Source organism: Devosia sp., from assembly GCF_025809055.1.
Lineage (GTDB): Bacteria > Pseudomonadota > Alphaproteobacteria > Rhizobiales > Devosiaceae > Devosia.
In genome coordinates, this window is record NZ_CP075529.1 from 2,212,777 (window position 1) to 2,268,335 (window position 55,559).

Consider the following 55,559-nt stretch of genomic DNA (forward strand, 5'->3'; position numbering starts at 1 on the left):
GTGGCGCTACTTCGCCGTGGTCATGCGGCGGGAGGGCGTACTGACATCCTGAGGCAGAGGATGACGGGCATTGGTTGATCTCATCGACCGGATTTACGAGGCGGCGTTCCTGCCGGCGCAATGGCCCGATGTTCTGGGCGCCATTGCCGAGCAATCCAATTGCACATCAGGCGCCCTGATGATCGTCGATGCTCACCTGCCACCCCTCTATGCGGCAACCGCCAACACAGCCGATGCTCTTGGCCAGTTCGCCAACAGCCCGGCCTGGTACGCCAATCCCAGGATGCAATGCCTTTTCAGGATTGACCATTCCGGCTTTGTCAACGCCGAGGAAGTGATGAACCCGGAAGAACGCGCCAGGGACCTGGTGGCGGGCAATCTGCGCGAACTGGGCCTCGCGACGCAATTGGGCACCGGCATATTCATGCCCGGTCGGGAGCTCGTTTCATTTTCCTTCGAACGCACCGCCGAACAGGGACGTTTTCGTCAGTCCGACATCGCCTGGTTCGACAGGCTGCGTCCGCACCTGGCGCGGGCGAGCCTGATGGCGGCGCGCGCCCAGCTTGACCAGGCCCGCGCCAATGTCGAAGCGCTCAACGCCACAGGCGTTGCCGCTGCGGTGGTCGGCGCATCCGGCACCGTGCTGGCCAGCAATGCGCTGTTCGAAACACTCGCCCCGGTTTTGCGCCCGGCAGCAGGTGGCCGCATCAGCGTCAGGGACGCCGAAGCCCGGCAGCTTTATCAAGAGGCTCTGGAGGCGACCGACGGCGCGCAAACTGTGCGATCCATCCCCCTCCGCCTTTCCGATGAGACCAGTGCCGTATTGCAGGTTCTGCCCCTCCACCGCAGCGCCCATGACCTGTTCGGACGCGGCACGGCCATGCTCGTCGTCACCGGCCTCGCCGTGGATGGAAACCTGCCCGATGATGCCATTCTGCGCGGCCTCTTTGACCTTTCGGCCAGCGAGGCGGCCGTCGCCGCCGGCCTCGCCAAGGGTTTGACGCTGAAGCAGATTGCCCAGGGCCGCAACATCGGCATCACCACGGCGCGTTCACATCTGGCGCAGATCTTTCGCAAGACGGGTACGGGGCACCAGCACCAATTGGTGGCGCTGCTCAAGGGCGTCACGGTGCCGGGCTCCGATCCCGGCCAGGGGGCGTCACTGCCTTGAACATCGATATTCACTGCCCCTGTTTCAGGGCAACGCCATTTTGGAGATCGGGTCATGGCTGACCTTATCGATCGCATATACGAAGCGGCCGTGGTGCCCGAATTCTGGCCCGACGTGCTGGATGAAATCGCCAGGCGCGCCGGTTCGACCTCCGGCGCCTTATTGCTGATCGACCAGCGTGCACCCCCGCTCTATACGGCTACGCCCAACATCATCGATATCCTCGCCGACTACGCCGCCGGTCCCTATTGGTACAAGAACGACCGGCTCGCCCGCTACCTCAAGCTCAACTATTCCGGCTTTCTGGAAGTGTCGCACTATGTCGACCCCAACATTCCCCGCACCGGCAATCCCTATGACGACAATCTCGAGCGCATGGGAGCCAGCTGGCAAGTCGGATCTGCGATCATCATGCCCGAGGGCGATCTGGCGCTCTTCACCTTCGAGCGGGAGAGCCACCTCGACAATTTCGATGGCAAGACGCTGAGCCTTCTTGATGGCCTGCGCCCGCATCTGGCGCGCGCCTCGCTGATCAATGCCCGCCTCGGCCTGCAAAAGCTGCAGGCTCAAGTCGACGGCCTCTCCAGTTTCGCCATTCCCGCCGCTGCCCTGCGCCGCGATGGCTCGGTCATCGTGGCCAATACCGAATTCGAGGCGCTTTCCCATGTTCTGCGCCCCGCGGCCTTTGGCAAGGTCAGGCCGCTCGATCGCCGCGCCGCCGACCTGCTCAGTGCTGCGATAGAGGCGATCGGTCACCAATCCAAGGGCGTCCTGTCCATCCCCTGCCGCAATGACGACGATACGACGCTGGTGCTGCACGTCCTGCCGCTGCACCGCCAAGCCAGCGATCTCTACGACATGGGCTGGGCCCTTCTGGCCGTCACTGGCTTTTCGCCCGATGCCAATGTGGCCCCGCAAAACGTCCTGCGTGGCCTCTTCGACCTGTCGGCCGCCGAAGCAGGCGTCGCTGCCGGGCTTTCGTCCGGTCATACCCTGCAGGAACTGGCAATCGAGCGCGGCGTCAGCATCACCACCATCCGCTCCCACCTGGCCCAGATTTTCCGCAAGACCGGCACCGGACACCAGGCCCAGCTGGTCGCCCTGCTCAAGGGGACGATTTCGCCCGTCGAGTGACCATGCGGGCCAGAAGTGTTGTCTGCGGGCAACACGGTCGGGACCATGCGCAGCCAGCGCCGGACTTCTCCTTCAAATGAAGGATGCGGCGCCGCACCCACACCCCCATCCTCCCGCCAAAGGACGCAAGGGAGAATATCGGTGCGCTTGACGCTTGGACATTTGGGGGCCGGCCTGATGCTGTCGGCATTGGCGACCGCGGGAGCGGCAGCACAACAGGTTACCGACTGGAGCGGCTTTTATGCCGGCATCTATGCCGGATACGCGCTCGACAATGTCGCGGCCACGAGTTCGACAACCACCATACCCCCTACGCCTGCGGGCGGCTCGGTGATCTCGGGCACGATCGGGAGCAACAATACCCGGATCGAAGGCGTGCTCGGCGGTATCGGCGCCGGCTATGCCTATCAGCACAACCAGTTCGTTCTGGGTGTTGATGGCGCCGTCCATGCCGGTGGCCTGGGCAAGACGCGGTCCAGCACACTCGACCTTCAGGGTACAGATGGCGTCGACAGCTACACGATCCTGAACACCACCGACACCAGCATCAACCTTGACTGGTACACGACCCTGACCGGCTCTTTCGGCATCGCCTTCGAGCAGGATTGGCTCTTCTACATCAAGGGCGGTGCGGCGGTGGCCAATGTGAGTTCGCAATCCGACAGCACCCTGGACGTCTCCGCGACTGACCCGGCTATCCTGCCGCTGCCTTTCCCGCCCGGAACCTCGACAGCCTCGGCGTCATCCAGCCGCTTGCTGGTGGGCCCGACCGTCGGTGCCGGGGTTGAAAAGATGCTCAATGCCAATGTGTCGCTGGGCGCCGAATATGCCTTTGTCGGCCTTCCCGATGCGACTGTCCCGACTGCGGGCCTTGCCCTGTTCGGCGGTGGCGGCAATCTCACCGTGCCCATGGGTTTCCATACCGTCAAGGCAACGCTGAAATACCATTTCTGATCCATGCATTCGTTTCGGCCGCGTGATTGTGGCACGCGGTCCAGACCCGGCAGGCCACCTGCCGGGTCTTTTGCTGTCTGGATTTCCGGCTGCGGGGCGGGCATGGTGCGCCCGAAAAGGAGCCCGCCATGACGACACTTTCCGGCCCCATGCTGCCGCCCGCCAATGGCGGCGCTCCCGATGCTGCTGTGGTGCTGCTGCATGGCTATGGCAGCGACGGACGGGACCTGATTGGCCTGGCTCCGGCCTGGCAGGGCCTGCTGCCCGGCGCCCTGTTTGTCTCCCCCAACGCGCCTCAACCCCTCGGCATGGGCGGCTATCAGTGGTTCCCGATAGACTGGACGGGCGACCGTGTGGCCAGCCGCCAACTCGGCATTGCCGAAGCCCGGCCCGTCGTCGCCCGGTTTCTGTCCGATCTTTGGGCACAGACTGGCATCGCCCCCGAACGCACCCTGTTGGCCGGCTTCAGCCAGGGTGCCATGGTTGCCCTCCACGTCGCCACCGCCCTGCCGCATGATCAACAACTGATGGGCGTCATCAGCTTTTCAGGGGCATTTCTTCCCCCGGAGGGCCTGGGTGGACCAGGCCTGGCGCGCCCGCCCGTATGCCTCGTGCATGGCGATATGGATGAAGTCGTCGACCCCAATCTCAGCGCCGACGCGGATCGGGTGCTGCGCGATGCCGGTTTTGATGTCAGCTATCACGTCAGCCGCGGCACCGGCCACGGCATCGCCCCCGACGGGCTGGATTTCGCCAGTGCCTTCATTGCCGGGGTCAGCGCAAAATAGCGTTCATCCCCGCTTCACAGCCCTGACACAAAGGGCTTAGTATAACGGAGCTATGGACTTACGCGATTCCCGCTCCGGGAGACTCAAGTGACCATCCATGTGTCGCCTGAGGCTTGTCCCGCCCTTGTACTGAACGCCGATTTCAGGCCGCTCAGCTATTACCCGCTCTCATTGTGGTCCTGGCAGGACGCGATCAAGGCCGTGTGCCTGGATCGGGTCAATATCGTGTCGCACTATGACACCATCATCCACTCCCCCAGTTTCGAGATGAAACTGCCCAGCGTGGTGTCGCTGCGGGACTATGTGAAGCCGGCGCGCCATCCCGCATTCACCCGCTTCAACGTCTTCCTGCGCGATCGCTTTCAGTGCCAATATTGCGGCAGCAAGGACGAATTGACCTTCGACCACGTCATTCCCCGCTCCAAGGGTGGCCTCACCACCTGGGAGAATGTCGTTGCGGCCTGTGCGCCTTGCAACCTGCGCAAGGCCAACCGCCTGCCCCACGAAATCAAGATGTTCCCGCATCAGGCGCCCTATGCGCCCAGCGTGCACGACCTGCACAATAATGGCCGGCTGTTTCCACCCAACCATCTGCACCAGAGCTGGCTCGACTTCCTCTACTGGGACATCGAGCTGGAGCCGTAACGCTTAGCGGGTACGCCGCGCCTGAAAGATCATGGCTCCGGCCAAGAGGACCACGATGGCCAGCGAGATCAGCGTGTTGTAGCCCGCCAGCGACAGGCCGAGGAACCGGAACTGCACCACATCGCAGCCGATCACCGGCGTGAGATTGTCGAGTGCGTCCATGCTGAAGCTCTCGCCAACACCGGTGCAGGCAGTCGGACCCGGCCAGAACCCCCATTCGACCCCCGAATGAAAGCCACCGAGAAACGTGCCCCAGGCAAACAGCGCCGTTGCGATGGCCATGCCGATATACCACACCGGCAGCGGCAGCCGGTTCCACAGTACCAGGATGAGGGCCAATAGCGGCAGGCCCCAGTAATAGGGCAGGCGCTGTTCTAGACACAGCTCGCAGGGCTGCAAGCCGCCGATGAACTGCGATCCCAGCGCCCCCAGAATGGTGGCAAGGCCCAAAAGGAAGGCGATGCCGGTGGCAATCTTGTCGAGGGGACGGGTGGCACTCATGGGCAAAGTCTCTTGAGGTGACGCTTGGGCGAGCCAATAGACCGGCCCGGTGGCAAAAACCAGTCGCAAACGGGGCTGTGATCAATCTCCCGGCAATGTGATGCCAAGAGCCTGGCGCAGCGCAATGGCATTGTCGGGGGCGTGCAGCTTGTCCTCGTGGACGAAATAGGCAAACACATCCCGCCCCTCATCGCGCCAGCTGGCCATGGTCTTTGCCCAATCGGCAATGTCTGCCCCCTCATAGCCCTGGGCATCCGGCCGCGCCGGGCCCTGCAGGCGGCAATAGGCAAAGTCGGCAGTCAGGTCGCGCCCCGGATTGTCCGGCGTGTCGGCAATGACCCGGGCAATATTGTGCCTGGCCATCAGGGCATTGGCTTCGGGTGTATCGAAGCTTGAATGGCGCGGCTCGATGGCATGGCGAATCGGCCCCACGCCGCTCACCTCGAGATAGGGTGGCGCCTTGGCGCCATCGGCTTGCCGCGCCAGCGCCAGATAGCTTTCGACATCCCTGGGCAGAAGCGCAGCGAAGGCGGAAAAGCTGGCTGCATCGAAGGCAAGATTAGGCGGCAATTGCCACACGAACGGTCCCAATCGGTCGCCCAGTGCCAGAGGCCCGGAGCCGAAGAAATTGGCGAGTGGCTGCTCGCAGTTCTTCAGGCGCTTGATATGGGTGACCAGTTGCGGCCCCTTGACCGAGAACCTGAAGCCCTCCGGCGTCTGTGCCGCCCATTTGGCAAAGCTCTCCGGCTTCTGGTTAGCCCGGAAGGTGGCGTTGATCTCGATGCTGGTCAGCCGGCTGGCCGCATGGGCCAACTCGTTCTTCTGCACCAGGCCCTTGGGAAAGAACGTGCCCCGCCAGGGCTCATAGACCCAACCGGCTGTTCCCGTTCGCACCGTTCCCTGTGTCATCGGCAATCTCCTCTTCCCCGACACTGTCTGGTTTGCCCCGCTCTGGCAATCGACGCCGGCCAGGCCTCTGGTTGGCAAATGGTAATGATTTTTTGCCTTATTTGAGTGCATGGTGAACGAAATCTTTCCGGGGGCGCTTCGGATGCGCAGGGCCGCAGCCATTTCCATCGCCGCAACCTTGATCGGCACGCTGACCCCCCAGTCGGCGGCGGCCTGCGAGCAATTGCGCATGGTCAAGGGTGGCGTGGTCGTCTCGGTGACCGATGGCGACACGGTGGTGCTTGATTCGGATCTGGTGGTCCGCCTCATTGGCACCCAGGCCCCCAAATTGCCCCTCGGGCGCGACGATTTCCCAACCTGGCCACTGGCCCCCGAGGCCAAGGCCGCGCTTGAATCCCTGCTCCTGGGCCAGACCGTCCGGCTGGGCTATGGCGGCGAGGAAATGGACCGCTATGGTCGCGCCCTGGCGCACGTTTTCGTCGAGATGCCTCAAGGAGATATCTGGGCACAGCTTCACATGGTGGGCAGCGGGCTGGCGCGGGTCTATTCCTTTCCCGATAACCGCAAATGCCTCGACGCCCTGATGGCAGCCGAGGCGCAGGCGCGCGCGGAAAGGCTTGGAATCTGGGCCGATCCCTATTACAGCGTGCGGGCGGCGGATGATCTCACCACGCTCGCCGATCGGGCCGGCCAGTATGAACTGGTTGAGGGCCGGGTGCTTCTGTCCGAAAAAAGCGGTTCGCGCGTCTATCTCAATTTCGGCCGGTACTGGAAGGAAGACTTCACCGGCGTGATCGAGGCTCCGGCACTGCGTCTGTTTGCTACGGCCGGGCTCAATCCGGAAGACCTGGCTGGGGCTCTGGTGCGCATTCGCGGATGGGTGGACGAACGGGATGGTCCACGCATCGAAATAACCCATCCCGAACAGATCGAGGTTCTGGCACGGCCATGAGCGCGCTTCCCGGCAAAAAAGCCCTGCGCATCGGAATCATCGCAGCGAGCCTCATCGCGCTCGCCGCCTGTTCGTCGATGACCGGTTCCAATATCAGCGTCGGCCGCACTGGCGACAATCCCGCGCCCAAGGTGGTTCCCGAGGGCACGAGCCCGGACGACGCCGTCATTGGCCGGCGTGAGCATCCGCGCATCATCGCAGCCTATGGCGGGGTCTATGAAGACCGCCAGGCCGAGATCATGGTGGCCCGCATTGTCGGCCGCCTGCTCGCCGCCGCCAATCAGCCCAACGCCCAGTTCCAGGTCACCATCCTCGACACCTCCGAGGTCAATGCCTTCGCCCTTCCCGGCGGCTATATCTATGTGACACGCGGCATCCTGGCGCTGGCGTCCGATACCAGTGAACTGGCCGCCGTGCTGGCGCATGAAATTGCCCACGTCACCCTGCGCCACGCCCGCGCCCGCACCGACAAGACGCGCACCACTCAGATCGTCGATCGCGTCATCACCGGCATTTTCGGCGGCGACACCTCGACCGACGCTACCGCCAACCGCACCCGCGAATCGCTGGCCGCCTTCGGCCAGGGCCAGGAACTGGAAGCGGACAAGGAAGGCATCAAATTCGCCGGCAAGGCCGGATACGATCCCCAGGCCGCTGCACGCTTCCTGGGCGTGATGAGCCGCTTTGCCGCCTTCTCGGCCGGGTCCAGCGCCGGGGACGAAGGCTTTTTGTCATCCCATCCCTCGACGCCCTCGCGCATCGAAACCGCCATGGGCACCGCCCGCTCCATGTTTGGCGATGGCCAGGCCGGTGAAACCGACCGCGAAGGCTATCTCGCCGCCATTTCGGGTCTGACCTTCGGCGACAGCCCGGCCCAGGGCTCCATCGTTGGCCAGCGCTTCATCCATCCGGGATCGAAATTTACCTTCACGGTGCCGCAGGGCTATACGCTGCAAAGCACCCAGAGCGCCGTGGTCGGCGTGGCCGGCGACGGTGAAGCCGTGCGTTTCGACAGCGCCCAGGTGCAGCCCAACATGACCCTGAGCGATTATCTGCGCTCCGGCTGGATTGCCGGGCTCAAGGCCGAAACGGTCACGGCCCATCAGTATAACGGCATCGACATGGCCTCGGGCCTGGCCCAGACCGACCAGTGGTTCTTCCGCGTCGCCGTCATGCGCTTCGAGGGGGAAGTTTATCGCTTCATCTTCGCGGCAAAGTCCGACAGCCAGCGCTTCGCCCAGGGCGCCGATGCCACCATTCGCAGCTTCCGCCGCACCGAGGCAGCCGACCTCAGCCAGATTCGCAAGCTCTCGATCCGGCTGGTCACGGCCCGTTCCGGCGACACCGCCGATCGGCTGGCGCGCCAGATGGCCGCGATCCCCGGCGCCACCGAACTCTTCTATATCCTGAATAACCTCTACCCCGGCGATCCGGTCGCCGCCGGCCAGCGCTACAAGGTGGTCAGCCTGCAATAACGGGCGGCATCACTCCGAAGCCGAAAGCGTGTCGAGCTGCGTCTCGATGACATCGGCCGCCCCACCGGCGCCAACGCCGAACAGGTCGATGATGGTATTGCCCAGAACGGTGAAGGACGCGATCAGCGCGACCGCGATCATGGCGGCTAAAAGCCCATATTCGATCGCCGTGGCGCCAGATTCGTCCCGGCCGAACCGCTTCAGGATTTCCACCATGGCCACCCCCGTCCTGGCTCCTCAGAGCAGATCGCACAGAGCCGCGATCAGCGGCTCGTCGGCCGGTGGCATCGGATAGTCGCGCAGGGCCTGAGGCCGCACCCATTTGAGGGCAGCATGCTCACGCGCCTGCGGCGTCCCCTGCCACTTGCGACAGACGTAAAGTGGCATCAACAGGTGAATGCTTTCGTAAGAATGACTGGCGAAGGTGAGTGGTGCGAGGCACGCCTGCTTGGTCTCGATTCCCAGCTCTTCCTGTAATTCGCGGATAAGCGCATCCTCTGGCGTTTCGCCTGTCTCGAGCTTGCCGCCCGGAAATTCCCACAGGCCCGCCAGTGACTTGCCCTCAGGGCGTTGGGCAATCAGCACCCGCCGGTCGGCATCGACCAGGGCGCAGGCGACCACGAGAAGAATGGGTTTGTCGCTCATCATGCCTCTTTCGGGATGCGGTATGAGTAGTCGTACTGATGGGTATAGCCCAGGGACTGGTAGAGGGCCTTGCCGGCGGGGTTGTCGGCCTGGACATTGAGCGCCGCGATCCTGGCGCCGGCGCCATGGGCCCAGGCGTGAATGGTCCGCATCATGGCGGCGCCGAGCCCCTGCCGGCGATGTGCGGCGCTCGTGATGACATTGCCGGTCAGCACGATGCCATCGGCAATGGCAGCCAGCCCCGCCGCGACCGGCACACCCTGGCGATAGACCACGACACCCGCCGCAGGCACCGCCATGGCCGCCAGCAGCGCCGCCATGCGATCCATGGTCCGCTGGTCATGACCCTGCAGAGCCTGTTGTGCCGCAAGGAATTGACCATCGAGCAAAGGCGTCACTTCTGCCTCCGGGTCCGCCTCCGGACGGGCCGCAAGCGGCATGGCATAGAGATGGCTCAAGTCGATGCTTTGCCAGTTCCGCCGGTCCAGTTCTGCCGTCAGGCCCGCGCTTTCCAGGGGTGTCGTGCGCACCACCGGAGGCACGCCGCGCGCGATGAACCAGGCGACCGCCGCATCGAGCCGGGCGGCGCAACCGGCCCCGTCGTCAGCCGCAAAACACTGCAGCGAATTGGCGCGCTTGGTATAGCCATTGGCAGCGCGGCGAACCCAGTGCCCATCCCAATCGATGTCGATGCCGGGCCAGGCCAAAAGCCCGGCTCTCTCGAAGGCTTCCACATCGGGCAGGGACACAATTAACTCCGGTAGTCGCCGTTGATCTCGATATAGCCGTGGGTGAGGTCACAGGTATAGACGCTGGCCCTGCCCTCCCCCAGCCCAAGGCTGACCGTGACTTCGAGGTCCTCGCCCTTCATATAGGCGCTGGTCGCCGCCTCGTCATATCCGTGGGCGCGCTCGCCATCCTTGGCCACGAGCAGATCGCCGAAGCGGATGGCGAGCTTGTCGCGGTCTGCCGGCTCACCGGCCTTGCCGACGGCCATGACCACCCGGCCCCAATTGGCGTCTTCACCGGCAATGGCCGTCTTGACCAGGGGCGAGTCGGCAATGGCCTTGGCGATGCGGAAGGCCGATTGATCGGTCGTGGCGCCCTCGACATTGACCGTGACCTGCTTGGTGGCGCCTTCCCCATCGCGCACCACCAGGATAGCGAGGTCGAACAGCACATCCGAAAGCGCCGCGCCGAACACTTCGGCGCGCGGATCATCCATGCTGGTGATCGGATCGACCCCTGCCTTGCCCGTAGCAAAGGCCAGCAGCGTGTCGGAGGTCGAAGTATCGCTGTCGACGGTAATGGCATTGAAACTCGTCTGCACATGGCGCGCGAGCAGGCTCTGCAGCACATCGGCAGCGATCGGCATGTCGGTAACGACAAAGCTCAGCATGGTCGCCATGTCGGGCGCGATCATCCCCGAACCCTTGGCGATGCCGTTGATGATCACCTCTACCCCGTCAATCTCCAGCACCGCGCCGGAGAGCTTGGGATAGGTGTCGGTGGTCATGATCGCCTTGGCCGGCTCGATCCAGGGGCCATCCGCCAGCCTTGCGGCGCATTGGTCCAGCACACCGGAAAACTTGTTGGCGTCGAGCGGTTCGCCGATGACCCCGGTCGATGCCAGGAAAATGTCCGATCCCGCGCAGCCCAGCGCCCTGGCCGCGATCTCGGCGGTCATTTCGACGCTCTGGCGCCCCTTGACCCCGGTAAAGGCATTGGCATTGCCCGAATTGACGACCAGCCCGCGCGCCTTGCCGCCCGGCAGGTTGGCGCGGCACCAGTCGACCGCCGCCGAGGAGCATTTCGACTTTGTCAGCACGCCCGCCGCCGCCGTGCCCTCGTCAAAGGCCATGAGCAGCACATCGGTGCGGTTCTTGTACTTGATCCCGGCTTCGGCCGTGGCGAAGCGGACCCCCCGGACCGGCGGCAGGTCGGGATAGGTTTTCGGAGCGAGCGGAGAAACGGGATGAGCGGCCATGGAACAACCTTGCGCAAGCAAATCAGGTGGTAAGACGGGTGTGCCCCAAAGCTATGGCAGGTGCAAGGCAGGACCGTGCCAGAGACTTCTCCAATGACCACCATGCATTACCCGTCGGAGGCCATGACCTTCCGACGGGCAGCACGAGTGTTATTCCTGCACGATATCGCGATTGAGATCGTCGCGCACCAGAACGGCGGCAATCTGGTCGAGGCCGTTTTCGATCTTACCCCATGAAATGCCAACCATAAGGGCTCCGTCCAGCCCGAAGATCTGGTTGGCCTTGGCTACTTCGAGATGCTGTACCAAGGGCTTGGCCTTGAAGATTTCATGATTGTTGGTGCCACCGTCCCCCGCCACGTCATTGTCGTAGTGCAGGTGGAACATCACGTCGGCGTCATGGGCTTCCACGACTTCCCATGAGCGGTCTGTCAAGCCACCGATATTCTCGGCCAGTTCCGCATCAGGGCGGATGATCGGCAGCAGACGCAGAATCGCACCAGTCACGCCATCGGGTGATTGGATCTCGAAGACGTCAGGATTGCGCTCTTCCCAGAATTTAACGATCGAAACCGTGGTGTGGTCTAGTTGGTCGCCAAGTTGTTCGCGCACGCCGGCCGCCTTGGCTTCGAGAGCAGCGCGTTTTTCCAGGGCCAGATCGGTCTTGTTGACGAGGTCGGCATATTGCATCAGGGCATCCTCGACCGGCTGGCCGAAATTGTCGATCAGCACCACAGGGGCGATGAGCGCCAGTTTTTCGGCCATTTCGAGATCATTGGCCTGAGAGACGATGAGGTCCGGATCGAGGGCGGCAACCGCCTCGGCGTCGATGGTCTCATCATCGGCGAGCCAGAAGACGCTGGATGTGTCATAGCCCTGAGTGCGACCAAAGACCTTGTTGCCGTGGTGGTCGATCTTTCCGGCGCTGCCGACCGGCGTCACGCCCAGTTCGAGCAGGGCCAGCATGACGTTTTGGTCTGACAGTGTCACAATGCGCTGCGGGTCTTGGGGAATACAGGTATCGCCGCCGACATGGCTGAACAGGCGGAACCCAGTCTCGCAGGTCTGCTGGGCAAGTGATGGCGTTGCGGCAGCCATGGCCAGCCCGAGCACCAGCGTGGAGAAAACAAGCTTCATCGGACATCCTCGAATTTTGGGCCGGTCTGCCGACCCTTCGGAATAATCCTTACTCATTTACTCATGTTTATAGCAAGACGACCTGAGCGATAATTTCCTGCCCGGAAGGAATTGGCATTCCCGCCCCTGTGACCCGGGCAGGGCGTGTCAGGCTGCGCCCTTCTTGACCCCGGCAATGAAGCGCCCGAAGCGCGTGGTGATGGTCGGCACGACAAAGAACACGATCGTGCTCGCCACCATGGGCACGATGATGAAGCTGCGCTGCCAGAATTCCCATCCGGGGGTCATGGTGCTGACCAGGAAGGCATAGCCGACCACGATCGGATAGACGGCAAGGCTCATCAGCAGGGACATGCGGGCGCGGGAAGAGTAGGACATGACGACCTCTATCGAAACGGTACGTTCCGTTATATATCGAAACGAGCCGTTTCGTTCAAGGCTTTTCTTTCACCCTGTTTTTGTCGATAGTGCGCCTATGACGCTTCGCCCGGACACCACAGATGACAGCGCCCGCCGATCCATCGGCGCCCGGCGCAATCCCGCCAGCCAGGAGGCTATTCTGGATGCGGCCGAGGCACTGCTGGAGGAAAGCGGCATTGCCGGATTTTCCATCGAGGCCGTGGCGCGCCGGGCCCGGGCCGGCAAGCCGACCATCTATCGCTGGTGGCCGAACCGCACGCTGCTGATGCTCGATGTCTATCGCCGCTTCAAGAATGCCCGGGCCTTTCCCGATACCGGCTCGCTGCGCGGCGACCTCGTCGCCTTTCTCGAAACGCATTTGCTCGGCTTCTGGCAGAACCGGCTGTGTGGCACGGTCTATCGCGCGGTGATTGCCGAGGCGCAGACCGATGCCGATGCGGCCGCGGCGCTCCATGCCTATCAGGCAGAACGGAAACAGACCGCGATGGTCTTTGTCGACCGCGCCAAGGCGCGTGGCGAGATTGCCGAACATGCCGACGGCGCCATCATCATCGATTTGACCGTCTCGTTCGCCTGGCATCACCTGTTGCTCAATCAGGTGGATTCGGCGCTGGCCTCCGTGCCCACGGTCGTCAGCGCCATCCTGGCCGGCGTTCCAGGCTACCGCCCATAAAAAAGGCCCGGCGCTGTGCCGGGCCTTTGCTCGATCGTTTCGCGCCTATTGCGCTGCGGGTTCAGCCGCCTCTTCGGCCGCGCCGTCCTCGGCCTCAACGGCTTCCTCGGCGGCAGCGCCGGCCTGTTCCTGGGCATCCATGGCCGCCTTGAGCGCGGGGTCGGTTACCTCGACAGTGGTCTTGGCCATGAGCTCATCGACGATGGCCGTGAAATTCTGCATCAGCAACTGCTGCTGAATCTGCGGCGCCACCTGCTCGAAGGCCGGCGGAGCGGACGGGCGCTTTTCTTCCAGCCGGATCACATGCCAGCCGAACTGGGTCTGGACCGGGTCGGACACCTGCCCGGGCTCGGTCAGGGCAAAGGCAGCGGTCTCGAAGGGCGCCACCATCATGCCCTGGCCAAAAAATCCGAGATCGCCGCCATTGCTGGCGCCGGGATCGATCGACTTCTCCTGGGCCAGCGTGGCGAAATCGGCGCCGCCGTCCAGTTCGGCCTTGACCGCCTTGGCCTCTTCCTCGGTCTCGACCAGGATGTGGCTGGCGCGGATTTCATCCTCGGGCACGAATTCGGCGGCGAACTTGTCATATTCCGCACGAACGGCCTCTTCGGTCACCGCCGCCACGATGGCATCGGTGAAATAGGCGCGGCGCAGGGCCCGCTCCTCGAGATATTTCTGCCGCTGGGCGAAGATTTCGGTCTGGTCCATGCCGGCCTCGCGCGCCGCCTGCGACATCACCTTCATGTCGATCAGCACGCGCAGGAGGAAGGCGCGGCGCTCCTCGGCCGGCATCTGCGCCAGGTCCTGCGCCATGTCCTCGGCGGCAAAGCTCATGTCGGATTCGGTAATGGCCTCGCCGCCAACCGTGGCCACCACGGCGTCGGAAGCGGCTGCCGTCGTCTCTGCGGTCGTGGCCTCCTGCGCCTGGGCAAGCGAGGGCACTGCCAGCAGCAGCGCGAGGCCGAGGCTGCGGACGAAACTGATGGGGGCATTGTGCATGGAAATCTGTTCTCCTTGGCCGGATCGATCAGCGACCGGCATGGATCGGGGGCCAGCGGCCCGTCGGGATTGGCCCAACTGGCACGACAACGGGGCCAAAATGTGCCTGTCCCGGGCCATGTCGGCAGAAGGGCGCGGCGGCGTTGGGCAAGGTGTGGCCGATTTCGCCTCCGTTGACAATACTGGACCCCACTCTTACATCTCACCCGCTTTTCCAAAGGGCATGGGCCCGCCGGCGCGTTGCTTCGCGCCGTGACCCTGCCAGCAATCTCATCGGGGAACCTGAGAGCGTTCCCTTAGTTGTGACGAACAAGGATGGGCCGGATGAACCGGCCAGACGACCTGACGTCGCCCGTTCATCCCCAATTCGCCGCCACGCTGAAAAAGGACCGGATAAATGGCACTAGCTGCGCTTGCCAAAAAGATTTTCGGATCGCCATCCGACAGGCAGGTCAAGCGGTATCAGGGCAGGGTCGCGGCCATCAATGCGCTTGAGCCGGAACTGGCCAAGCTGACCGACGAACAGCTGCGCGCCCGGACCGACGAATTCAAGGCCCAGCTTGCCCAGGGCAAGACCATCGACGACCTGATCGTCCCCGCCTTTGCCACCGTGCGTGAAGCATCAAAGCGCGTGCTGGGCATGCGGCATTTCGACGTACAGCTGATCGGCGGCATGGTGCTCAACGATCGCGCCATCGCCGAAATGCGCACCGGTGAAGGCAAGACGCTGGTCGCCACCCTGGCTGTCTATCTCAATGCCCTGGCCGGCTATGGCGTGCATGTGGTGACCGTCAATGACTACCTCGCCCGCCGCGACGCCGGCTGGATGGGGCAGATCTACGCCTTCCTCGGCATGAAGACCGGCATCATCGTGCACGGCCTGTCGGACCAGCAGCGCCGCGAGGCCTATGCCGCCGACATCACCTACGGCACCAATAACGAATTCGGCTTCGATTATCTGCGCGACAACATGAAATATACCCGCGCCCAGATGGTACAGCGCGGCCACGCCTTCGCCATTGTCGACGAAGTGGACTCCATCCTCATCGACGAAGCCCGCACGCCGCTGATCATTTCGGGCCCCTCCGAGGACCGCTCGGAGCTCTATATCAAGGTCGATGGCCTGATGCCCCTCATTGAGGAAGGCGACTTCGAGCTCGACGAAAAGCACCGCGCCGCCACCTTTACCGATCAGGGTATCGAAAAGCTCGAAGCGGCCCTGGCCGAGGCGGGCCTGCTCAAATCCGGCTCGATGTATGACGTCGAGAATGTCGCGCTGGTGCACCATGCCAATTCGGCCCTGCGCGCCCACAAGCTGTTCCGCAAGGACAAGGACTATATCGTCCGCAACGACGAAGTTGTGATCATCGACGAGTTCTCCGGCCGCATGATGCCGGGCCGCCGCTATTCGGAAGGCCTGCACCAGGCGCTGGAAGCCAAGGAACGCGTCAAGATCCAGGCCGAGAACCAGACCCTGGCCTCGATCACCTTCCAGAACTATTTCCGCCTCTACAAGAAGCTGGCCGGCATGACCGGCACGGCGCTGACCGAGGCCGAGGAATTCGCCGATATCTACAGCCTGGGCGTGGTGACCATTCCCACCAACCTGCCGGTGCAGCGTATCGATGAAGACGACGCCATCTTCCGGACGGCCGACGAAAAATTCGACGCCATCGCCGATCTGATCAAGGAATGTCAGGATCGCGGCCAGCCGGTTCTGGTGGGCACGACCTCGATCGAAAAGAGCGAAATGCTCGCCGATATCCTGCGCAACAAGAATGTCGGCCAGATGAACGTGCTCAATGCCCGTCATCACGAGCAGGAAGCCTTCATCGTCGCCGATGCCGGCCTGCCCGGCGCCATCACCATCGCCACCAACATGGCCGGTCGTGGTACCGACATCCAGCTCGGCGGCAACCTCGAAATGCGCATCGAGAAGGAAGCCACCGATCTCGAAGGCGCAGCGCGCGACGCCAAGATCGCCGAGATCAAGGCGACCATCGCCGAAGACAAGAAGAAGGCCCTTGCCGCCGGCGGCCTCATGGTCATCGGCACCGAGCGCCACGAAAGCCGCCGCATTGACAATCAGTTGCGCGGCCGCTCGGGCCGCCAGGGCGATCCCGGCCATTCCAAGTTCTTCCTGTCCCTGCAGGATGATCTCATGCGCATCTTCCCCATCGAAAGCATGGACGCCATGCTCGGCCGGCTAGGTCTGGAGCAGGGCGAGAGCATCACCCATCCCTGGGTGACCAAGGCCATCGAACGTGCCCAGGGCAAGGTCGAGGCCCGCAACTTCGACATCCGCAAGAACATCCTCAAATACGACGACGTGATGAACGATCAGCGCAAGGTGATCTTCGAGCAGCGTCTCGAATTCATGGATGCCGAGGACGTCAGCGAAACCATCACCGACATGCGTCACGACGTGGTCGAGAACATCGTTGCCAAGGCCATCCCGCCGCGCTCCTATCCCGAACAGTGGAATACCGAGCAGCTGCAGGCCGCCGCCAAGACCTATCTCAACATCGATATCCCCGCCGCCGAATGGGCCGCCGAGGAAGGCATCGATGGCGAAGTGGTGGAAGAACGTATCCGCACGGCTGCCGACGCGCATATGGCCGCCAAGGAAGAAAAGTACTCCGCCCAGATCATCCGCCAGGTGGAAAAGTCCATCCTGCTGCAATCGGTCGACGGGCTGTGGCGCGAACACCTGGTCATGCTCGATCACCTGTCCAAGGTCGTGGGCTGGCGCGGCATCGCCCAGCGCGATCCGCTGAACGAATACAAGCAGGAAGCCTATGAGCTGTTCCAGGCCATGCTGGGCAATCTGCGCGAACTGGTGACCACCCAGCTCAGCCACATCGAAATCCAGGTGCGCCAGCCCGAGCCGCCCCCGGCTCCGGATCTGTCGCGCCTCACCGAGACCCATATCGATCCGACGACCGGGGAAAACGATGCGGCCGGAGACGACGCCGGTCCGGCCAACGGATTGCCGCCGGTTGATCCGAAACTCCTGCAGGGCGTGTCACGCAATGCCCCCTGCCCCTGCGGATCGGGCAAGAAGTTCAAGCACTGCCATGGGGCCTTTGCCTGACGGTTGAGAGAATGCACCGGCCTCAGTGGCTCGTTGGGAGGATCGAATGCACGTGAAGCGGCTGATGGTTCTCGCTGCGCTCGTCACGCTCATAGCCGGCTGCCAGACCACGCGGCAGCCGAGCTGCACCGTGACCCCCAATGATCTGGTGGAATGCCAGTAGAGCCAAACTGCAGGACTACACTCCAGGTCTTCGCAGCCGGCGCGGATATACAACAACCAACGGGCGGTCCATCATGGGCCGCCCGCCTTGTTTTGGAGACCCGCGCATGACGAACCAGGATATGATCCGCCGTGCCGCGGCCCTGCTGCGACCATACCAGACGCCTCAGGGCCGGTTGTTCGGTGACGTTGCCGCAGTCGCCGTTTCCGCCAGCGGCAAGGTCTTTGACGGCGTCTGTGTCGACACGGCCAGTTGGGGCCTCTGTGCCGAGCGCGCGGCAATGGCGGCAATGATCACCGATGGAGAATATCGTCTGGACAGGATCGTCGCGGTCTGGCGCGATCCGGCCACTGGCCGGCTGAGCATTCTGCCGCCCTGCGGAACCTGCCGGGAATTCATGCGCCAGGTCGATGACGCCAATCTGGACGCCCAGATCGTGCTCGAGCCGTCACGCGCCGTCCCGCTATCCGCGCTGCTGCCCGAACACCACTGGCCGGCCCCTATCGATATGGATTGAAGCATCTTCCTTCGCCTCCCCCTCGAGGGGGAGGTAGCGCCGCTCGGCCCAAAGGGCCATAGCAAAGCTGGGCGGGGGTGTTTCCGGCTCCGGTCCTGCGCAAGTCTGTCCGCGCTCAAACCCGGTTCAGGCTAGCAGCTCACCCGGATTTCGGCATAGCCGGTCAGGCCCTCATCGCCGCCCGAGGTCACCCCGATCATGCAGGCGCTGCCCGCCAGCGGCATAGTGCCACCCGAGGGCACGGTGGTGCCATCGGCGAGCAGGACATAGCCATTGTCCACCGCCGCAACGTCGACCACCGCGCTTTGCCCGCAGACCGGATAATTGTCGCCCGCCGCCACGAGCAGCCGCATCCCCGAAGGCAGGCAATCCTCATTGGCCGACGGCATGGCCGTGTCTTCAGCAGTGTCTTGGGCAATATCGGGCAGCACCGCCATAGCCCCGGCCTCGCCATCCGCAGGCGCGGCAACCGCCTCCGGGACCGGCTCGACAGCCTCGGCCGCCGCCTGAACATTGCGGGCATAAAGATCGAGGCTGACCCGCAACTGGGCCAGTTCGGTCGATAGCCGCAGGATCTCGGCCTGCGCCTGGCTATGCAGCCAATAGGCTCCGCCCGCCGCCGCCAGCCCGATCACCATGCCGGTGAGCGCCAGAAAAACCGGCAGGGCCTGGCTACGAGAGCGCTGTATCACTGGGCGCACGGGTGCGCGATTACGGGGCGGCCACGCATCGTCCGCGGCCCGCAGGTCCGTCGCTAGATCAGGCTCAGAACGGTCGAGTTTGGGCTCGGTGCGGGGCAGGTCCACAGGCCTCTCCGATTGGCGCGGGCAGGCTGGCCATGCCAGCAAAAACAGGCCGAACTGTGTCCCGCCAGTGCCGCCACCCTATCGCAAACGCACCGGCCTGTCGTCCCGGCTCAGCTCAATTGGCAGGCGTTTCGGCGGTCACGTCCGTGCCACCACCACCGGTTACGGCATTCCCGATACTGGAGAAGAAACTGCTGACGGCATCGCCTCTGGCCTTGAGCGCCGCGTCTTCGGCGGCCTTGCGTTCGGCCACCAGCGCCCGCTGGCCCAGCGCGTCTGTATCGGCCTGAATCCGGGCCATCAGTTCCGGACTGCGGTTCGACTGCGGGCAAGCCCCGGCCGGATCGAGCGCCCCGCGGGTCGCGGGATTGAAGATGTACTGCTTTTCGCAGACGTCCCAGACCGGCGGGGTCTTGGTCAGCTCGAAATAGTCAAAGCCTTCCTTGATATCCTGCCAGAAGCCCAGATGCTGGTTGTCGGCATGCTTGACCAGCTGCGCAGTGCTCATGCGGAACGGAAAGAGCTGAAGCTGGAAGCTGGGATTGCCACCCTTGAAGGTTTCCCGCGCCAGCGCATAGATTTCGGCAATGCCGGCATCGGTCATGGCGTAGCACCCGACCGACAGGCAATCGCCATGCACCATCAGGTTGCTGCCGGTGCGTCCATGCACGCGGTCGAACTTGTTGGGAAAGCCGACATTAAACGACAGGTAGTAGCTCGAATACGGGTTCATCTGCCCGGGCGTGACATTGTAGAAGCCCTCGGGGCTCTGATAGTCGCCTTCCTTGAACTTCGGCCCGATATCGCCGGAGAACCTGCAGATCGCATAGGATTTGAACAGCGCATATTGGCCGGACGTGGTCTGCTTCCAGACCTCGAGCTGAGCCTCCTGCTTGAACACCCGGATCATCATCGGCGCGCGCGCCGAAGAATTGATCGCAGCCAGTCGCGTCAACACGGCACTGGACAAGGGCTGGTTAGCCTTGGCCGGGCCGCTGTCCTTGACGAAACTGGAACAGGCGGCGAGCCCGACCGACAGCCAGAGAACGATGATGGCGGCGCCCAGCCGATGGAAGAAAGAGGCGTTCAAAATGGTCCTGCCCGCGTGGTTCGCTTGGCCCGAACGCAGATGCGCGCAGGCCACCCCATAGTGCCGTCATAGGGTGAATGAAGCCTTTACCACGCCCGGCGCCACCCCGGAAGCAGGGGGTAGTCACGCCGAGTTGTACAGTCCCTCAACCTTAAAGGGTGGTGCCGATGGCGAGGAACTTCTCGCGCCGGTGCTCGCGGGTCTCAAGTCGGGATTTGCCGGAGAAATCCCTCAGGAACGCCGAGATCACCGCCTTGCTGGAATCCATGATGGCGCCATGATGGCGATGGGCACCACCGGCAGGTTCGGGAATGATGGCGTCGATGACGCCAAAGCCCAACAGGTCCTGTGCGGTGATCTTCTGGGCCGTGGCCATGTCCTGCGCGCGCGCCGCGTCCCGGAACAAGATCGAGGCACCGGCTTCCGGCGAAATCACCGAATAGATCGAATTTTCCAGCATCAGCACCCGGTTGGCGGTGGCGATGGCAATCGCGCCGCCCGAGCCGCCTTCGCCGATGATGATGGCGAGGTTGGGCACACCCAGTTCCAGGCATTTCTCGGTCGAGCGGGCAATGGCCTCGGCCTGTCCACGCTCTTCCGCGCCGATGCCGGGATAGGCCCCGGCCGTATCGACGAAGGACAGCACCGGCAGGTTGAACCGGTCGGCCATGTCCATGATGCGGACGGCCTTGCGATAGCCTTCGGGATTGGCCATGCCGAAATTGTGCTTGAGGCGCGTCTCGGTGGAGTTACCCTTTTCCTGGCCGATGATGGCAACCGGCTGGCCGTTGAACCGGCCGAACCCGGCCTGTAGCGCGGCGTCCTCGCCAAATTTGCGATCGCCAGCCAAAGGCTGCCATTCTGTTATCAGTGCGCTGACATAATCGGAGAAGTGCGGACGCTGCGGATGGCGCGCAACCTGCGTCTTCTGCCAGGGCGTCAACCGCCGGTAGATCTCGGTCAGCGCCTCGTCGGCACGCGCCGAAAGCCTGTTTACTTCCTCGTCGATCGACACAGCCTGATCGGTCTGGGCCAGGGACTTGAGTTCAACGATCTTGGCTTCGAGATCGGCGACCGGCTTTTCAAAATCGAGATAAGACTGCATCCCACCGCCCGTAGGGGTCATTGTTCTGGCGCCAGTTCCGGCACCCAGGTCATGGGCACGAGGCTGTCGCGCCCTAAAGTGGCCGGAAAGTGGCGACGGCGCAATCTCAAGTCAAGGTCTTGGGACCAAATGCTTAGGATTTCCCGAAAGCGGCGTCCCGTTCAGGAGCGCCCTTCGGCCAGCGGGTGATGGCTTTCCACCAGATTGCGCAGCTTTTCGTCGAGCACATGGGTATAGATCTGCGTTGTGGAAATATCGGCGTGCCCCAGCAGCATCTGCACCACCCGCAGGTCCGCGCCGCCGGCCAGCAGGTGGCTGGCAAAGGCATGGCGCAGCACATGCGGCGCCACCCGCGCCGAGGCGATCCCGGCCCTTGCTGCCAAATCCTTGAGGTCGCGGGCAAAGACCTGGCGGCTGAGATAGCCCGCCTCGCCCTTGGCAGGAAACAGCCAGGGGCCCGGCTCAAGGCCGGCAATCCAGGCCCGGACGGCATCGCGCGCCCGGTCGGTCATGGGCACGATCCTCTCCTTGCTGCCCTTGCCGACAACGGTCAAAAACGCCGCTTCGCGCATCACCGCCGCCCGCTTGAGGCTAACCAGTTCGGACACACGCAGGCCCGTCGCGTAGAGCATTTCGAGCAGCACATAGAGCCGTTGCGCCGACATCTGCTTCTGCGGACTGGCCGATAGGCCCGCTTCGGTTTCAGCCAGGCTGAGCAAGCGGTCCACTTCGGCGACGGATAGCACCTTGGGCAGGGCGCGGCGCGCCTTGGGGCTGGCAACGATCCGCGTCGGATCGTCCCCGCGCAGGCCATCGGCACACAGAAACTTGTGAAACTGGCGCACCGCCGAAAGCCGCCGCGCGCTTGAAGAGGCCGAAAGCCCCTGCGCCTTGAGATCATCGAGCCAAAGCGTGACCGTATCGGCCGGGCAATCGAGCAGGGTTTGTTTGCGGCCCGCGACGAAGCCCGCATAGTCGGCCAAATCCCGGCTATAGGCCTCAATCGTGTTGCTGGCCGCGCCGCGCTCGGCGCTCATCATTTCGAGAAAGGCGCCGATAAGGTGCCCTCCGCTCATTGGCCGCTGCTTTCCGGTTCCGGGGTCGATGTCACGTTCGGCGTCGGCAGATTGGTGCCGGGCCGCATGGCCTCGGTTTCTCCCAAGAGTTCGCGCGCCGGTATGCGGATGCTGACTTCCTTGGGCGCAGGCTCGACAAAGCTGACCAGCGCAAACATGCCGGCATAACCCAGCCCGGCCAGGAAGATCAGGGTAATGAGCAGTCGAAACAGGGTCGGCATGGTTCCTCGCACACTGGGCTCGCACCCATTCTGGCATCCAAAGGTTGCCAGCCGGTTTGGATAGTGTCGCGGAAAGCGCGCCGGCGATCAACTCACGGACTGGACTTGACACACTGGGTCCGGACCGCTTGATAGCGCCGAGTATGGGAGAAACGCCAAAGTGACGAGGACCGAAGGCGGCGCGCGGCAGGGCCGCGCCAGGGCCCTGGCCAATAGGCTTGGCGGCAGGCCGCTGGTTCTGGTCGGCATGATGGGCGCTGGCAAGACCACTGTCGGCCGCCGTCTCGCGGCGCGCCTCGGACGCCAGTTCATCGACAGCGACGAGGAGATCGAGAAGGCCGCGCAGATGACCATCCCGGAAATCTTCGAGCAGCGCGGCGAAGCCGAATTCCGCGCTGGCGAAATGCGTGTCATCGGCCGCCTCCTTAAGGAAGCCGATATCGTCCTGGCGACAGGTGGCGGTGCCTTCATCAACCCCGAGACACGGTCAATCGTGAAGGCCGAGGCGGTCTCGGTCTGGCTCAAGGCCGAAGCCGACGTGCTGTTCGAGCGCGTATCGCGGCGCTCCAACCGCCCCCTGCTCAAGACCGCCGATCCGCGCGCCACGCTCGAAAAGCTCATCGCGGACCGCTACCCGGTCTATACCGAAGCCGATGTGACCGTCATCAGCCGCGACGTGCCCCATGACAGCGTCGCCAGCGATGTCGTCGCTGCGGTGCTCGACCACCTCAAGAAATAGCAAGGCAAGCCATGGCCGAGATCGATCACACAGTTCACGTCGCCCTGGGCGAGCGGGCCTACGACATCCTGATCGGGCCGCGCCTGCTGGACGAGGCTGGCGCGCTGCTGGCCGAGCGCTTTCCGGGGCGCCGCTATGGGATCGTGACCGACGAGCATGTGGCAAAGGCCCAGCTCCCGCGCCTCGCCGCTTCCCTCGATGCCGCGGGCCTGGAACACGAGACCATCGTTCTGCCCGCCGGCGAATCCACCAAGAGCTATCAAAAGCTCGAAACCGTGGTTGAAGGTCTTTTGGCGGCACGGCTCGAGCGCGGCGATCTGGTCATCGCCCTTGGCGGCGGCGTCATCGGCGACCTCGCCGGGTTTGCATCCGCCATCACTCGCCGCGGCATGGATTTTGTGCAGATGCCGACCTCCCTGCTCGCCCAGGTGGACTCCTCGGTCGGCGGCAAGACCGGCATCAATTCAGCGCACGGCAAGAACCTGGTGGGCGCCTTCCACCAGCCCAAGCTCGTCCTGGCCGATCTGTCGACCCTCAAGACCCTGCCCCCGCGCCAGTTTGCGGCCGGTTACGCGGAAGTCGCCAAATATGGCCTGATCGACGACCCCGGTTTCTTCGATTGGCTTGAGACTCATTTCGACGACATTCGCGATGGCGGCCCCTCTCTCGGTGAAGCCGTTGCCCGGTGCTGCGCCCACAAGGCGCGGGTCGTCATCGAAGACGAACGCGAAACCGGCGTGCGCGCGTTGCTCAACCTCGGCCACACCTTCGGGCACGCGCTCGAGAAGGACACCGGCTATTCCGACCGGCTGCTGCATGGCGAAGGCGTCAGTATCGGCATGGTGCTGGCACACACCTTCTCCACCAGGCTTGGTTTGGCCCCCGGCCAGGATGCCGGACGTGTCGCGGCCCACCTCAGACGCGCTGGCCTACCCACGACCATGGCCGAAATTCCCGGCGCGCTCGGCTCGACGGAAAGCCTTCTGGCCGCGATCGCGCAGGACAAGAAAGTTCAGCGCGGTGCCCTGACCTTTATTCTCACGCGCGGGATTGGCCAGGCCTTCATTGAGCACGGCGTCGACCCACAAGCCGTTCACGCCTTTCTCGAGGAGATGCGCCCATGACCGCCGCGCTCTGGCTGACATCAGGCTTCATCCTGCTGCTCCTGGCGATGAGCTTTTTCTTTTCCGGCTCGGAAACGGCCCTCACGGCCGCGTCGCGCGCCCGCATGCATCAACTGGCGCGCAGCGGCGACAAACGGGCGCTGTTGGTCGAGTCGCTCACCCGCGAGAAGGAACGCCTGATCGGCGCCATCCTTTTGGGCAACAATGTCGTCAACATCCTTGCCTCGACGCTGGCCGCCAGCGTGCTCATCGCCGTCTTCGGAGAAGCCGGCATTGCCTACGCCACCATCGCCATGACGGCGGCCGTGGTGATCTTTTCCGAAGTACTGCCCAAGACCCTGGCATTGATGCGCCCCGACGGCTTTGCCCTTACCGTGGCGCCAGTGATCCGGCTGGTCGTCGTCGTCTTTGCGCCGGTAACTCTGGCCGTGCAGGCCATCGTCAACACCATCCTGCGCCTCTTCGGCCTCGACACCACCAATGCCTCGGCCATTTCCGGGCACGATGAAATTCGCGGCACGCTCGACCTGCTCCACTCCGAAGGTGAAGTGGTCAAGGACGACCGCGACATGCTGGGCGGCCTGCTCGACCTCAAGGATCTCGTGGTGAGCGATGTCATGGTGCACCGCACCCAGATGACCGCCCTCGACATCACCCAGCCGGTGGATGAGTTGGTCAAGGCCGTGCTCGAAAGCGCCTATACGCGTATCCCGCTCTACGAGGATGACAGCGACAATATTGTGGGCATCCTGCACGCCAAGGACGTCCTGCGCGCCCTCATGGCCTCAGAGGGCAAGGCGGGCGAAGTCGACATCCGCCGCATCATGTCCAAGCCCTGGTTCATTCCTCAGTCCACCTCGGTCCAGGTCCAGCTCACTGCCTTCCTCAAGCGCCATTCGCACATGGCGCTGGTGCTCGATGAATACGGTGTCCTCGAAGGCCTGGTGACGCTGGAAGACATCATCGAGGAGATCGTCGGCGACATTTCCGACGAGCATGACGAACCCGATGACGAGGCGATTTTCGGCATTCAGAAGCAGGCGGACGGCAGCTTTCTGGTCGATGCCAGCATCGCCATCCGCGACATCAATCGCCTGCTCGACTGGAACCTGCCGGACGAACACGCCAACACCGTCGCCGGCGTGGTCATCAATGCGGCAAAGCTCATTCCCGAACCGGGGCACGCGGTCATCGCCCATGGCTTCCGCTTCGACGTGCTGGAAAGGGACCGGCAGCGCGTGGCGCGGGTGCGGATCACGCCGCTCGAGCGGGGTAGCGAAAACGCGGGCTAGGCCCTATATCAGGCATCCCCGGCCGGAAGCACTTCGATGGCAAGGGCATGGACGCGGTCCCTGAGCTCTGCCTCCAGCGCCCCCATCACCGCCCGGTGTTGCGCTACCCGGCTCATCCCGTCAAAATTGCGGGTCGCGATTCTGACGCGAAAATGGGTTTCGCCACCTTCACGCCATCCCGAATGGCCATGGTGGCTTTGCGATTCATCGATCACCTCCAGGTGGAGAGGTGAGAATTCTTTGGTGAGCTTGGCTCGGATGGTGTCCGTCATGGACATGGGGCGGCTCCGGAAAACGTTTGTAGGCACACCTAGGCGCAATGAAACTGCAATCCAAGCTTTTCGACAGCATTCGGGTCCGTCCGCGCCGCGAGGAGAAGGTCGAGACCGCGACCGTCACCTGCGACTGGGAAGGGTGCGAAGCGCCCGGCGAGTTCCGTGCGCCCAAGGGCGTGCGGTCCGAGGGGCAGTATCACAATTTCTGCCTCGAACATGTTCGCCACTACAACAAGGCCTTCAATTATTTCGCCGGCATGAGTCCCGAAGAGCTTGAAGAGGCGCTGCATGCCCCGCCCAAAGCCGAAGGCCGGTCGAGCTTTGCCACCGGCAATGCCAATGCGGCCCGCGCCGCCGGCAAGCAGGCCAATCAGCGGACCGGCGACCGTTTCGGCGATCCCTTCGGCGTCTTCGCCCGCTATCGTTGGCAACAGGCGCAACGCCCTGCCGCCGAGAAGCGTCGGCCGATCAACGAACCGGACCGACGGGCACTGGAAACCCTTGGTTTTACCGGCCATGCCAAGTCCGACGAGATCAAGGCTGCCTACAAGAACCTCGTCAAGAAACACCATCCGGACGTCAATGGCGGCGACGCCTCTTCGGAGGAACGGCTGCGCTCGGTCATCGCCGCCTATGCCCACCTCAAAAAGCAGGGATTCGTGGTCCGCTAAGGCCAGGTCCGCCCCCGGTCATTGCGACACTGCCGAGGCTACCCGGCGTGTCACATTGCTGCTATAGAGCCACCATTCCTGAGTACCCGCGCGGCCATGAGCGCGCCGGTACCCCCCGACCGATTTGAACGCGTGAAAAGCCAAGAGTCCTGCCATGACTGAATTCGCCAACCTGCCCGACACCGAGTACAAGGCACGGGATCTGTTCGGTATCGATACCGACATGGTGGTCAAGGGCTACAAGGACCGCTCCGATCACGTGCCGCCGATCGATCCGGATTACCTGTTCGACCGCAACACCACGCTCGCGATCCTGGCCGGGTTTGCCTATAACCGCCGCGTCATGGTGCAGGGCTATCACGGCACCGGCAAGTCCACCCATATCGAGCAGGTTGCCGCCCGTCTCAACTGGCCGCTGGTGCGCGTCAATCTCGACAGCCATGTCAGCCGCATCGATCTCGTCGGCAAGGACGCGATCGTGCTCAAGGACGGCAAGCAGATCACCGAATTCCGCGACGGCATCTTGCCCTGGGCGGTGCAGAACAATGTGGCGCTGGTCTTCGACGAATACGATGCCGGCCGGCCGGACGTGATGTTCGTCATTCAGCGCGTGCTCGAACAGTCGGGCCGCCTGACCCTGCTCGACCAGAACCGCGTCATCGTCCCGCACCCGGCATTCCGCCTGTTCTCGACCACCAATACCATCGGCCTGGGCGATACGTCGGGCCTCTACCACGGCACCCAGCAGATCAATCAGGGCCAGATGGACCGCTGGTCCATCGTCACCACCCTCAACTATCTGCCCCATGACAAGGAAGTCGGCATCGTCCTGGCCAAGAACAAGAGCTATGGCGGGACCGACAAGGGCAAGAAGCAGATCAGCAATATGGTGCGGTTGGCCGACCTGACCCGCCAGGCCTTCATCAATGGCGATATCTCCACCGTCATGTCGCCGCGCGGCGTCATCACCTGGGCCGAGAACGCCGTCATCTTCGGCGGCGATGTCGGCTTTGCCTTCCGCCTCACCTTCCTCAACAAGTGCGACGAACTCGAGCGCCCGGTCGTGGCCGAGTTCTACCAGCGCGTGTTCGGCGAAGATCTGCCGGAAAGCTCCGCCAACCTGGCGGTGATGGCCTAGCAAGCAACGGCCTCGCCCTTCGACAGGCTCAGGGTGAGGTCTACTGTGAATTCTGCGAACCCCAAGTAGACCTCATGGTGAGCCTGTCGAACCACGAGGTTGTGGCACGATGGGCTAATGGCCCGCTTGGTATGACATGGCAAACCCTCCGCGCAGCAAGCCCAACAAGCCCGACCATACCCAGGCCTTCAAATCGGCCATGGGTGCGACGGTGCGAGCCATCGGCAACAAGCCGGAACTGGAGGTCAGTTTCACGGCCGACCGGCCGCTGCTGACTGCCGACAAGGCACGGCTGGCCAACCTGCCGCGCCTGCCGACCAAGCGTGATATCGCCATTGCCCGCGGCCAGGGCGACGCCATGGCCATGCGGCTCGCCAGCCACGATCCCGACGCGCATCGCAAGCGCGCGCCCATGGACCCGCAGGCCCGCGCGGCCTTCGATGCCCTGGAGCAGGCCCGGGTCGAATCCCTGGGCGTCATCCGCATGCCCGGCATGGGCGGCAATATCCATGAGATGCTGGAGGATCGGCTTTTCCGCGCCAATTTCGCCGAAGTCGATGCCAAGGATGATGCTCCGATAGCCGAGGCCCTGGGTCTCCTGTTGCGCGAAAAGCTTGCCGGCGTCCCGGTTCCGCCCTCCGGCCATGCCCTCGTCGATCTCTGGCGCGGCGAAATCGAGGACAAGGCCGCAACCTCGCTCGATGCCCTGCTCGCCACCTATGAGAGCCAGGACGATTTTGCCCGCGCCGTGCGCCATGTGCTGCGCGACCTCAATCTCATCGCCGAAAGCGACATGCAGGACCCCTCAGATGCCGATGAGGGAGAGAACGAGGACAGCCAGCCCGAACAGGCCCAGGGGTCGGACCAGTCGCCGGAACAGGGCGATGGCGAGAACGAACAGTCCCAATCCGAAGAGGATCAGCAGGCCGGCGAGAGCGAAGAAAGCGGCGACGTCGAGGGCATGGAAGCCGATATGGCCGACAGCGACGAAGACGCCGAGGCTGAAGCCGGTGAGGACGCGCCCATGCCGCCTCCGGCCAAGGATGGCGGCGAGCGTCTCTCCAACCAGTTCAACTACAAGGTCTTTACCCAGAAATACGACGAGATCGTCAAGGCGGCGGAGCTGTGCCCGCCGGACGAGCTCGACCAGTTGCGCGCCCTGCTCGACAAGCAGCTCGAAAATCTCGCCGGGGCCGTGGCGCGGCTGGCCAACAAGTTGCAGCGGCGCCTCATGGCCAAGCAGAACCGCAGCTGGCAGTTCGATCTCGAAGAGGGTCTGCTTGACACGGCGCGCCTCACCCGCGTCGTCACCGATCCCCTGCAGGCCCTGAGCTTCAAGGTCGAGAACGATACCGATTTCCGCGACACCGTCGTGACGCTGCTGATCGACAATTCCGGCTCCATGCGCGGCCGCCCGATCACCATCGCGGCGATCTGTGGCGACATTCTCGCGCGCACCCTGGAGCGCTGCGGGGTGAAGGTGGAAATCCTCGGCTTCACCACGCGCGCCTGGAAGGGCGGCAAGAGCCGTGAAGCCTGGCTCGAGGCCAACCGGCCCCCCAATCCCGGCCGCGTCAACGATATCCGGCATATCATCTACAAGGGCGCCGACGAGCCCTGGCGCCATGCCCGACGTAATCTCGGCCTGATGATGCGCGAGGGCCTGCTGAAGGAAAACATCGACGGCGAGGCGCTCGAATGGGCCCGCAAGCGTCTGATGGCCCGCCCCGAGCAGCGGCGCATCCTCATGGTGATTTCCGATGGCGCGCCAGTCGATGACTCGACGCAATCGGTCAATGCCGGCAATTATCTTGAGGCCCATCTCCGCCAGGTCATCGAGGATATCGAGACCCGCTCGCCCATCCAGCTGGTCGCCGTCGGCATCGGCCACGACGTGACGCGCTACTACCGTCGCGCCGTGACCCTGCTTGATGCCGAGGAATTGGCCGGGGCCCTGACCGACGAACTGGCCTCCCTGTTCGACGAAGAACTCCCGGCACAGGCGCGGCGGCGGCGATGATCCGATCGCTCGCCTTGGCCGCGCTGTCTCTTGCCCTCGCCCCGGCAGCGACGGGGGCAGAGGCGGTGGTCACGGCAGCACAGGTGAGCCAGTTCAAGACCGTCGCGCCCGGCGAAGCGGTCGATGGCCTCATCTTTCGGGGCGGCATGACCCTGCAGAGCCAGGACGACAGCTTTGGCGGCCTCTCGAGCGTGACCCAGACCGGTCCCGACCAGCGCATTGCCTTTGTCACCGACCGCGGCAATTTCATCTCCGGGCAACTGGCCTATGATGACGCGGATCGCCTCTTCGGCTTTATCGGGGTGACCATCGAGCCTTTGCAGAATTCTTCCGGGGCGCCCCTGCCCCGCCAGTTCGCCCGTGATGCGGAAGCCATGGACACGATCTGGCGCGATGGGGAGCCGGTAGCGGTGCGCGTCGGTTTCGAGAACCTGACCCGCGTTGCCGATTTCGCCATCGACAATGGCCGCCCCGGTGGGCGGGCGCGGGAAGTTCCCATACCGCAGTGGCTCAGCGACTGGCGCACCAATGAATCGCTTGAATCGGTCTGCATCGCGCCCCCTGCATCGCCAATCGCCGGGTCAACACTTCTGCTGACCGAGGAATATCTCGACGCCGAGGGCAATCATCGCGGGCACTTTCTGGGGGTCAACGACACGGGGCCGGTCAGCTACCGCAATTCCCCGGTGGTCAATCCCACCGATTGCGCCTTTCTGCCCAATGGCGACCTGTTGGTGCTCGAGCGCGGCATATCCTTTCTGGCCTTCGTGATGAACCTGCGCCGGGTTCCCGCTGCCCAGGTGCGCCCGGGCGCGCTCATGGAGGGCGAATTGCTGCTCTCCGCCCAGGGCGGCGATATCGACAATATGGAAAGCCTCATGGTGCACACCACGCCCGGCGGCGAGACGCGCATCCTCATCGGCTCCGACAACAACTTCAACTCCTGGCAGCGCACGCTGATCCTGGAATTCGCCGTGCCATGAGAAAACCGCCCGACAGGGTCCGGGCGGCTGAACTGACCACATAAGGAACGGCCTATTTCTTGAGCTTGAGCGGGCCCACCATCTGCTCGGGCTTGACCTCGGCATCAAACTCTTCGGCAGTCAGCAGGCCCAGTTTGATGGCCTCTTCCTTGAGTGTCGTGCCATTCTTGTGCGCGGTCTTGGCGATCTTGGCGGCGTTGTCATAGCCGATCTTGCGATTGAGCGCCGTCACCAGCATCAGCGACTGGTCGACCAGTTGCTTGATGCGCTTGTGGTCGGGCTCGATCCCCTCCGCGCAATTGTCGTTGAAGCTCTTGGCAGCGTCGGCGAGCAACCGCACCGATTGCAGGAAATTATACGCGATCACCGGCTTGAAGACATTGAGCTCGAAATTGCCCTGGCTGGCCGCAAAGCCGATGGCGGCATCATTGCCCATGACCTGAGCGACGACCATGGTCATGGCTTCCGACTGGGTCGGATTGACCTTGCCCGGCATGATCGAGGATCCGGGCTCGTTCTCCGGAATGGTGATCTCGCCCAGGCCCGAACGCGGGCCGGAGGCCAGCCAGCGTACGTCATTGGCGATCTTCATGAGGGCGGCGGCAAGCTGCTTGAGCGCGCCCGAAGTGCCGACAAAGGCGTCGTGCCCGGCCAGCAGCGCGAACTTGTTGGGACCGGTGACGAAGTCATGGCCGGTCAGCGTCGCGATCTCCTTGGCGACGGCAACGGCATAGTCGGGATGGGCATTAAGCCCCGTGCCGACAGCGGTGCCACCCAGCGCCAGTTCCTTGAGCTGTGGCATACTCGCCTTGATCGCGGCCAGAGCATAGTCGATCTGCGCCACCCAACCGGAGATTTCCTGGCCCAGGGTCAGGGGCGTGGCATCCTGAAGATGGGTACGGCCGATCTTGACCACGTCCATGAAAGCTTCGGACTTGGCCGCGAGCGTATCGCGCAACAGCCCCACGCGCGCATAGAGGTAGTTTTCCACCGCCTCGACCGCCGCGATATGCATGGCGGTGGGATAGGTGTCGTTGGATGACTGGCTCATGTTGACGTGGTCATTGGGGTGGACGGGCTTCTTGGACCCCATCGTGCCGCCAGCCATTTCGATGGCGCGGTTGGAAATGACCTCGTTGACATTCATGTTGGACTGCGTGCCCGACCCGGTCTGCCACACCACCAGCGGGAAATGATCGGCCAGCTTGCCGGAAATCACTTCGTCCGCCGCAGCGACGACGAGATCGCGCGTCTTCTCGTCCATGAGGCCCAGCTTGTGGTTGGCCAGAGCCGCTGCCTTCTTGAGAATGCCGAAGGCCGTGACGATCTCGACCGGCATCTTCTCGCCGCCGATATCGAAGTTCTGGAGGCTCCGGGCGGTCTGCGCGCCGTAGTATTTATCGTTCGGAACCTCGATCGTACCCATGGTGTCCGATTCGACGCGCATGCTCATAGTGCCCTGCTCCGGTTTGGCCGCGCCCCTGGCGGCAGAAAAACAAAACGGCCGACCCTTGTGGGGGCCGGCCGTCGACATATCAGATAAAGCGCATCAGCGCCTGCTCGCCTTTCGGCTTAATTCTTTGCCGCGAGAATCTGGCGACCGCGATACATGCCGGTCTTGAGATCCACGTGATGGGGACGACGCAGCTCACCCGAATCCTTGTCTTCGACATAGGTGGGGTTGGCGATCGCGTCGGCCGAGCGGCGGAAACCGCGCTTCATCGGCGAGGTCTTGCGTTTTGGCACAGCCATGGTCGGTACTCCGAATTCAAAATCGTTGCGCCGCCAGGAGCGGCCAGAGACGTATCTCTGTCAGGATTGGTGGGGTCTATAGAGCAAGACGCAGCCCTTGGCTAGTGCCTTTTGCGCCGCTCCTCCGGCATTTTTCGGCCACCTCACAGGGCCAGCCGACCGTTTTCGCCGACACAGGCGGCACGCTCGCCATATTGACGGGCCCGATCCTCGACAATGGCGGCAACCCGCAGCAGGCCCTGGCTCGGACGCGCCGGGTCGCGCAGGATCGGATTGGGCAGGGTGACAGCCAAAAGGCTCGCCGTGCGCCAGTCCAGGTTCTGCGGTTCGCGGCCGAAGGCCCGCGCAGCGCCGGCCGCTATTCCGAACTCTCCCGAAGGCCCCCACTCGGCGATGTTGAGGTAGATTTCCATGATCCGGTGCTTGGGCATGACGAGGTCGATATAGGCGGCGATCGGCACTTCGAGCCCCTTGCGAACGGCACTTTGACCGTTCCACAGGAACAGGTTGCGGGCGACCTGCATGGTGATGGTGGAGGCGCCCCGCGTGTCGCGTCCGGCCAGATAATTCTCGACCTCGACACGCAGGGCGCCCAGGTCCACCCCAAAATGCCGGCAAAACTGCCCATCCTCCGACAGGATGACGGACGCTTTCAGCCGATCCGATATGTCCTCGATTTCGCGCCAGGTTCGCGTCACCGGCTGGCCCGTCACCATTCTCATCAGCATCGGCACGGATACTGGCTGCACGAACAGATAGAGCGGCGTCAGCAGCAGCGGAATAGCCACGAGCACGGCAAGAATGCCGAGGGGAATGCGCAGATATCGCAGAATGGTTTTCTTTCGTCGGGCCATGGTGCGTCTTTAGCCGTTGGACGATGGCGAAGCCAGTGGCAGCAAGCCCTTGCCGCTCCGCCGCCAAACCGCTAGCAACACCGCATGTACGATTTTGCCGCCGACAGCGCCGATTGCGCCCGATCCGTCGAGGCCGGGCTTGCCGAAGTGCTGACCGGCACCCCGCTGTCCGGGCCCGGCCCCGTCCCGGACCGGCTGGTCGGCGCCATGCGCCATGGCAGCCTCGAGGGCGGCAAGCGCTTGAGGCCCCTGCTGGTCCGACAGGCTGCGGCGATCTTTTCCGTCCCGCGCGACATAGCGCTCAGGGCCGGTCTCGCCGTGGAAATGGTGCACTGCTATTCCCTCATCCACGATGACCTGCCGGCCATGGACGATGACGACCTGCGCCGGGGCCGTCCGACCGTACACAAGGCCTATGACGAGGCGACCGCAATCCTCGCCGGGGATGCCCTTTTGACCCAGGCCTTTGCCATGCTGGCCGACCCGGAATGTCACCCCGACGCCGATATCCGCATTCGCCTCGTCGCCGAACTGGCGGCCGGCTCGGGTGCGGGCGGCATGGCCGGTGGCCAGATGCGCGACATCGAGGGGGAAAGCGGCGGTCTCAGCGAAACCGACATTGCCCTGATGCAGTCGATGAAGACCGGCGCCCTGATCCGTGCCTCGGTCCGCATGGGCGCCATTCTGGGCGGCGCCGAACCGCGGGCCCTGTCTGCGCTAACCGCTTATGCCGAAGCCGCCGGGCGCGCCTTCCAGCTCGCCGACGACATTCTCGACGTCACCGCGACAGTCGAAACCATGGGCAAGGCCACCGGCAAGGATGCCGATGCCGGCAAACAGACCCTGGTGGCCCGGCTGGGCATCGACGGGGCGCGAAAAACGCTCGATGGCATCGTCAATGAGGCGCTGCTGGCGCTGCGCACATTTGGCCCGAAGGCCGACGGATTGCGGGCCACGGCCCGCTACTTCGCGGCGCGGGAGAAATAGCCATGGCGAGACTGGTCAGTGTCAATGTCGGCGTTCCAACCAATATTCCCGGCACGGGGACCCTGACCGGCATCTACAAGCAGCCGGTATCCGGCCCGGTGAAGATCGAGACAGGCGGCCTTGCGCACGACGTCATCGCCGACCGTCACCATCACGGCGGCGCCGATCAGGCCGTCTATATCTACTTCCTTGCGGACTATGCCTATTGGGCCGGCGAGGGCATCGAGCCGGAGCCTGGCCTGTTTGGCGAGAATCTCACCATTGATGGACCGGACAGCAAGACCTGCTGCGTCGGCGACCGGTTGGCGATGGGCGAGGTTATTCTCGAGGTGACCTACCATCGAACCCCCTGCATGACCTTTGCCGCCAAGATGGGAGACCCGCGCTGGCTCAAGCGCTTTCACAAGGCGCGGCGGTCCGGGGCATATTGCCGGGTCATCCGGCCGGGAACGGTAGAGGCCGGCATGGATATTTCTATCACGCCCTATGCCGGCGAACGCATTTCCGTTGCCGAGCTCATGGGCTTTGATGGCGTGGCCGATATTCCCCGCGACTTCATGACCCGCGCACTGACCACCCCCATCCGCGCCAAAACCCGCTTCAAGTACGAAAACCGCCTCGCCGCCCTGTTCTGAGTTGTGTCCATGAGCCGTCAATCCGTTCAGTCCGATCTGGCCAATCGCGCCCCCGATCTTGCCGTCATCGTCACCGAGGCCTCCACCGCGACGGTGCAACTGGCCGCCGAGACCCATGGCGTGCAGCCCGGCCAGATCGCCAAGACCTTGTGCATTCGCGTCAAGGATGAGGAGTTTCTGCTGGTGACACGCGGCGACGCGCGTCTCGACAACCAGAAATCCAAGACCGCCTTTGGCGGCAGGCCCCGCATGTTGGGCGCCGAAGATGTATTGCGCCTCACCGGACATCAGGTCGGCGGTGTCTGCCCCTTCGGGCTGCCAGCGCCGCTGCCCATTTTCCTCGATACTTCGCTCCGCATCTACGACATCGTCATCCCCGCTGGTGGGGATACGCACAGCTCGGTCAAGCTGAGCGTCGAGCGTCTGGAAAACCTGTGCGGCGGCAAATGGGTCGATGCATGCCAGCTTCCGGAATAGATGCGTCCTTCGCCGACTATGTGCGCACGCGCTTCGTTCTGACACCCCTTTCCTATCGTCCCGATATTGCGCTCTATGGCCCGACGCCCGGCAGCGGCCTCACCGCCTTTCTGGGCCGTTTAGGTCGTACCGAAGCCCCACCCTACTGGGCCTATGGCTGGGCCGGCGGAGCAGCGCTGGTGCTTTACCTCAATGACAATCCTCAGGACGTCGCCGGCAGGTCCGTGCTGGATTTTGGTGCGGGATCGGGCCTTGTCGGCATTGCTGCCGCCATGGCGGGCGCTACCGTGACCGCCTACGAGCCCGACCCGCTCGGCCAACTGGCGCTGACCCTTAATGCCGGGGCCAATGGCGTCAGCATTGCGCAAGGCAATGCAACCACGGCGACCGAGGTGGTGTTGGCCGGCGATGTCTTTTACGACGCCAGCGTTGCCGCCGTGACGCTCCCCCTGCTTGAGGCCCACGCGGCGCGCGGCGCCAGGGTCATCGTCGGTGACCCGTTTCGCCGCGATCTGCCACGGACGATGTTGGAGCAAATCGGCGAATACATGGTCCCGGACATGGGCGGCGGCGAGGTTGCTGCCGGCATATTCACCCTGCCGCCCGCGAATATCTGACATGCCGGCCCGGCCTTGCCCGGCAGCCCACCCTGCTCTATATCCATCCGCAAGCGAGGACGACCTCCCCCACTTTGGGTAATCGTTTCGGGACGGCCCGGTGACCATGGGGAAAACCATGCGCAACACCGCAGACCGTATTCGTCACGCCATCTCCTTCGAAGTGATCGGCATTCTCCTGGCGACGCCGCTTGCCGCCTTCGCCTTCCATCTGCCCGGTGGAGACAGCGCCGTCGTGATCGTGGCCAGCGCCACGGTCGCCATGCTGTGGAACTATGTCTACAATCTCGGCTTCGATCACATCATGGTCAAAGTGCGGGGCAGCACCGAGAAATCCACCGCCATCCGCGTGATGCATGCCGTGCTTTTCGAACTCGGGCTTCTGGCGCTCATGTTGCCGGCTATCGCCTGGTATCTTGGGATCAGCCTCTGGCAGGCCCTGATCATGGATATCGCCCTGGCAGCCTTCTACATGGTCTATGCCTTCGTCTTCAACTGGGCCTATGACCGGGTGTTTCCGCTGCCTGAATGGCGGGAGAACGGGGTCTAGCCCGGCAGCCGCGCCAGGAGCGCTGCGCTGTCGGCCCTGAGGGCCACGGCGCGGTCGCTTTCCCGGGTCACCACGAAACCCAGGCGCTCGTGAAGGCGCAACGACGCCTTGTTGCCCCGCCGGACATGGCTTTCGAGCCGCACCGCACCGACCGCCCGCACAAGGCCCGACATGGCCCGGGCCAGTTCGGCCGTAACCGATGCATTGCGATAGTGGGGGTGAATGGCGAGTCCGCCAACGAACCACACGTCATCGGAAAGCGGCCAGAGATAGCCATAGGCAACCAACTGCCCGTCGCGACGGACATGTGCCCATTTCGAACGCTCAAGCGACCGCGTCAGGGCCTCGCGATGGGCATCAGCATCCAGCGGCCCGCCCTCGGGTGCTTCAAGACACGGAAGGTCCAGGTTTAACACCTCGTCCAGCGAGGGGTTCATCCCAGCTGACCCGTCAGCTTGAGCGCACCCAGCACGATGATGAGCATGGCCAGCCAGAACAGGCGCCTTGTATTCCGCTCGTTCATCTATTCGGCCGCGTTCTGCCGGCCGGTGCCGAACTTGCGCTCGATATAGTCCGCCACCATCACCTTGAACTGGTCAGCCACATCGGCGCCGCGCAGGGTGGCAACCTTTTCGCCATCGACAAAGACCGGTGCCGCCGGGGTTTCGCCGGTGCCGGGCAGGGAGATACCGATATTGGCATGCTTGCTCTCCCCGGGCCCATTGACGATGCAGCCCATGACGGCGACCGACAGCGTCTCGACGCCCGGATAACGCTCGCGCCATTCGGGCATCGAGGTATTGAGGTGATCCTGGATATCCTTGGCCAGCGTCTGGAACGTCGTGGACGTGGTGCGCCCGCAGCCCGGGCAGGCTGCCACCACCGGCAGAAACTGGCGGAAACCCATGGTCTGCAGCAGTTCCTGCGCGACCTTGACCTCGGTGGTGCGATCCCCGCCCGGTTCCGGGGTCAGCGAAATGCGGATCGTGTCGCCGATCCCCTGCTGTAACAGGATACCCAAGGCCGCCGAGGAAGCGACAATGCCCTTCGAACCCATGCCCGCTTCGGTGAGGCCGAGATGCAGCGCATAGTCGCAGCGTGCGGCCAGGTCCTGATACACCGCGATCAGGTGCTGCACGTCGCTCACCTTGGTCGACAGCAGAATCTGGTTGCGGCGCATGCCCAGCTCTTCGGCGCGTGCTGCAGACAACAGGGCCGACTGGATAATGGCCTCCCGCTGCACGGCCGCGGCCGAAATCGGGCTTGCCGAGGCCGCATTCTCATCCATGAGACGCGTCAACAATTCCTCGTCGAGCGAACCCCAATTAACCCCGATGCGCACTGGCTTGTCATAGCGGTTGGCAATGTCGATCAGCGTGGCAAACTGAGTGTCGCGCTTGGCCTTGAAGCCCACATTGCCGGGATTGATGCGATACTTTGCCAGCGCCTCAGCGCAGGCCGGATGGTCGGTGAGCAGCTTGTGGCCGATATAGTGAAAATCGCCAACCAGGGGCACGTCATAGCCCATGAAGGCCAGCCGGTCGCGAATGATCGGTACGGCCGCCGCGCTCTCATCGCGATCGACCGTGATCCGCACGATTTCCGAGCCGGCGCGGGCCAGTTGCATGACCTGCTTGACGGTCGCATCGATATCGGCCGTGTCGGTATTGGTCATGGATTGAACGACCACGGGAGCGCCGCCGCCCACCATGACGCCACCCACATCGACACCCACCGATTGCCTGCGCGCTGCCGGTCCGGCCATGAAACCACCTCGTATTTGCGCCACAGATAAGCCTACCAGAATAGAGACGCAATGTTACCCTTGCGTGATGGGGAGAAGAACCATGCGACGAGCCGCCGCGATTATACTGTCGACGCTGTCATTGCCGGCCCTGGCCCAGCCGCTGAGCGGCAATATCGCCATTCACGATCCGAGCGTTGCGGTTCTGGAGGACGGCCTTGTCTCCTTCGCAACCGGCGTCGAGCGCGCGCCGGACGGCGGGCAGATCCGCACCAAGACCTCCCCCGATGGTCAGGACTGGCAGGAGAGCGGCGCCCTGCCCGGCGGCATGCCGCAATGGGTGACCGAGACCCTGGGCACGACCCCGCTCAATCTGTGGGCCCCGTCGGTGTTCGAAAAGGAGGGCGTGCACTACCTCTATTATTCCGGCTCGACCTTTGGCCTCAACAATTCAGTCATCGGGGTCATGACCAATCCAGCCCTCGACGCGGAAGACCCCACCGACGGCTGGGCGGACCAGGGCCTGGTGTTCCGCTCGCGACCGGGCGACGATTTCAATGCCATTGACCCATTTCGCATCGACACCGGCGAAGGGGCCTGGCTCGCCTTCGGCTCGTTCTGGGACGGCATCCGCCTGATCGAGCTCGATGCGGAAACCGGCATGGCAAAGCCAGGTGCCGAGCCGATCCGGCTGGCCTCGCGGGGCGGCGGCGCCATCGAGGCGCCAGCCATCCTCGAGCACGAGGGGCAATTCTACCTCTTCGTTTCCTTCGACAAGTGCTGCTCGGGCATAGCCTCGAGCTATCGCATCATGGTGGGTCGAGCCGACTCCGTCATCGGCCCCTATGTCGACCGCGCGGGAAAACCCCTGCTCGAAGGTGGCGGGACCGAACTGTTGAAGTCCGCGGACCGCATCCGCGGGCCGGGCGGCCAGGAAACCTTCTGGCGCGACGGCGAGCCTTGGCTCGCCTATCACTGGTACGATCGCGACCAGGGCGGCATGCCCAAGCTGGCGCTGACGCCCATCACATTTGATGCGGAGGGGTGGCCGGAGATCGAGGGACCTCAGCTCTGACCCCACCCTTGATCCCTCTCCACAGGGGGAAGAAGCTGATGAACACCGGCATATCGGTCCTGCGCCTCCCTCCCCTTGATGGGCTTCGACCCGTCCCGACGGGCAAAACTCTCCGGCGGAGAGTTTTGAGGTGAGAAGGAATGAGGGTTGGGTGACTGTGCAACTTGTGATTGTCCCGCCCTTGAACCACCAGAGCCAGGGGCCATCTATTGAGCATGATAAACATGCTCCTGCCTCGCCTCATCCTGTTCCGCAAGGAAGCCGTCCAGCTCTGGAAGGCCTTCTGGGCGCCCGAGACCCCGCTCTTTCTCAAGGCGGCGACGCTGTTTGCCGCTTTCTATCTCGTCAACCCGATCGATATCCTGCCAGACTTCATCCCCCTGCTCGGCTGGGTCGACGACATCGTCCTCGTGCCACTGATGGTTAGCTGGATCGTCTCCCGCCTGCCGGTGCCGGCGCGGGTCTATGCCGGCAAATATGGCCCCACAGTCGACGGGACCGCGCGCCGGCGTTAGCGGCAAGCAAAGGTCCATGAGAAAGGCCCGGATCACTCCGGGCCTTTCTCTTGATCAATCCAGCCGGACCAACAGGTCCTTGGCGTCGATCTGATCGCCTGGCTTGATGAGAAGCTCGGCCACGGTGCCATCGACTTCGGCATGGATGGCGGTTTCCATCTTCATGGCTTCGATCGAGCAGACGACGTCGCCCGCCGATACCTTCTGGCCTTCCTTGACGGCCAGGGTCGAGATGACGCCCGGCATCGGCGCGCCGATCTGCTTTGGATCGCCGGCGGCCGCCTTGGCGCGAACCTTGACCTCGCCGGCCTTCAGGCGATCCGGCACGGTGATGGTACGCGGCTGGCCGTTGAGATCGAAGAAGACGCGGACTTCTCCCTTTTCATTGGTCGGCGCGCGACCCTGATAGGTGACGACCAGCGTCTTACCCTTTTCGATATCGACGAGCAGTTCGTCGCCCTCGTTGAGCCCGTAGAAATAGACCGGCGTCGGCAAGACCTCGGTCGGACCATAGCGATCCTGGGTCTTTTCGAAGTCCGAATAGACCTTGGGATACATCAGATACGAGGCCAGGCGATAATCATCGACCGCCAGCCCCACCTCCTCGGCAATCTTCTTGCGTTCTGCTTCGAGATCGGTCGGCTTGAGATAGGAGCCGGGACGCTCGGTCAGCGGCGTCCGGCCCTTGAGCACCTTCTTCTGCAGCTTGTCCGGGAACCCACCCGGGGGCTGGCCGAGATCACCGGCAAAGAAGCCGACAACGCTGTCGGGGAAGGCGATATCCTTGTCCGGGTTCTCCACATCGGCGCGGGTGATCCCTGCGGACACCATGGCCAGGGCCATATCGCCCACCACTTTCGAGGATGGCGTCACCTTGACGATATCGCCGAACATCTGGTTGACGTCGGCATAGGTCTGGGCAACCTCATGCCAGCGGGTTTCAAGACCCAGCGAGCGCGCCTGTTCCTTCAAATTCGTGAACTGCCCACCCGGCATTTCATGCAGATAGACCTCAGAAGCCCCGCCCTTGAGATCGCTCTCGAAGGCCCGGTACTGGGTGCGCACTGCTTCCCAATAGAAGGAGATCTGGCGGATTGCCTTGGCATCGAGCCCCGGATCGCGCTCGCCATCGGCCATGGCCGCAACCAGCGAGCCGAGCGTGGGCTGGGAGGTCGTGCCGGACAGGGCATCCATCGCCGCATCAACCGCGTCGACGCCGGCATCGACAGCCGCCAGCACCGTGGCCGACGCCGCCCCGGACGTGTCATGGGTGTGGAGGTGGATCGGCAGGCCGATCTCTTCTTTCAGCGTCGCAATCAGTTTCTTTGCGGCAGCGGGCTTGAGCAGCCCCGCCATATCCTTGAGGCCCAGGACATGGGCGCCCGCGGCTTCCAGTTCCTTGGCCAGGGCCACATAATATTTGAGATCATACTTGGCCCGGTCCGGGTCCAGCATGTCGCCGGTATAGCAGACCACGCCCTCGCAGACCTTGTCGGCCTCGATCACCGCGTCCATGGAGACGCGCATGTTCTCGACCCAGTTGAGGCAGTCGAAGACGCGGAAGATATCGACGCCGCCCTTTGCCGCCTGCGCCACGAAGAACTTGACGACATTGTCGGGATAATTGGTGTAGCCGACGCCGTTGCTGCCGCGCAGCAGCATCTGCGTCAGGATGTTCGGCGCACCCTCGCGCACCTGGCGCAACCGCTCCCACGGGTCCTCGTTGAGGAAGCGCATGGAGACGTCGAACGTCGCCCCGCCCCAGCATTCAAGGGAGAACAGGTTCGGCAGTCCGCGGCTATAGGCCTGGGCGATACGGGTGATATCGAAACTGCGCATGCGCGTCGCCAGCAGCGACTGATGCGCATCGCGCATGGTGGTGTCGGTGAAGAGAACCCGGCTCTGCTCCTTCATCCAGCGCGCCAGCCCCTTGGGACCATCGCGGTCCAGAATCTGGCGGCTGCCTTCGACCACGATCAGCGGATCGAACTCCGGCACGATGGGCGCGGCGGCATCGGCCGGGGGCCGAGGCCGGTCGCGGACTTCCGGGTGCCCATTGACGGTAACGTCGGCGATATAGCTCAACAGCTTGGTCGCCCGGTCTTTGCGCGGCTTGAAGTTGAACAGATCCGGCGTCGTATCGATGAAGCGCGTCGTATAGCGGTTCTCGAGGAAGTCAGTGTGGGTGATGATGTTTTCGAGGAAGGCCAGATTGGTGGCGACCCCGCGAATACGGAACTCGCGCAGGGCGCGATGCATGCGGGCAATGGCCTCATCGGCCGTCGGCGCCCAGCAGGTGACCTTTTCGAGGAGCGGGTCATAATAACGTGTGATGATGGCCCCGGCATAGGCCGTGCCGCCATCGAGCCGCACCCCGAAGCCGGTGGCGCCGCGATAGGCGGTGATGCGGCCATAATCGGGAATGAAGTTCTGCTCGGGGTCCTCGGTGGTCACCCGGCACTGAATGGCATTGCCATTGAGGCGGATATCTTCCTGCACCGGCACGCCGGATTCAGGGGTGCCGATCACCGCACCATCCAGCAGGTGAATCTGCGCCTTGACGATGTCGATGCCCGTCACCTCTTCGGTGACGGTGTGCTCGACCTGGATGCGCGGGTTCACCTCGATGAAGTAGAACTTGTCGGTATCGGCATCCATGAGAAATTCGACGGTGCCGGCGCCCCGATAATTGGCGGCCTTGCCGAGCCGCACGGCGGCATCGGTGAGGCTCTTGCGCACCTCGTCGGAAAGATAGGGCGCCGGGGCGCGCTCGACGACCTTCTGGTTGCGCCGCTGCACCGAGCAGTCGCGTTCGAACAGATGCACCAGATTGCCATGATCGTCACCGATCAGCTGCACCTCGACATGGCGGGCGCGCTCGATCAGCTTTTCGAGATACATCTCGTCCTTGCCGAAGGCGGCCTTTGCCTCGCGCTTGCCTTCGCTGACTTCGGAAACCAGCGTCTTTTCGTCCATGATGCGGCGCATGCCGCGGCCCCCGCCACCCCAGCTGGCCTTGAGCATGAGCGGATAGCCGATCTCGGCCGCCATCTTGCGGACCACATCCATGTCGTCCGGCAAGGCATCCGTCGCCGGAACCACGGGCACATCGGCCTTGATCGCCATATTGCGGGCGGCAACCTTGTTGCCGAGGTCCCGCATGGTCTGGGCGCGCGGTCCAATGAAGGTGATGCCGGCATCTTCGCACGCATCGACGAATTCGGGGCTTTCCGAGAGAAGGCCATATCCGGGGTGGATGGCATCGGCGCCTGATATCCGCGCAATGCGGATATATTCCTCGATCTGGAGGTAAGCCTCGACCGGCCCCTTGCCCTTGCCGATCAGATAAGCTTCGTCGGCCTTGAAGCGGTGCAGGGCCAGCTTGTCCTCTTCGGCATAGACGGCAACGGTCTTGAGGCCGAGTTCATTGGCGGCGCGAAAAACACGGATGGCGATTTCGCTGCGATTGGCGACGAGAATTTTCTTGATAGTCATCGATTTCGGTTCCGAGCAGAAGGGACCAAGGACCCTTCCGGGTCCGGCTCAGCAATCGACGGCATATGACGGTTGCCCGCCCAACCGTCCGTTTTTCAATGTCAGGCCCGGCCGAGATATCCGGCCAGGTGGCTCATGTCATAACCGGCTTCGGCGGCCTGGGCGATGATCTCCTCGGCCGGATGCTCACCGGCCTGGCTCAGCGCCCACAGCGTTGTCGAGCGCGTTCCCGATCGACAGAAGCAGAATACCGGACCGTCGCTCCCCTCAAGCACGGCCTTGGTATCGGCGACGAGCTGGGGATTGACCCCTTCCCGTCCCAGAGGAATGGCATGGTAGGCAAGTCCGGCGGCCTTGGCGGCAGCTTCGATTTCGGCGCCGGCCGGCTGGTCCGGAGCTTCCCCGTCCGGCCGGTTATTGACCACGGCGACAAAGCCGAGCTGTTTGAGCGTTGCCACGTCTTCGGGCCGAATCTGTCCAGAAACGCTGACGTGATCGTTGATCCGCTTCAAATCCAAGGCTGGGCTCCCGTGCCGAATGTGGCGTCCCGCTTTATAGCCATTCGGGTCGCCGGGACGCAACAGCCGCCGCACAAACCTGTCATGAGACTGTCGTCCTAGGCCCTGTTGGGTATGGCGCTATGAGCCCTCACCCACGCCGGGCGTGTAGCGTGCCAGAGCCTGGATGACCCGTTTGGCGGTGACGCGGCCGATCTGCTGGCCCTCGTCATTGGTCACGCCAACCCATTGATGCTCCGCGAAATAGGGCAGCACCTCTTCGCAGCGCGCCGTCGCCGGCACCGAGAATTCGCAGAGCTCGAACTCGCCACGCTCCATGATGGTGCGCACATGGATGGCGCGCGCCTTGTTCACCTCGCGCACGAATTCTTCGATATGCTCGTTGGCGGGCTTGAGCACAATGTCCTCCGGCCGCCCCTCCTGCTGCACCGCCCCATCCTTGAGCACCGCGATGCGGTCGGCAATCTTGAGCGCCTCGTCGAAGTCATGGGTGATGAACAAAATGGTCTTGCCCAGGCTCTTCTGCAGCTCGACCAGCTGGTCCTGCATGCCGGAGCGGATCAGCGGGTCGAGGGCCGAAAAGGCCTCGTCCATGAGGATGATGTCGGTATTGAGCGCCAGCGCCCTGGCAAGGCCCACGCGCTGTTGCTGCCCACCGGATAGTTGACGCGGCTGGCTTTTCTCGTAACCCGAAAGGCCCACCGTTTCGATCCACTTGGCGGCGCGCTCCAGCCGTTCGGCCTTGCCGACGCCCTTGACCTCCAGGCCATAGGCAACATTGTCGATGACGGATCGATGCGGCAGAAGCCCGAACTTCTGGAACACCATGGCCACGGTATTGCGACGATAGACGCGCAGATCCAGCAAGCTCATCTTGAGCACGTCGGCGCCCTCGACCACGATTTCGCCGGCCGTCGGGTCGATGAGACGATTGACGTGCCGGATCAGCGTCGACTTGCCGGAGCCCGAAAGCCCCATGACCACGAAGATCTGGCCGCGGGCGATGTCGAGGGACACATTGTCCAGGCCCACCACATGATTGGTTTCGGCCTGCACTTCCGCCTTGGATTTACCGTCCTGCAGCATCTGCAACGCCGCCTCCGGCCGGTCGCCGAAAATCTTGGTGACCCCCCGCATGCGGATGGCGAAATCGGTCTCGGTCGTCGTTCTGGTATCAATAGCGTTCATGTTAGCGCGCCTCCGCCAGGCCGATGCGGGCCTGAAGCTGCTTGCCGAAAGACTGGGTGATGCGGTCAAAGACGATGGCCAGGACCACGATGCCGAGCCCGGCGAAAAGTCCCCGGCTCACCTCGAGCCGCCCGATGCCCTGCAGCACCTGGTAGCCAAGTCCACCGGCTCCGATCATCGAGGCAATCACCACCATGGACAGCGCCATCATCGTGGTCTGGTTGATGCCGGCCAGGATTGTGGGCAGCGCCAGGGGGATCTGCACGCCGAACAGGCGCTGCGACGGCGTCGTGCCAAAGGCGCGGCTGGCCTCCATCACCGCCGGATCGACCGAGCGCAGGCCCAGATCGGTCAGGCGCACCAGGGGCGGCGCCGCATAGACGATCGTGGCCAGAAGCGCCGGGATTTTCCCAGGTCCGAAGATCATCACCGTGGGGATGAGATAGACAAAGCTGGGCAGGGTCTGCATCAGGTCGAGCAGCGGCGTGATCACCTGCCGTACCTTGAGCGAACGGCTCATCCACACGCCGAACGGGATGGAGAGCACGATCGCCGTCAGGGTCGCTGCGATCATCAGCGCCATGGTGGCCATGGCATCTTCCCAAAGGTCCATGATCCCGAGGAAAATCAGCGAAACGAGAACGATGACCGGCAGCTGCCAGCGGCGCGTGGCCAGCCAGGCAATCCCCACCAGGATTGCCATGATGAGCCAGAATGGCGTGGCAATCAGCAACCGTTCAATGCCGTTGAGCAGCATCAGCAGCGGATAGGCCGCGGCCTCGAATTCATCGCCCCAGTTGCGCACGACCCAATTGAGGCCATCGTCGATGGCCCGGCGCCAGGGGCGGGTATCTATCAGTTCAGGAAACATGTTCGCTCTTCTCTTTCAGAGCCGGAAGCGGCATCGACCAACCGGTGCCGCCGCGTTGGACGTTCGATCCCGAAATCAGCACGGCGTTGATTTGGGGATCGGACGCGGAAAGCGGCCGGATCGGGGATCCGGCCGCCATCGGGATAGGTTCGCCCAGGATTAGCCGAGGCTCGCCATGACCTTTTCGGCCACGTCAGCGGGCACCCAGGTCGTCCACACATCCTGCTTGGTGCGCAGGAAGTTTTCGGCGGTGGCTTCAGCATCGGCCTGGTTCTCATCGCCATAGACCAGCAGTTCACTGATCTCGGCATTGGTGAGACCGGTCTTGGAGAAGTATTCCGCCACAACGGGTGCTTCTTCCTGGATCCAGGCCGCAGCACCGATCACTGCCGGGCTCGACGGATAGGCCGTCACGCCAGCGGGATCATCGCATTCCGGATCGGTATTGCAGGCATAGACTTCCGGCTTGCTTTCGCCCAGGTCGAGCTGCACGGCCGGATACTTGCCCAGGATCGCGGTGGGACCCCAATAGTAGAACAGGATAGGCTCTTCGCGGGTAAAGGCACGGGCGATCGATGCGTCCAGCGCACCACCCGAACCCGGCGAGAACAGGTTCCAGGTGCCGTCCATCTCAAAGGCCTCGTAGAGCGCCGAAGTCGACAGTTCACAGGCCCAGCCCGGCGGGCAGGAATAGAGACGACCCTTGCTCGGGTCTTCCGGATCGGCAAACAGGTCCGGACGCGCGATGACGGCTTCGGCCGTGGTCAGGTCCGGATTGGCGTCCTGGGTATATTGCGGGATAAACCAGCCTTCGACGGTGCCATCGGTGATGGCGTCGGCCAGCTGGACCACTTCGCCGGCTGCGATGCCTTCGGCCCAGGCATCTTCGATGGCGCTGGTCCACAGCTCGGGCGCAACGGCCGGCGTGCCGCGGCTGAGCATGGAAGAGGATGTCGGCACGGTGTCGCCGGCCACGATTTCGACATTACATCCGAACCCGTCTTCCAGGATGGTCGCATGGATATGCGCCAGGGCAGCCGCGGAGGGCCACGTCATCTCGGCAATGTCGATGGTTCGGTCAGTGCCGCATTCAGCGGCGCCGGCGTCCTGTGCAAGTGCGGGAAGGCTGCCAGCAGACAAAAAGGCAACAGCGATCGCGGCGGCAATGCCACCGGATTTCAAAATCATCAGGTATGCTCCTGCGTTTACGGAATGCGCCGGACCATAAAGATGGCAGAATTATGTGTCAAATTCGGCAATATTTGCGCAACAACAGAAAAGCAATGCGCCGATTTCCTTGAGCCGCCGTCGCCTCGTCTCTAAAGATGTATTAAATCAGACAAACGTCTTGACTGGCCAAATTGAAAAGTCTGGCAGTTTTTATTGACCATCAAGTCAAAAAAATCTCACACTTCGCAGAGGCCGCTGCTTACGGGAGATTGGAAACCCAATCGCTCCACACCTCACCGCGTTCGGCCACAAAGCGATCCGCGACCGCCTCCACCGTGGCACCTGGCTCGTTGAGCTGGCCGAGCATCCGGTTCATTTCGGCCAGCGGCATTGTGGCGCGCTGCAGGTATCCGGCCAGCGCCGGCATGTCCGAAAAGACACGGTCGGCAACGGCCATGACGACCTGGTCGGCCGGGAAAGCCGAGGCCTTGGGATCTGTGCATACCCGGCTGGCCAGACACTTGGCAGCGTCGGCATCAAAGGCGCCCATATCCACCGGCACGAAATCGAGCTGCGCCAGGATGGCATTGGGTTGCCAGTAATAGAACAGAAAGGGCTCACGGCGGTTGACGGCCGCGGCAATGAGTTGATCCATCTCGAAACGGTTTGCCGGCTCGACGATCTCCACCATGTTGGTCAGCCCCTGCGCGGCAATGAGGTTCCGGTTGATGACCGAGCAGGCCCAGTCCACCGGACAGGAGATGAAGCGGAGCGGCAATGCCACCCCTGAGGCTGGCAGCGTCTGGACAAGGGCGCTGGCTTCAATGGGTGCCGCGAACGCGGCGGCCAGGTCTGCCGGCATGTACCAGCCTTCAAATGTCTCCGCTCCGTAAGTGGGCGCCGCAGCCCGGATCATCTGCGCCTCGCTGGCCTGGTTCCACATGTCGGCGACCCGCGTGGTCCACATTTCCGGGGCCATTGCCGGCTGGCCGGTGGACCCCATCGAGGAAACCGTTGCTGCAAGGTCCCCCGGCGTGACGCGCACGTCGCAGCCAAAATTCTGCGCCAGAAGCCGGGCATGGATTTCCGCCAAAAGGGCCGCCGATGACCAACTCATGCGGGCAATGGCGAATGGTTGCGTGCCGCAGAGCGAAATTGAGGACAACTCATCGTCCGCGGGCCGGGCATCCGCCTCCGTGGCCGGAGCGTCGACGCTGGTGTCAGGTGACAATTCAGTGAACTGGGCCACAGCGGGCTGAGCCATGAGCGCGGCCAGCACCGCCACCATTGCCGTCAAAAAGCTGCCTTTGCCCATGTCGCTCCCTGTGCCGCACGGCCGCAAGTCTATGCTGAAACCGACCCCATTAAGCAACTATGCCATCACCTTGAAATGGCGTGCAAACCCCGGTGACTTTTGTTGCGGGATTGTGCAAGACTTGCCCCAGCGGAGGCGCGCAAGGTGCCTCCCAATCCGTTGTCGCGCCGTCAAGAGAGGGGCCGGGAAGGCTTCCCGGCGCGCAACCGAAACAGAGGGACGTCAATGTTCAAAAAAACCCTTACCCTGGCGGTCGCCGCCTCGACCCTGACCATGGCCGCTCCGGCTCTGGCGCAGGACACCGGCGCCACCATCGGCTTCATCGGCGGCTTCACCGGCCCGATCGAGTCGCTGACCCCGCCGATCTTTGCTGGCGCTGAACTGGTGGTGAGCCAGGTCAACGAGCAGGGCGGCATCCTGGGCGGCGAACTCTCGATCCTTTCGGCCGACGGTGCCTGCGACGCAACCGCCGCCGCTGCCGCTGCCGACCGCCTGATCAACACCGACAATGTCACCGGTGTCGTGGGTGCCCTGTGCACCGGCGAAACCATTGGCGCCTTCAACGGCTCGGGCCTCAGCGGCGGCGTGGTCTTCATCTCGCCGGCCTCTTCGGCTCCGGCCCTGACCACGCTGGAAGACAATGATCTCGTCTTCCGCACCACCCCGTCCGATGCCCTCCAGGGCGTCAAGATGGCCAACCTGCTGCTCGCAAAGGGCGTCAACGACATTGCCATCACCTATGTGAACAACGACTATGGCAAGGGCTTTGCCGATGCGCTGGCCGCTGCCTACGAAGCCGGCGGCGGCACCATTGCGGCCAACCTCGCCCACGAAGAAGGCAAGGCCGACTACCGTGCCGAACTGGGTAATCTGGTCGCCTCGCAGAACCTGGTGATCCTCGCCTATGCCAACGCCTCGGGTAACACCATCCTGCGCCAGGCCGTGGAATCGGGCAATTTCACCACCTATGTCGGCGGTGACGGCATGGTCGGCAACGACCTGCTCAACGGCATCGACGCTGCAGCCGTCGAAGGCCTGATCGCCACCCGCGCCGGCGCGCCGAGCGGTGAATCGGTCGACCTCTACAATGGCTTTGGCGGTGACGGCTTCGAAGCCAATGCCACCTATGCCCCGCAGGCCTATGACGCCGCCTTCCTGATGGCCCTGGCCATCGAGAAGAACGGCTCGGCCGCCCGCGAGGGTCTGTCGGCCGCACTGCGCGACGTTGCCTCGGCTCCTGGCGAAATCATCCGTCCGGGTGAATGGTCCAAGGCCGTCGAGCTGATCAAGGCCGGTACCGACATCAATTATGAAGGTGCGGGTGGCGCGCTCGACTTCGACGAAGCCGGCGACGTGGACGGCATCATCGTCGAACTCGCCGTCGAAGGCGGTGCCTTCGTCGAAAAGGGCCTGATCGACTAACTCGGCTTCGTCCGGCGCAAGGCGCCGGCAAAAGCCTCCGATGGAGGCTTTTGAGAAGCCGAGGCCCGAAGCGCCATGCGCGCAGGGCACGAACGCTCGATATACAAGGCCCGGGAGCGATCCCGGGCCTTTCTGTTGGGAAAACCAGCATGACAGACGACACTCGGACCCTGCGCTTCTACGCCGATCGCGCAAAGATCTACGCGCAGCACCGCAAACGGCCCGCCGTCCGGCGGCTCGACGGCTTTCTGGCGCTGCTGCCCGCGGGCGCGCGCATCCTGGAACTGGGCTGCGGCAATGGCATGGATGCCCAGTACATGCTGGCGCAGGGCTTCGAGGTGGACGCCACTGACGGCACGCCGGGCATGGTGGACGTGGCGCGTACCCGCATAGGCGAACGAGCGCGCGTCATGCGCTTTGAAGACCTGGATGCGATCGACGCCTATGATGGCGTCTGGGCCTCTGCCAGCCTTCTGCATGTCCCGGCAGCCGGCCTGCCGGACATGCTGACCCGTATCCATCAAGCGCTGCGCCCCGGTGGCGTCTTTGTGGCCAGTTTCAAGGGCGGAACCGGCGAAGGCCGCGATCACATGGGGCGCTATTTCAACTATCCGAGCGCAGCCGGACTGGAGGCAGCTTACCGCGCCTCTGGCTGGAGCGATCTGTCGCTGGAAACCAATATGGGCAGCGGTTTTGACACGCTGCCCACACAATGGCTCTGGATGACGGCGAGGCGCTAGCTCCGCGCACCCTCGCGCTTTACCACTTCCGGAATCAGCCCCCGTGGCGCGAAGCGCAGAGCGATGGTGATGACCAGGCCCAGCACGAAGACGCGCATCTGGGCGGAACGGGCCTCGATCTCCGGAATGGCGCCCCAGCCGACATTTGTCGACCACATGGAGACGAGGTCAAACACGGCCTTGGACAGCGGCTCGGAGATCACCCAGATCATCCACAGCAGCACCGCCCCGAACAGCGCCCCCCAATTGTTACCGGCGCCACCAACGATGACCATGACCCAGATAAGGAAGGTGTGGTTGATCGGCTGGTAGCTCGAGGGATCGAAGATCTGCACGAAGCTGACCAGCATGGCCCCGCCAATGCCCATCAGCACCGAGCCGAAGACGAAGATTTCGAGCTGGCGGGCGGTGACGTTCTTGCCCATCGACGAGGCGGCGATGTGATTGTCGCGGATCGAGCGCATCATCCGCCCCCAGGGGCCGGCATAGGCACGGCTGATCAGCCACATGACAATGGCCAGCACCACCAACGCCAGCAGCAGATAGCCGGCACGCGCCGCAATCAGGGATGAGGCAATGTCCAGGCCATCGGCCTGATATTGCTGCGGCAGGGGCACCGGCCAGGGGATGGGCGACACAGTGAGGGTGCCGCGCGTCAGCCAGTCCATGTTCTTGATGAGGGCCCGGATGATCTCGGAAATACCGATCGTGGCGATGGCGAGATAGTCGGTCCTGAGGCCAAGACAGATCTTGCCCACGATATAGGCGATACCGGCGGCCAGAACACCGCCAAACAGCCAGCCCAGGATCGGGTGCCCGCCCAGCCCGCCGACCCAGCCGCCACCGACACTCTCGATATAGGCCGCCGCCGGATCAAGCTGGCTGCGATAGAGCACATAGGCGACAAACCAGGCGAGGACGGTCAGGGCCCCCTTCCACTTGCCGGTGATGCCGATGCGATGCGCCTGCCGCGCCGCCAGCACGATCAGGGCGCCACCGGCAAAGGCGGCGAGCGCGCGACCCAGCATGGCCGGACCGTCCGATCCCCAGAAGGCGGGATTGACGGGATAGGAAATGAAGGTGACAGCCGCCCCGCCGATCATCATGAAACCCATGATGCCGAAATTGAACAGCCCGCCATAGCCCCACTGAATGTTGAGGCCCAGCGCGATCAGGGCATAGGCGGCCGCCTCCACCAGGCGCGAACTGGTAAAGGGCACGCCCATGACCCAGCCGATGGCCAGGATCAGCACGAACAGCCCGGCGAAAAGCGTGAGGGAACGCTGGATCATGACGAGGCGCCCTTGAAGATGCCGGTGGGTCGCACCAGAAGCGTCACCACCAGAATAACGAATGCAACGGTGAGCTTGTACTCGGTGGGCACCAGCGCCAGCGTTGGCGGCAATTGCAGCCAGTCCGGGAGCACGGCATTGAGCGGACGGAACAGCATGGTCCAGTTGAACACGGCCAGCGTTTCGGCAAAGCCGATCAAGAGCCCCCCGGCAATGGCACCATAGGCCTGCCCGAGGCCACCCACGATGGCGGCGGCAAAGATCGGCAGGATGATGTTGAAAGCCAGGTCCGGCTTCAGCGTCACGTCCAGGGCCAGCATGGTCCCGGCCATACAGCCAAGCGCCCCGGCAATGATCCAGGTCACGCGCACCACCAATGCCGTGTTGATGCCGGAAACCTGCGCCAGGTCGGCATTATCGGCCATGGCGCGCATGGCCTTGCCCAGCCGCGAGCGGGTGAGGAAGAAATGCAGGGCGATCACCGAAACCAGCGTGACGAGAATCATCAGCACCTGCGGCTCGGTGATCACCAGCGGTCGTGTCGAACCGATGGCCGAGGTATCGATCCGGAAGATTTCCTTGGGCTCATTGGCAAAGAAGGAATAGGACCCGGCCCCGAAGAACAGGCGGATGAGCCCCTGCACCATCAGCGTCACGCCGATGGAGGCGATCAGCAGGGTGACAGGCTTGGCACCGCGCTTGCGCAGCGGCGCATAAAAGCCCTTGTCGATCCCGAGCGCCAGCACCGCCGCGAGCACCATGGCAATGGGCAGCACGACGAAACCTGTCGGGATGGGGGTGACGATGCCCCAGGCCGCAAAGGCCGATGCGAGCAGGAAGGCGATGAAGGCCCCGCCAGTCATCAATTCGGAATGAGCGAAATGGGCAAAACGCAATATGCCGAAGATCAGCGTGATGCCAATGGCGCCCAGCGCATAGATGCAGCCCAGCACAAGGCCGGAAATGATCACCTGGTTGGTGAAGAAAACGAGTTCGGTCATGCGGGGACCCGGAAGTTAGGTGCATTTGGAGGTCCCCCCCTCATCCGGCGCTGCGCGCCACCTTCTCCCGCGAGGGGAGAAGGAAGGATGGGGCGAGATATTGCCAAATAGCCTTCTCCCCTTGTGGGAGAAGGTGCCCGAAGGGCGGATGAGGGGAACAGCGCGATAACCATCGTCAGCCCCCCAGGAACGACTTGGCGACTTCGGGGTCGGCGATCAGTTCGGGGCCCGTGCCGGTGAACCGGTTCTGCCCACTGGCCAGAACGAAACCCTTCGAGGCAAAGGCCAGCGCCTGGCGCGCATTCTGCTCCACCATCAGGATGCCGACGCCTTCCTTGTTCACCCGCTGGATGGTCTCGAAAATCTCGATGACGTAGCGGGGCGACAGGCCCGCGGAGGGCTCGTCGAGCATCAACAGGCTCGGCTTGCTCATCAGCGCGCGGCCCATGGCGACCATCTGCCGCTGCCCGCCTGAAAGCTCTCCGGCCGGCTGCCGGCGCTTTTCGGCCAGCACCGGAAACATCTCATAGACCCAGGCCATGGTTTGGGAGAAATCGTCCGAGCGCGTGAAAGCGCCCATTTCCAGATTTTCCTCGACGCTCATCGAGGTGAAGACGTTCTTTTCCTGCGGAACAAAGCTCAGCCCCTTGGGCACCAGTTTGTCGGGCAACGAATTGGCGACATTCTCGCCACCGAATTCGATGGTGCCGGACGTGACCTTGAGCAGACCGAAAATGGCCTTGAGCGTAGTGGACTTGCCGGCACCGTTCGGACCGACGATCACCCCGATATCGCTCTTTTCGATAGCCAGGTTGACCCCGTTGAGGATCGGCGCGCCGCCATAGCCGCCGACAACATGCTTGAGTTCAATGAGCGCCATCACGCCACCTCGACCGGCGTGCCGAAATAGGCTTCGACAATGGCGGGATTGGCGCGGATTTCGGCCATGGGGCCTTCGGCGATCTTCTCGCCCTGGGCCATGACGATCACCGGGTCGCACAGGCGGCCGATCAGGTCCATGTCGTGCTCGATGACGAAGAAGGTGTAGTTCAACTCGCGGTTCATGCGTTCGATATTGGAGGCCAGGTCGTTGAGCAGGCTCTTGTTGACGCCGGCGGCCACTTCGTCGAGCAGGACCACCTTGGCGTCAACCATCATGGTGCGGCCCAACTCGAGCAGTTTTTTCTGCCCGCCCGAAAGGTTTCCTGCCAGCTCGTCGCGGACATGGCCGAGCTTGAGGAACTCGATGACGTCCAGCGCCTTCTTGCGGACATCTGTCTCGCGCGACCGCACCAGGCGGGGCCGGAACCAGGTGTCGACCAGATGCTCGCCCGGCTGGTCACCGGGCACCATCATCAGGTTTTCCAGCGCCGTCATCTGGCTGAACTCATGGGCGATCTGGAAGGTCCGCAACATGCCGGTGCGGAACAACTGATGCGGCTTGAGACCGGTCACATCCGACCCGTCAAAGATCACCTGGCCCTGATCGGGAACGATATTGCCGGCGACAATATTGAACAGCGTCGACTTGCCCGCGCCATTGGGGCCGATCAGCCCGGTGATGGAGCCGCGTCGAACCGAAAGAGAACAGTTGTTGACGGCCTGCAGGCCGCCAAAGCTTTTGCTGACGTTGCGAACGTCGATAACCAAGTCGGAGGACACCAATGCCGTCCCGTTTCCTGTCGTGCCAAGCGCCCGGTTGAATCCGGGCAAATTTGCGGCATCTGCTCACACCGGGGTCTGGCGGTCAACCGGACGAGGCGCTCAAAGGTAAGCGAGCACCGCGTCGGCTGTGGATTTATTGTTGGCCAGCGGCACGTCGTAGAGCGTGGCCAGACGCGTCAGTGCCTTAACGTCCACATCGTGCGGCTGGGCCGAAAGCGGATCGATGAAGAAGATCAGCACGTCGAGATTGCCTTCGCAAATCAGCGCACCCAATTGCTGATCCCCGCCCAGTGGCCCGCTCTTGAGCAGGCTGACCGTGAGACCCGTCGCTGCCATGACCCGGCTGCCAGTCGTGCCGGTGCCCCAGAGCTCGTGTTCGGACAGCTTGTGCTTGTGCGCCTCCGCCCAGCGGCACAGATCATCCTTCTTGTCGTCATGGGCCACGAGGCCAATCCGCGCCATATCCGTCTCCCGAGCCGGTCTGACGCCTAGATGTCCCGGCAGAGAGAAAAAGGCAATGGTTGCATTGCCTCAGGCGCGTCGCGTCACCAGTTGCACCGGCGCCCGCAGGTCGGGCCTGACCTCTCCCGCCTTGAAGACATCGACGATCTCGTCGAGGCCAGCCGCCTGGCTCTCCGTCTGCTCGATTGCCGCATTGGTCTGCTCGACAAGCGCGGCATTGTGCTGGGTCATCTCGTCCATCTGGCGGATGGCGACGGCAACCTCCCCGAGAGCCGAAGATTGGTCCTGGCTGGCCTGGGCGATGGCATCGATCAGGCCGGCGCTCTCCTCCGTCCCGGCCAGGATATCGGCGAGCCGCTCGGCCGCCTTGCCGACCAGTTGCGCCCCTGTCCGGACTTCCCCGGCGCTGGTCTCGATCAGCGCCTTGATATCGGCCGAAGCGCTGGCTGCACTCTGCGCCAGGCGCCGGACCTCCACGGCGACCACCGCGAAACCCTTGCCGGCATCGCC

The 55,559-nt window shown here is 63.4% G+C and carries 58 protein-coding genes and 1 pseudogene (2 of these 59 only partly in view); 27 read left to right on the top strand and 32 right to left on the bottom strand.

The features are described 5' to 3' along the window. The 6 genes from KIT02_RS10875 to KIT02_RS10900 all read left to right on the top strand — a co-directional run. Positions 1–52, top strand: partial view of a DNA-3-methyladenine glycosylase 2 family protein gene (locus KIT02_RS10875; RefSeq protein WP_297577695.1) — the final stretch only. The gene continues 626 nt to the left of window position 1, outside the view; 52 of the gene's 678 nt are visible here — the last part of the coding sequence; its start codon lies off the left edge, out of view; the stop codon is at positions 50–52. An 18-nt stretch (positions 53–70) separates the two neighbouring features. After that, entirely contained in the window at positions 71–1,171 is a 1,101-nt protein-coding gene (locus KIT02_RS10880; RefSeq protein WP_297577696.1) for a helix-turn-helix transcriptional regulator, read from the top strand. A 54-nt stretch (positions 1,172–1,225) separates the two neighbouring features. Next, positions 1,226–2,305 (top strand): helix-turn-helix transcriptional regulator, encoded by a 1,080-nt coding sequence (locus tag KIT02_RS10885; protein WP_297577697.1) that lies wholly within the window; start codon positions 1,226–1,228, stop codon positions 2,303–2,305. A 141-nt stretch (positions 2,306–2,446) separates the two neighbouring features. Continuing rightward, on the top strand, positions 2,447–3,259 hold the full coding sequence (locus KIT02_RS10890) for an outer membrane beta-barrel protein (RefSeq protein ID WP_297577698.1): 813 nt from the start codon (positions 2,447–2,449) through the stop codon (positions 3,257–3,259). Between the two features lie 128 nt (positions 3,260–3,387). Further along, entirely contained in the window at positions 3,388–4,047 is a 660-nt protein-coding gene (locus tag KIT02_RS10895) for a phospholipase (RefSeq protein WP_297577699.1), read from the top strand. An 87-nt stretch (positions 4,048–4,134) separates the two neighbouring features. After that, positions 4,135–4,692, top strand: a complete 558-nt coding sequence (locus tag KIT02_RS10900) for an HNH endonuclease (RefSeq protein ID WP_297577700.1) — start codon at positions 4,135–4,137, stop codon at positions 4,690–4,692. Between the two features lie 3 nt (positions 4,693–4,695). On the opposite strand, the gene KIT02_RS10905 is transcribed toward KIT02_RS10900, so the two are convergent. Both KIT02_RS10905 and KIT02_RS10910 read right to left on the bottom strand, forming a co-directional pair. Then, the gene (locus KIT02_RS10905; protein ID WP_297577701.1) at positions 4,696–5,193 is read right to left on the bottom strand and encodes a disulfide bond formation protein B; all 498 of its coding nucleotides are present in this window, start codon (positions 5,191–5,193) and stop codon (positions 4,696–4,698) included. An 81-nt stretch (positions 5,194–5,274) separates the two neighbouring features. Continuing rightward, positions 5,275–6,102, bottom strand: a complete 828-nt coding sequence (locus KIT02_RS10910; protein ID WP_297577702.1) for a DUF72 domain-containing protein — start codon at positions 6,100–6,102, stop codon at positions 5,275–5,277. A gap of 142 nt (positions 6,103–6,244) precedes the next feature. On the opposite strand from KIT02_RS10910, the gene KIT02_RS10915 reads away from it, so the two are divergent. Both KIT02_RS10915 and KIT02_RS10920 read left to right on the top strand, forming a co-directional pair. Further along, positions 6,245–7,054 carry a thermonuclease family protein gene (locus KIT02_RS10915; protein ID WP_297577703.1) on the top strand — a complete coding sequence of 270 codons (810 nt, stop codon included), beginning with the start codon at positions 6,245–6,247 and terminating at the stop codon, positions 7,052–7,054. Beyond that, a complete protein-coding gene (locus KIT02_RS10920) occupies positions 7,051–8,529 on the top strand; it encodes a M48 family metalloprotease (protein WP_297577704.1) in 1,479 nt (492 codons plus the stop codon). The genes KIT02_RS10915 and KIT02_RS10920 overlap by 4 nt, the downstream gene beginning before the upstream one ends. Before the next feature lie 9 nt (positions 8,530–8,538). Here the strand turns inward: KIT02_RS10920 and KIT02_RS10925 are convergent, their stop codons facing one another. The 6 genes from KIT02_RS10925 to KIT02_RS10950 form a co-directional block, all read right to left on the bottom strand. Next, complete coding sequence (locus KIT02_RS10925; RefSeq protein ID WP_297577705.1) at positions 8,539–8,745, bottom strand: Flp family type IVb pilin; 207 nt, start codon at positions 8,743–8,745, stop codon at positions 8,539–8,541. Positions 8,746–8,766: 21 nt separating this feature from the next. Further along, complete coding sequence (gene mutT / locus KIT02_RS10930) at positions 8,767–9,174, bottom strand: 8-oxo-dGTP diphosphatase MutT (protein WP_297577706.1); 408 nt, start codon at positions 9,172–9,174, stop codon at positions 8,767–8,769. Continuing rightward, positions 9,174–9,923: a GNAT family N-acetyltransferase gene (locus tag KIT02_RS10935; protein ID WP_297577707.1), complete on the bottom strand. Its 750-nt coding sequence runs from the start codon at positions 9,921–9,923 to the stop codon at positions 9,174–9,176. Before KIT02_RS10935 ends, mutT begins: the two co-directional genes overlap by 1 nt. Before the next feature lie 2 nt (positions 9,924–9,925). After that, positions 9,926–11,161 carry a bifunctional glutamate N-acetyltransferase/amino-acid acetyltransferase ArgJ gene (argJ, locus tag KIT02_RS10940; protein WP_297577708.1) on the bottom strand — a complete coding sequence of 412 codons (1,236 nt, stop codon included), beginning with the start codon at positions 11,159–11,161 and terminating at the stop codon, positions 9,926–9,928. A 150-nt stretch (positions 11,162–11,311) separates the two neighbouring features. Next, entirely contained in the window at positions 11,312–12,298 is a 987-nt protein-coding gene (locus KIT02_RS10945; RefSeq protein WP_297577709.1) for an ABC transporter substrate-binding protein, read from the bottom strand. Between the two features lie 147 nt (positions 12,299–12,445). Continuing rightward, complete coding sequence (locus tag KIT02_RS10950; RefSeq protein WP_297577710.1) at positions 12,446–12,676, bottom strand: hypothetical protein; 231 nt, start codon at positions 12,674–12,676, stop codon at positions 12,446–12,448. A gap of 97 nt (positions 12,677–12,773) precedes the next feature. Here KIT02_RS10950 and KIT02_RS10955 point away from each other — a divergent pair, with 97 nt between their 5' ends. Then, a complete protein-coding gene (locus tag KIT02_RS10955) occupies positions 12,774–13,391 on the top strand; it encodes a TetR/AcrR family transcriptional regulator (RefSeq protein WP_297577711.1) in 618 nt (205 codons plus the stop codon). A 45-nt stretch (positions 13,392–13,436) separates the two neighbouring features. On the opposite strand, the gene KIT02_RS10960 is transcribed toward KIT02_RS10955, so the two are convergent. After that, positions 13,437–14,390, bottom strand: coding sequence for a peptidylprolyl isomerase (locus KIT02_RS10960; RefSeq protein WP_297577712.1), 954 nt, complete (start codon positions 14,388–14,390; stop codon positions 13,437–13,439). A 397-nt stretch (positions 14,391–14,787) separates the two neighbouring features. On the opposite strand from KIT02_RS10960, the gene secA reads away from it, so the two are divergent. Beyond that, positions 14,788–17,484, top strand: a complete 2,697-nt coding sequence (secA, locus tag KIT02_RS10965; RefSeq protein ID WP_297577713.1) for a preprotein translocase subunit SecA — start codon at positions 14,788–14,790, stop codon at positions 17,482–17,484. 269 nt (positions 17,485–17,753) lie between these two features. Then, positions 17,754–18,164, top strand: a complete 411-nt coding sequence (locus KIT02_RS10970; RefSeq protein WP_297577714.1) for a cytidine deaminase — start codon at positions 17,754–17,756, stop codon at positions 18,162–18,164. A 131-nt stretch (positions 18,165–18,295) separates the two neighbouring features. Here the strand turns inward: KIT02_RS10970 and KIT02_RS10975 are convergent, their stop codons facing one another. The 5 genes and pseudogenes from KIT02_RS10975 to KIT02_RS10995 form a co-directional block, all read right to left on the bottom strand. Next, positions 18,296–18,970: a hypothetical protein gene (locus KIT02_RS10975; protein ID WP_297577715.1), complete on the bottom strand. Its 675-nt coding sequence runs from the start codon at positions 18,968–18,970 to the stop codon at positions 18,296–18,298. 115 nt (positions 18,971–19,085) lie between these two features. After that, the gene (locus tag KIT02_RS10980) at positions 19,086–20,060 is read right to left on the bottom strand and encodes a murein L,D-transpeptidase family protein (protein ID WP_297577716.1); all 975 of its coding nucleotides are present in this window, start codon (positions 20,058–20,060) and stop codon (positions 19,086–19,088) included. A gap of 151 nt (positions 20,061–20,211) precedes the next feature. Further along, on the bottom strand, positions 20,212–21,165 hold the full coding sequence (locus KIT02_RS10985; protein WP_297577717.1) for an acetyl-CoA carboxylase carboxyltransferase subunit alpha: 954 nt from the start codon (positions 21,163–21,165) through the stop codon (positions 20,212–20,214). Between the two features lie 161 nt (positions 21,166–21,326). Next, positions 21,327–22,241, bottom strand: coding sequence for a site-specific tyrosine recombinase XerD (locus tag KIT02_RS10990; protein ID WP_297577718.1), 915 nt, complete (start codon positions 22,239–22,241; stop codon positions 21,327–21,329). An 86-nt stretch (positions 22,242–22,327) separates the two neighbouring features. Continuing rightward, positions 22,328–22,462 (bottom strand): annotated as a pseudogene (locus KIT02_RS10995) (histidine kinase); the annotation flags it as partial. 160 nt (positions 22,463–22,622) lie between these two features. Here KIT02_RS10995 and KIT02_RS11000 point away from each other — a divergent pair. From KIT02_RS11000 to KIT02_RS11010, 3 genes are read left to right on the top strand one after another with little or no spacing between them, the layout of a single operon-like run. Further along, a complete protein-coding gene (locus KIT02_RS11000; RefSeq protein ID WP_297577719.1) occupies positions 22,623–23,201 on the top strand; it encodes a shikimate kinase in 579 nt (192 codons plus the stop codon). An 11-nt stretch (positions 23,202–23,212) separates the two neighbouring features. Continuing rightward, the gene (aroB, locus tag KIT02_RS11005) at positions 23,213–24,325 is read left to right on the top strand and encodes a 3-dehydroquinate synthase (protein ID WP_297577720.1); all 1,113 of its coding nucleotides are present in this window, start codon (positions 23,213–23,215) and stop codon (positions 24,323–24,325) included. Then, positions 24,322–25,617: an HlyC/CorC family transporter gene (locus KIT02_RS11010; RefSeq protein ID WP_297577721.1), complete on the top strand. Its 1,296-nt coding sequence runs from the start codon at positions 24,322–24,324 to the stop codon at positions 25,615–25,617. Before aroB ends, KIT02_RS11010 begins: the two co-directional genes overlap by 4 nt. A gap of 8 nt (positions 25,618–25,625) precedes the next feature. Here KIT02_RS11010 and KIT02_RS11015 read toward each other — a convergent pair whose 3' ends face one another. Continuing rightward, on the bottom strand, positions 25,626–25,895 hold the full coding sequence (locus KIT02_RS11015) for a BolA family protein (protein WP_297577722.1): 270 nt from the start codon (positions 25,893–25,895) through the stop codon (positions 25,626–25,628). Between the two features lie 41 nt (positions 25,896–25,936). Here KIT02_RS11015 and KIT02_RS11020 point away from each other — a divergent pair, with 41 nt between their 5' ends. The 4 genes from KIT02_RS11020 (at position 25,937) to KIT02_RS11035 (ending at position 30,704) form a co-directional block, all read left to right on the top strand. Then, a complete protein-coding gene (locus tag KIT02_RS11020) occupies positions 25,937–26,563 on the top strand; it encodes a DnaJ domain-containing protein (RefSeq protein ID WP_297577723.1) in 627 nt (208 codons plus the stop codon). Positions 26,564–26,717: 154 nt separating this feature from the next. Next, positions 26,718–27,701 carry a cobaltochelatase subunit CobS gene (gene cobS / locus KIT02_RS11025; protein WP_297577724.1) on the top strand — a complete coding sequence of 328 codons (984 nt, stop codon included), beginning with the start codon at positions 26,718–26,720 and terminating at the stop codon, positions 27,699–27,701. A 136-nt stretch (positions 27,702–27,837) separates the two neighbouring features. After that, on the top strand, positions 27,838–29,721 hold the full coding sequence (gene cobT, locus KIT02_RS11030; protein ID WP_297577725.1) for a cobaltochelatase subunit CobT: 1,884 nt from the start codon (positions 27,838–27,840) through the stop codon (positions 29,719–29,721). Beyond that, positions 29,718–30,704, top strand: coding sequence for an esterase-like activity of phytase family protein (locus KIT02_RS11035; protein ID WP_297577726.1), 987 nt, complete (start codon positions 29,718–29,720; stop codon positions 30,702–30,704). Before cobT ends, KIT02_RS11035 begins: the two co-directional genes overlap by 4 nt. Before the next feature lie 52 nt (positions 30,705–30,756). Here KIT02_RS11035 and fumC read toward each other — a convergent pair whose 3' ends face one another. From fumC to KIT02_RS11050, 3 genes are all read right to left on the bottom strand, one after another. Next, positions 30,757–32,157 (bottom strand): class II fumarate hydratase, encoded by a 1,401-nt coding sequence (fumC, locus tag KIT02_RS11040; RefSeq protein ID WP_297577727.1) that lies wholly within the window; start codon positions 32,155–32,157, stop codon positions 30,757–30,759. Positions 32,158–32,276: 119 nt separating this feature from the next. Further along, on the bottom strand, positions 32,277–32,456 hold the full coding sequence (gene rpmF / locus KIT02_RS11045; RefSeq protein WP_086471861.1) for a 50S ribosomal protein L32: 180 nt from the start codon (positions 32,454–32,456) through the stop codon (positions 32,277–32,279). A gap of 143 nt (positions 32,457–32,599) precedes the next feature. Next, positions 32,600–33,310, bottom strand: a complete 711-nt coding sequence (locus tag KIT02_RS11050; protein WP_297577728.1) for a transglycosylase domain-containing protein — start codon at positions 33,308–33,310, stop codon at positions 32,600–32,602. A gap of 84 nt (positions 33,311–33,394) precedes the next feature. Between KIT02_RS11050 and KIT02_RS11055 the strand changes: the two genes are divergently transcribed. The 5 genes from KIT02_RS11055 to KIT02_RS11075 all read left to right on the top strand — a co-directional run bounded on the left by KIT02_RS11055 (position 33,395) and on the right by KIT02_RS11075 (position 36,576). Beyond that, positions 33,395–34,297, top strand: a complete 903-nt coding sequence (locus tag KIT02_RS11055) for a polyprenyl synthetase family protein (RefSeq protein ID WP_297577729.1) — start codon at positions 33,395–33,397, stop codon at positions 34,295–34,297. Between the two features lie 2 nt (positions 34,298–34,299). Further along, complete coding sequence (locus KIT02_RS11060; RefSeq protein WP_297577730.1) at positions 34,300–34,932, top strand: MOSC domain-containing protein; 633 nt, start codon at positions 34,300–34,302, stop codon at positions 34,930–34,932. Between the two features lie 9 nt (positions 34,933–34,941). After that, a complete protein-coding gene (locus tag KIT02_RS11065; RefSeq protein ID WP_297577731.1) occupies positions 34,942–35,409 on the top strand; it encodes a YbaK/EbsC family protein in 468 nt (155 codons plus the stop codon). Further along, positions 35,391–36,026, top strand: coding sequence for a 50S ribosomal protein L11 methyltransferase (locus KIT02_RS11070; protein ID WP_297577732.1), 636 nt, complete (start codon positions 35,391–35,393; stop codon positions 36,024–36,026). Before KIT02_RS11065 ends, KIT02_RS11070 begins: the two co-directional genes overlap by 19 nt. A 118-nt stretch (positions 36,027–36,144) precedes the next feature. After that, complete coding sequence (locus KIT02_RS11075) at positions 36,145–36,576, top strand: PACE efflux transporter (protein ID WP_297577733.1); 432 nt, start codon at positions 36,145–36,147, stop codon at positions 36,574–36,576. On the opposite strand, the gene KIT02_RS11080 is transcribed toward KIT02_RS11075, so the two are convergent. Together KIT02_RS11080 and ispG are read right to left on the bottom strand one after the other, a co-directional pair. Then, on the bottom strand, positions 36,573–37,013 hold the full coding sequence (locus KIT02_RS11080; protein ID WP_297577734.1) for a GNAT family N-acetyltransferase: 441 nt from the start codon (positions 37,011–37,013) through the stop codon (positions 36,573–36,575). The two genes, KIT02_RS11075 and KIT02_RS11080, sit on opposite strands and share 4 nt — an antisense overlap. Before the next feature lie 86 nt (positions 37,014–37,099). Then, positions 37,100–38,341, bottom strand: a complete 1,242-nt coding sequence (ispG, locus tag KIT02_RS11085) for a flavodoxin-dependent (E)-4-hydroxy-3-methylbut-2-enyl-diphosphate synthase (RefSeq protein WP_297577735.1) — start codon at positions 38,339–38,341, stop codon at positions 37,100–37,102. Positions 38,342–38,423: 82 nt separating this feature from the next. On the opposite strand from ispG, the gene KIT02_RS11090 reads away from it, so the two are divergent. Together KIT02_RS11090 and KIT02_RS11095 are read left to right on the top strand one after the other, a co-directional pair. Next, the gene (locus tag KIT02_RS11090; RefSeq protein ID WP_297577736.1) at positions 38,424–39,395 is read left to right on the top strand and encodes an arabinan endo-1,5-alpha-L-arabinosidase; all 972 of its coding nucleotides are present in this window, start codon (positions 38,424–38,426) and stop codon (positions 39,393–39,395) included. A 224-nt stretch (positions 39,396–39,619) separates the two neighbouring features. Continuing rightward, entirely contained in the window at positions 39,620–39,910 is a 291-nt protein-coding gene (locus KIT02_RS11095; protein WP_297577737.1) for a YkvA family protein, read from the top strand. A 54-nt stretch (positions 39,911–39,964) separates the two neighbouring features. On the opposite strand, the gene pyc is transcribed toward KIT02_RS11095, so the two are convergent. The 6 genes from pyc to KIT02_RS11125 all read right to left on the bottom strand — a co-directional run bounded on the left by pyc (position 39,965) and on the right by KIT02_RS11125 (position 48,467). Continuing rightward, entirely contained in the window at positions 39,965–43,405 is a 3,441-nt protein-coding gene (gene pyc, locus KIT02_RS11100; protein ID WP_297577738.1) for a pyruvate carboxylase, read from the bottom strand. 101 nt (positions 43,406–43,506) lie between these two features. Beyond that, positions 43,507–43,923, bottom strand: a complete 417-nt coding sequence (locus tag KIT02_RS11105) for a TIGR01244 family sulfur transferase (protein ID WP_297577739.1) — start codon at positions 43,921–43,923, stop codon at positions 43,507–43,509. Between the two features lie 120 nt (positions 43,924–44,043). After that, the gene (locus KIT02_RS11110; RefSeq protein ID WP_297577740.1) at positions 44,044–45,111 is read right to left on the bottom strand and encodes a betaine/proline/choline family ABC transporter ATP-binding protein; all 1,068 of its coding nucleotides are present in this window, start codon (positions 45,109–45,111) and stop codon (positions 44,044–44,046) included. Between the two features lies 1 nt (position 45,112). Further along, positions 45,113–45,982 carry a proline/glycine betaine ABC transporter permease gene (locus KIT02_RS11115; protein WP_297577741.1) on the bottom strand — a complete coding sequence of 290 codons (870 nt, stop codon included), beginning with the start codon at positions 45,980–45,982 and terminating at the stop codon, positions 45,113–45,115. A 159-nt stretch (positions 45,983–46,141) separates the two neighbouring features. Next, entirely contained in the window at positions 46,142–47,170 is a 1,029-nt protein-coding gene (locus KIT02_RS11120) for a glycine betaine ABC transporter substrate-binding protein (RefSeq protein WP_297577742.1), read from the bottom strand. 241 nt (positions 47,171–47,411) lie between these two features. Then, complete coding sequence (locus KIT02_RS11125; RefSeq protein WP_297577743.1) at positions 47,412–48,467, bottom strand: glycine betaine ABC transporter substrate-binding protein; 1,056 nt, start codon at positions 48,465–48,467, stop codon at positions 47,412–47,414. Between the two features lie 225 nt (positions 48,468–48,692). On the opposite strand from KIT02_RS11125, the gene KIT02_RS11130 reads away from it, so the two are divergent. Together KIT02_RS11130 and KIT02_RS11135 are read left to right on the top strand one after the other, a co-directional pair. Continuing rightward, a complete protein-coding gene (locus KIT02_RS11130) occupies positions 48,693–49,889 on the top strand; it encodes an ABC transporter substrate-binding protein (RefSeq protein ID WP_297577744.1) in 1,197 nt (398 codons plus the stop codon). A 149-nt stretch (positions 49,890–50,038) separates the two neighbouring features. Next, complete coding sequence (locus tag KIT02_RS11135) at positions 50,039–50,629, top strand: class I SAM-dependent methyltransferase (protein ID WP_297577745.1); 591 nt, start codon at positions 50,039–50,041, stop codon at positions 50,627–50,629. On the opposite strand, the gene KIT02_RS11140 is transcribed toward KIT02_RS11135, so the two are convergent. The 6 genes from KIT02_RS11140 to KIT02_RS11165 form a co-directional block, all read right to left on the bottom strand. Then, positions 50,626–51,921, bottom strand: a complete 1,296-nt coding sequence (locus tag KIT02_RS11140) for a branched-chain amino acid ABC transporter permease (RefSeq protein ID WP_297577746.1) — start codon at positions 51,919–51,921, stop codon at positions 50,626–50,628. The genes KIT02_RS11135 and KIT02_RS11140 overlap by 4 nt on opposite strands. Continuing rightward, on the bottom strand, positions 51,918–52,922 hold the full coding sequence (locus tag KIT02_RS11145) for a branched-chain amino acid ABC transporter permease (RefSeq protein WP_297577747.1): 1,005 nt from the start codon (positions 52,920–52,922) through the stop codon (positions 51,918–51,920). The genes KIT02_RS11140 and KIT02_RS11145 overlap by 4 nt, the downstream gene beginning before the upstream one ends. Positions 52,923–53,097: 175 nt before the next feature. Continuing rightward, positions 53,098–53,802: an ABC transporter ATP-binding protein gene (locus KIT02_RS11150; RefSeq protein WP_297577748.1), complete on the bottom strand. Its 705-nt coding sequence runs from the start codon at positions 53,800–53,802 to the stop codon at positions 53,098–53,100. Further along, positions 53,802–54,572 carry an ABC transporter ATP-binding protein gene (locus KIT02_RS11155; RefSeq protein ID WP_297577749.1) on the bottom strand — a complete coding sequence of 257 codons (771 nt, stop codon included), beginning with the start codon at positions 54,570–54,572 and terminating at the stop codon, positions 53,802–53,804. Before KIT02_RS11155 ends, KIT02_RS11150 begins: the two co-directional genes overlap by 1 nt. Positions 54,573–54,686: 114 nt before the next feature. Continuing rightward, on the bottom strand, positions 54,687–55,049 hold the full coding sequence (locus KIT02_RS11160) for a methylglyoxal synthase (protein ID WP_297577750.1): 363 nt from the start codon (positions 55,047–55,049) through the stop codon (positions 54,687–54,689). A 69-nt stretch (positions 55,050–55,118) separates the two neighbouring features. Further along, on the bottom strand, positions 55,119–55,559 hold the 3' end of the coding sequence (locus KIT02_RS11165) for a methyl-accepting chemotaxis protein (RefSeq protein WP_297577751.1). The gene runs 1,278 nt beyond the window's last position; the window shows 441 of its 1,719 coding nt (coding positions 1,279–1,719); its start codon lies off the right edge, out of view — the gene reads right to left on this strand; its stop codon occupies positions 55,119–55,121.

Coding starts and splice junctions, on each gene's coding strand:
- KIT02_RS10885 (WP_297577697.1), top strand. CDS start 1,226: ATGGCTGACCTTATCGATCGCATATACGAAGCGGCCGTGGTGCCCGAA.
- KIT02_RS10895 (WP_297577699.1), top strand. CDS start 3,388: ATGACGACACTTTCCGGCCCCATGCTGCCGCCCGCCAATGGCGGCGCT.
- KIT02_RS10905 (WP_297577701.1), bottom strand. CDS start 5,193: ATGAGTGCCACCCGTCCCCTCGACAAGATTGCCACCGGCATCGCCTTC.
- KIT02_RS10910 (WP_297577702.1), bottom strand. CDS start 6,102: ATGACACAGGGAACGGTGCGAACGGGAACAGCCGGTTGGGTCTATGAG.
- KIT02_RS10915 (WP_297577703.1), top strand. CDS start 6,245: ATGCGCAGGGCCGCAGCCATTTCCATCGCCGCAACCTTGATCGGCACG.
- KIT02_RS10920 (WP_297577704.1), top strand. CDS start 7,051: ATGAGCGCGCTTCCCGGCAAAAAAGCCCTGCGCATCGGAATCATCGCA.
- KIT02_RS10925 (WP_297577705.1), bottom strand. CDS start 8,745: ATGGTGGAAATCCTGAAGCGGTTCGGCCGGGACGAATCTGGCGCCACG.
- mutT (WP_297577706.1), bottom strand. CDS start 9,174: ATGAGCGACAAACCCATTCTTCTCGTGGTCGCCTGCGCCCTGGTCGAT.
- argJ (WP_297577708.1), bottom strand. CDS start 11,161: ATGGCCGCTCATCCCGTTTCTCCGCTCGCTCCGAAAACCTATCCCGAC.
- KIT02_RS10945 (WP_297577709.1), bottom strand. CDS start 12,298: ATGAAGCTTGTTTTCTCCACGCTGGTGCTCGGGCTGGCCATGGCTGCC.
- KIT02_RS10950 (WP_297577710.1), bottom strand. CDS start 12,676: ATGTCCTACTCTTCCCGCGCCCGCATGTCCCTGCTGATGAGCCTTGCC.
- KIT02_RS10955 (WP_297577711.1), top strand. CDS start 12,774: ATGACGCTTCGCCCGGACACCACAGATGACAGCGCCCGCCGATCCATC.
- KIT02_RS10960 (WP_297577712.1), bottom strand. CDS start 14,390: ATGCACAATGCCCCCATCAGTTTCGTCCGCAGCCTCGGCCTCGCGCTG.
- secA (WP_297577713.1), top strand. CDS start 14,788: ATGGCACTAGCTGCGCTTGCCAAAAAGATTTTCGGATCGCCATCCGAC.
- KIT02_RS10970 (WP_297577714.1), top strand. CDS start 17,754: ATGACGAACCAGGATATGATCCGCCGTGCCGCGGCCCTGCTGCGACCA.
- KIT02_RS10985 (WP_297577717.1), bottom strand. CDS start 21,165: ATGCAGTCTTATCTCGATTTTGAAAAGCCGGTCGCCGATCTCGAAGCC.
- KIT02_RS10990 (WP_297577718.1), bottom strand. CDS start 22,241: ATGAGCGGAGGGCACCTTATCGGCGCCTTTCTCGAAATGATGAGCGCC.
- aroB (WP_297577720.1), top strand. CDS start 23,213: ATGGCCGAGATCGATCACACAGTTCACGTCGCCCTGGGCGAGCGGGCC.
- KIT02_RS11010 (WP_297577721.1), top strand. CDS start 24,322: ATGACCGCCGCGCTCTGGCTGACATCAGGCTTCATCCTGCTGCTCCTG.
- KIT02_RS11015 (WP_297577722.1), bottom strand. CDS start 25,895: ATGTCCATGACGGACACCATCCGAGCCAAGCTCACCAAAGAATTCTCA.
- KIT02_RS11020 (WP_297577723.1), top strand. CDS start 25,937: ATGAAACTGCAATCCAAGCTTTTCGACAGCATTCGGGTCCGTCCGCGC.
- cobS (WP_297577724.1), top strand. CDS start 26,718: ATGACTGAATTCGCCAACCTGCCCGACACCGAGTACAAGGCACGGGAT.
- cobT (WP_297577725.1), top strand. CDS start 27,838: ATGGCAAACCCTCCGCGCAGCAAGCCCAACAAGCCCGACCATACCCAG.
- KIT02_RS11035 (WP_297577726.1), top strand. CDS start 29,718: ATGATCCGATCGCTCGCCTTGGCCGCGCTGTCTCTTGCCCTCGCCCCG.
- fumC (WP_297577727.1), bottom strand. CDS start 32,157: ATGAGCATGCGCGTCGAATCGGACACCATGGGTACGATCGAGGTTCCG.
- rpmF (WP_086471861.1), bottom strand. CDS start 32,456: ATGGCTGTGCCAAAACGCAAGACCTCGCCGATGAAGCGCGGTTTCCGC.
- KIT02_RS11050 (WP_297577728.1), bottom strand. CDS start 33,310: ATGGCCCGACGAAAGAAAACCATTCTGCGATATCTGCGCATTCCCCTC.
- KIT02_RS11055 (WP_297577729.1), top strand. CDS start 33,395: ATGTACGATTTTGCCGCCGACAGCGCCGATTGCGCCCGATCCGTCGAG.
- KIT02_RS11060 (WP_297577730.1), top strand. CDS start 34,300: ATGGCGAGACTGGTCAGTGTCAATGTCGGCGTTCCAACCAATATTCCC.
- KIT02_RS11065 (WP_297577731.1), top strand. CDS start 34,942: ATGAGCCGTCAATCCGTTCAGTCCGATCTGGCCAATCGCGCCCCCGAT.
- KIT02_RS11070 (WP_297577732.1), top strand. CDS start 35,391: ATGCCAGCTTCCGGAATAGATGCGTCCTTCGCCGACTATGTGCGCACG.
- KIT02_RS11075 (WP_297577733.1), top strand. CDS start 36,145: ATGCGCAACACCGCAGACCGTATTCGTCACGCCATCTCCTTCGAAGTG.
- KIT02_RS11080 (WP_297577734.1), bottom strand. CDS start 37,013: ATGAACCCCTCGCTGGACGAGGTGTTAAACCTGGACCTTCCGTGTCTT.
- ispG (WP_297577735.1), bottom strand. CDS start 38,341: ATGGCCGGACCGGCAGCGCGCAGGCAATCGGTGGGTGTCGATGTGGGT.
- KIT02_RS11090 (WP_297577736.1), top strand. CDS start 38,424: ATGCGACGAGCCGCCGCGATTATACTGTCGACGCTGTCATTGCCGGCC.
- KIT02_RS11095 (WP_297577737.1), top strand. CDS start 39,620: ATGCTCCTGCCTCGCCTCATCCTGTTCCGCAAGGAAGCCGTCCAGCTC.
- pyc (WP_297577738.1), bottom strand. CDS start 43,405: ATGACTATCAAGAAAATTCTCGTCGCCAATCGCAGCGAAATCGCCATC.
- KIT02_RS11110 (WP_297577740.1), bottom strand. CDS start 45,111: ATGAACGCTATTGATACCAGAACGACGACCGAGACCGATTTCGCCATC.
- KIT02_RS11115 (WP_297577741.1), bottom strand. CDS start 45,982: ATGTTTCCTGAACTGATAGATACCCGCCCCTGGCGCCGGGCCATCGAC.
- KIT02_RS11120 (WP_297577742.1), bottom strand. CDS start 47,170: ATGATTTTGAAATCCGGTGGCATTGCCGCCGCGATCGCTGTTGCCTTT.
- KIT02_RS11125 (WP_297577743.1), bottom strand. CDS start 48,467: ATGGGCAAAGGCAGCTTTTTGACGGCAATGGTGGCGGTGCTGGCCGCG.
- KIT02_RS11130 (WP_297577744.1), top strand. CDS start 48,693: ATGTTCAAAAAAACCCTTACCCTGGCGGTCGCCGCCTCGACCCTGACC.
- KIT02_RS11135 (WP_297577745.1), top strand. CDS start 50,039: ATGACAGACGACACTCGGACCCTGCGCTTCTACGCCGATCGCGCAAAG.
- KIT02_RS11140 (WP_297577746.1), bottom strand. CDS start 51,921: ATGATCCAGCGTTCCCTCACGCTTTTCGCCGGGCTGTTCGTGCTGATC.
- KIT02_RS11145 (WP_297577747.1), bottom strand. CDS start 52,922: ATGACCGAACTCGTTTTCTTCACCAACCAGGTGATCATTTCCGGCCTT.
- KIT02_RS11150 (WP_297577748.1), bottom strand. CDS start 53,802: ATGGCGCTCATTGAACTCAAGCATGTTGTCGGCGGCTATGGCGGCGCG.
- KIT02_RS11160 (WP_297577750.1), bottom strand. CDS start 55,049: ATGGCGCGGATTGGCCTCGTGGCCCATGACGACAAGAAGGATGATCTG.